This is a genomic window from Enterococcus dongliensis, from assembly GCF_031927985.1.
Taxonomy (GTDB): domain Bacteria; phylum Bacillota; class Bacilli; order Lactobacillales; family Enterococcaceae; genus Enterococcus_A; species Enterococcus_A dongliensis.
On sequence record NZ_JARPZC010000016.1, the window covers coordinates 1 to 56,734 of the forward strand.

65 protein-coding genes (1 of these 65 cut by a window edge) are annotated in these 56,734 nt (G+C 36.9%); 14 read left to right on the forward strand and 51 right to left on the reverse strand.

Annotated elements, in window-relative coordinates; translation table 11 throughout:
* Positions 1-192, forward strand: a 192-nt coding sequence (locus P7D84_RS10945) for a hypothetical protein (RefSeq protein ID WP_311806429.1), incomplete at its 5' end; no start/stop codon positions are given.
* Between the two features lie 8 nt (positions 193-200).
* Here P7D84_RS10945 and P7D84_RS10950 read toward each other — a convergent pair.
* The 5 genes from P7D84_RS10950 to P7D84_RS10970 all read right to left on the reverse strand — a co-directional run bounded on the left by P7D84_RS10950 (position 201) and on the right by P7D84_RS10970 (position 4,805).
* The gene (locus tag P7D84_RS10950) at positions 201-1,514 is read right to left on the reverse strand and encodes an NCS2 family permease (RefSeq protein ID WP_311806430.1); all 1,314 of its coding nucleotides are present in this window, start codon (positions 1,512-1,514) and stop codon (positions 201-203) included.
* Positions 1,515-1,745: 231 nt separating this feature from the next.
* Positions 1,746-2,447 carry a deoxyribose-phosphate aldolase gene (gene deoC, locus P7D84_RS10955; RefSeq protein ID WP_311806431.1) on the reverse strand — a complete coding sequence of 234 codons (702 nt, stop codon included), beginning with the start codon at positions 2,445-2,447 and terminating at the stop codon, positions 1,746-1,748.
* A gap of 106 nt (positions 2,448-2,553) precedes the next feature.
* Complete coding sequence (locus P7D84_RS10960; RefSeq protein ID WP_311806432.1) at positions 2,554-2,853, reverse strand: rhodanese-like domain-containing protein; 300 nt, start codon at positions 2,851-2,853, stop codon at positions 2,554-2,556.
* Positions 2,846-4,492: an FAD-dependent oxidoreductase gene (locus P7D84_RS10965; RefSeq protein ID WP_311806433.1), complete on the reverse strand. Its 1,647-nt coding sequence runs from the start codon at positions 4,490-4,492 to the stop codon at positions 2,846-2,848. The genes P7D84_RS10960 and P7D84_RS10965 overlap by 8 nt, the downstream gene beginning before the upstream one ends.
* Before the next feature lies 1 nt (position 4,493).
* Complete coding sequence (locus P7D84_RS10970) at positions 4,494-4,805, reverse strand: rhodanese-like domain-containing protein (RefSeq protein WP_311806434.1); 312 nt, start codon at positions 4,803-4,805, stop codon at positions 4,494-4,496.
* A 177-nt stretch (positions 4,806-4,982) separates the two neighbouring features.
* Between P7D84_RS10970 and P7D84_RS10975 the strand changes: the two genes are divergently transcribed.
* The 3 genes from P7D84_RS10975 to P7D84_RS10985 all read left to right on the forward strand — a co-directional run bounded on the left by P7D84_RS10975 (position 4,983) and on the right by P7D84_RS10985 (position 6,252).
* Complete coding sequence (locus P7D84_RS10975) at positions 4,983-5,243, forward strand: metal-sensitive transcriptional regulator (protein WP_311800678.1); 261 nt, start codon at positions 4,983-4,985, stop codon at positions 5,241-5,243.
* A 9-nt stretch (positions 5,244-5,252) separates the two neighbouring features.
* On the forward strand, positions 5,253-5,567 hold the full coding sequence (locus tag P7D84_RS10980) for a DsrE family protein (RefSeq protein ID WP_311806435.1): 315 nt from the start codon (positions 5,253-5,255) through the stop codon (positions 5,565-5,567).
* A gap of 64 nt (positions 5,568-5,631) precedes the next feature.
* Positions 5,632-6,252, forward strand: a complete 621-nt coding sequence (locus tag P7D84_RS10985; protein ID WP_311806436.1) for a GyrI-like domain-containing protein — start codon at positions 5,632-5,634, stop codon at positions 6,250-6,252.
* Between the two features lie 128 nt (positions 6,253-6,380).
* On the opposite strand, the gene P7D84_RS10990 is transcribed toward P7D84_RS10985, so the two are convergent.
* The 5 genes from P7D84_RS10990 to P7D84_RS11010 form a co-directional block, all read right to left on the reverse strand.
* The gene (locus P7D84_RS10990) at positions 6,381-7,466 is read right to left on the reverse strand and encodes a hypothetical protein (protein WP_311806437.1); all 1,086 of its coding nucleotides are present in this window, start codon (positions 7,464-7,466) and stop codon (positions 6,381-6,383) included.
* A 19-nt stretch (positions 7,467-7,485) separates the two neighbouring features.
* On the reverse strand, positions 7,486-7,752 hold the full coding sequence (locus P7D84_RS10995) for an rRNA processing protein (RefSeq protein WP_311800683.1): 267 nt from the start codon (positions 7,750-7,752) through the stop codon (positions 7,486-7,488).
* A 165-nt stretch (positions 7,753-7,917) separates the two neighbouring features.
* A complete protein-coding gene (locus P7D84_RS11000; protein ID WP_311806438.1) occupies positions 7,918-9,123 on the reverse strand; it encodes an MFS transporter in 1,206 nt (401 codons plus the stop codon).
* A gap of 195 nt (positions 9,124-9,318) precedes the next feature.
* Positions 9,319-9,798 carry a rhodanese-like domain-containing protein gene (locus tag P7D84_RS11005; protein WP_311806439.1) on the reverse strand — a complete coding sequence of 160 codons (480 nt, stop codon included), beginning with the start codon at positions 9,796-9,798 and terminating at the stop codon, positions 9,319-9,321.
* A 465-nt stretch (positions 9,799-10,263) separates the two neighbouring features.
* On the reverse strand, positions 10,264-11,187 hold the full coding sequence (locus P7D84_RS11010) for an FAD:protein FMN transferase (protein WP_311806440.1): 924 nt from the start codon (positions 11,185-11,187) through the stop codon (positions 10,264-10,266).
* Between the two features lie 144 nt (positions 11,188-11,331).
* Here P7D84_RS11010 and P7D84_RS11015 point away from each other — a divergent pair, with 144 nt between their 5' ends.
* Both P7D84_RS11015 and P7D84_RS11020 read left to right on the forward strand, forming a co-directional pair.
* Positions 11,332-12,318, forward strand: coding sequence for an ornithine cyclodeaminase family protein (locus tag P7D84_RS11015; RefSeq protein WP_311806441.1), 987 nt, complete (start codon positions 11,332-11,334; stop codon positions 12,316-12,318).
* 40 nt (positions 12,319-12,358) lie between these two features.
* Entirely contained in the window at positions 12,359-12,571 is a 213-nt protein-coding gene (locus tag P7D84_RS11020) for a tautomerase family protein (protein WP_311800943.1), read from the forward strand.
* A gap of 111 nt (positions 12,572-12,682) precedes the next feature.
* Here P7D84_RS11020 and P7D84_RS11025 read toward each other — a convergent pair whose 3' ends face one another.
* Positions 12,683-13,231: a prolyl-tRNA synthetase associated domain-containing protein gene (locus P7D84_RS11025; RefSeq protein ID WP_311806442.1), complete on the reverse strand. Its 549-nt coding sequence runs from the start codon at positions 13,229-13,231 to the stop codon at positions 12,683-12,685.
* 185 nt (positions 13,232-13,416) lie between these two features.
* Between P7D84_RS11025 and P7D84_RS11030 the strand changes: the two genes are divergently transcribed.
* Together P7D84_RS11030 and P7D84_RS11035 are read left to right on the forward strand one after the other, a co-directional pair.
* Positions 13,417-14,283 (forward strand): LysR family transcriptional regulator, encoded by an 867-nt coding sequence (locus P7D84_RS11030; protein WP_311806443.1) that lies wholly within the window; start codon positions 13,417-13,419, stop codon positions 14,281-14,283.
* Positions 14,284-14,401: 118 nt separating this feature from the next.
* The gene (locus P7D84_RS11035; RefSeq protein WP_311924966.1) at positions 14,402-15,277 is read left to right on the forward strand and encodes a TSUP family transporter; all 876 of its coding nucleotides are present in this window, start codon (positions 14,402-14,404) and stop codon (positions 15,275-15,277) included.
* Positions 15,278-15,351: 74 nt separating this feature from the next.
* On the opposite strand, the gene P7D84_RS11040 is transcribed toward P7D84_RS11035, so the two are convergent.
* The 5 genes from P7D84_RS11040 to P7D84_RS11060 all read right to left on the reverse strand — a co-directional run bounded on the left by P7D84_RS11040 (position 15,352) and on the right by P7D84_RS11060 (position 20,280).
* The gene (locus tag P7D84_RS11040; protein ID WP_311806444.1) at positions 15,352-16,458 is read right to left on the reverse strand and encodes a hypothetical protein; all 1,107 of its coding nucleotides are present in this window, start codon (positions 16,456-16,458) and stop codon (positions 15,352-15,354) included.
* 119 nt (positions 16,459-16,577) lie between these two features.
* On the reverse strand, positions 16,578-17,408 hold the full coding sequence (gene msrA / locus P7D84_RS11045; RefSeq protein WP_311806445.1) for a peptide-methionine (S)-S-oxide reductase MsrA: 831 nt from the start codon (positions 17,406-17,408) through the stop codon (positions 16,578-16,580).
* Positions 17,409-17,564: 156 nt separating this feature from the next.
* Entirely contained in the window at positions 17,565-18,536 is a 972-nt protein-coding gene (locus P7D84_RS11050; RefSeq protein WP_311806446.1) for a diaminopimelate dehydrogenase, read from the reverse strand.
* Between the two features lie 120 nt (positions 18,537-18,656).
* Positions 18,657-19,409 carry a type I methionyl aminopeptidase gene (gene map, locus P7D84_RS11055; protein ID WP_311806447.1) on the reverse strand — a complete coding sequence of 251 codons (753 nt, stop codon included), beginning with the start codon at positions 19,407-19,409 and terminating at the stop codon, positions 18,657-18,659.
* Positions 19,410-19,578: 169 nt separating this feature from the next.
* The gene (locus P7D84_RS11060) at positions 19,579-20,280 is read right to left on the reverse strand and encodes a DUF975 family protein (protein ID WP_311800929.1); all 702 of its coding nucleotides are present in this window, start codon (positions 20,278-20,280) and stop codon (positions 19,579-19,581) included.
* A 311-nt stretch (positions 20,281-20,591) separates the two neighbouring features.
* Between P7D84_RS11060 and P7D84_RS11065 the strand changes: the two genes are divergently transcribed.
* Positions 20,592-21,509 carry an ABC transporter ATP-binding protein gene (locus P7D84_RS11065; protein ID WP_311806448.1) on the forward strand — a complete coding sequence of 306 codons (918 nt, stop codon included), beginning with the start codon at positions 20,592-20,594 and terminating at the stop codon, positions 21,507-21,509.
* Entirely contained in the window at positions 21,502-22,272 is a 771-nt protein-coding gene (locus P7D84_RS11070) for an ABC transporter permease (protein WP_311800926.1), read from the forward strand. Before P7D84_RS11065 ends, P7D84_RS11070 begins: the two co-directional genes overlap by 8 nt.
* 39 nt (positions 22,273-22,311) lie before the next feature.
* Here the strand turns inward: P7D84_RS11070 and truA are convergent, their stop codons facing one another.
* The 6 genes from truA to P7D84_RS11100 all read right to left on the reverse strand — a co-directional run bounded on the left by truA (position 22,312) and on the right by P7D84_RS11100 (position 30,059).
* The gene (gene truA, locus P7D84_RS11075) at positions 22,312-23,049 is read right to left on the reverse strand and encodes a tRNA pseudouridine(38-40) synthase TruA (protein WP_137604503.1); all 738 of its coding nucleotides are present in this window, start codon (positions 23,047-23,049) and stop codon (positions 22,312-22,314) included.
* A 126-nt stretch (positions 23,050-23,175) separates the two neighbouring features.
* Positions 23,176-23,685, reverse strand: coding sequence for a DinB family protein (locus P7D84_RS11080; protein WP_137604504.1), 510 nt, complete (start codon positions 23,683-23,685; stop codon positions 23,176-23,178).
* A 79-nt stretch (positions 23,686-23,764) separates the two neighbouring features.
* Entirely contained in the window at positions 23,765-25,378 is a 1,614-nt protein-coding gene (locus tag P7D84_RS11085; RefSeq protein ID WP_311806449.1) for an FAD-dependent oxidoreductase, read from the reverse strand.
* A gap of 224 nt (positions 25,379-25,602) precedes the next feature.
* Complete coding sequence (locus P7D84_RS11090) at positions 25,603-27,714, reverse strand: ATP-dependent helicase (RefSeq protein WP_311806450.1); 2,112 nt, start codon at positions 27,712-27,714, stop codon at positions 25,603-25,605.
* 243 nt (positions 27,715-27,957) lie between these two features.
* Positions 27,958-28,596 (reverse strand): SDR family oxidoreductase, encoded by a 639-nt coding sequence (locus tag P7D84_RS11095; protein WP_311806451.1) that lies wholly within the window; start codon positions 28,594-28,596, stop codon positions 27,958-27,960.
* 134 nt (positions 28,597-28,730) lie between these two features.
* Complete coding sequence (locus P7D84_RS11100) at positions 28,731-30,059, reverse strand: CHAP domain-containing protein (RefSeq protein ID WP_137604419.1); 1,329 nt, start codon at positions 30,057-30,059, stop codon at positions 28,731-28,733.
* A gap of 323 nt (positions 30,060-30,382) precedes the next feature.
* On the opposite strand from P7D84_RS11100, the gene ypfJ reads away from it, so the two are divergent.
* Entirely contained in the window at positions 30,383-31,273 is an 891-nt protein-coding gene (gene ypfJ, locus P7D84_RS11105) for a KPN_02809 family neutral zinc metallopeptidase (RefSeq protein WP_137604420.1), read from the forward strand.
* A gap of 66 nt (positions 31,274-31,339) precedes the next feature.
* On the opposite strand, the gene P7D84_RS11110 is transcribed toward ypfJ, so the two are convergent.
* Complete coding sequence (locus P7D84_RS11110; RefSeq protein ID WP_311806452.1) at positions 31,340-32,476, reverse strand: glycerate kinase family protein; 1,137 nt, start codon at positions 32,474-32,476, stop codon at positions 31,340-31,342.
* A gap of 176 nt (positions 32,477-32,652) precedes the next feature.
* Here P7D84_RS11110 and P7D84_RS11115 point away from each other — a divergent pair, with 176 nt between their 5' ends.
* Positions 32,653-33,105, forward strand: a complete 453-nt coding sequence (locus P7D84_RS11115) for a DUF2188 domain-containing protein (RefSeq protein WP_311806453.1) — start codon at positions 32,653-32,655, stop codon at positions 33,103-33,105.
* Positions 33,106-33,212: 107 nt separating this feature from the next.
* Here P7D84_RS11115 and P7D84_RS11120 read toward each other — a convergent pair whose 3' ends face one another.
* The 14 genes from P7D84_RS11120 to P7D84_RS11185 all read right to left on the reverse strand — a co-directional run bounded on the left by P7D84_RS11120 (position 33,213) and on the right by P7D84_RS11185 (position 45,156).
* The gene (locus P7D84_RS11120) at positions 33,213-34,142 is read right to left on the reverse strand and encodes a nucleoside hydrolase (RefSeq protein WP_311806454.1); all 930 of its coding nucleotides are present in this window, start codon (positions 34,140-34,142) and stop codon (positions 33,213-33,215) included.
* A complete protein-coding gene (locus P7D84_RS11125; protein ID WP_137604424.1) occupies positions 34,139-34,936 on the reverse strand; it encodes an energy-coupling factor ABC transporter ATP-binding protein in 798 nt (265 codons plus the stop codon). The genes P7D84_RS11120 and P7D84_RS11125 overlap by 4 nt, the downstream gene beginning before the upstream one ends.
* Positions 34,933-35,772: an energy-coupling factor ABC transporter ATP-binding protein gene (locus tag P7D84_RS11130; protein WP_311806455.1), complete on the reverse strand. Its 840-nt coding sequence runs from the start codon at positions 35,770-35,772 to the stop codon at positions 34,933-34,935. The genes P7D84_RS11125 and P7D84_RS11130 overlap by 4 nt, the downstream gene beginning before the upstream one ends.
* On the reverse strand, positions 35,769-36,506 hold the full coding sequence (locus P7D84_RS11135; RefSeq protein WP_137604426.1) for an energy-coupling factor transporter transmembrane component T: 738 nt from the start codon (positions 36,504-36,506) through the stop codon (positions 35,769-35,771). Before P7D84_RS11135 ends, P7D84_RS11130 begins: the two co-directional genes overlap by 4 nt.
* On the reverse strand, positions 36,499-37,107 hold the full coding sequence (locus tag P7D84_RS11140; RefSeq protein WP_311806456.1) for an ECF transporter S component: 609 nt from the start codon (positions 37,105-37,107) through the stop codon (positions 36,499-36,501). The genes P7D84_RS11135 and P7D84_RS11140 overlap by 8 nt, the downstream gene beginning before the upstream one ends.
* 128 nt (positions 37,108-37,235) lie before the next feature.
* Positions 37,236-37,934, reverse strand: coding sequence for a Crp/Fnr family transcriptional regulator (locus P7D84_RS11145; RefSeq protein ID WP_137604428.1), 699 nt, complete (start codon positions 37,932-37,934; stop codon positions 37,236-37,238).
* Positions 37,935-38,479: 545 nt separating this feature from the next.
* Positions 38,480-39,427, reverse strand: a complete 948-nt coding sequence (locus P7D84_RS11150) for a sugar-binding transcriptional regulator (RefSeq protein WP_311806457.1) — start codon at positions 39,425-39,427, stop codon at positions 38,480-38,482.
* A 35-nt stretch (positions 39,428-39,462) separates the two neighbouring features.
* Entirely contained in the window at positions 39,463-40,431 is a 969-nt protein-coding gene (locus tag P7D84_RS11155) for a sugar-binding transcriptional regulator (protein ID WP_137604430.1), read from the reverse strand.
* Positions 40,432-40,484: 53 nt separating this feature from the next.
* On the reverse strand, positions 40,485-40,838 hold the full coding sequence (locus tag P7D84_RS11160; RefSeq protein ID WP_137604431.1) for a PTS glucitol/sorbitol transporter subunit IIA: 354 nt from the start codon (positions 40,836-40,838) through the stop codon (positions 40,485-40,487).
* Between the two features lie 25 nt (positions 40,839-40,863).
* Positions 40,864-41,871, reverse strand: a complete 1,008-nt coding sequence (srlE, locus tag P7D84_RS11165) for a PTS glucitol/sorbitol transporter subunit IIB (RefSeq protein ID WP_311806458.1) — start codon at positions 41,869-41,871, stop codon at positions 40,864-40,866.
* 35 nt (positions 41,872-41,906) lie between these two features.
* Entirely contained in the window at positions 41,907-42,440 is a 534-nt protein-coding gene (srlA, locus tag P7D84_RS11170) for a PTS glucitol/sorbitol transporter subunit IIC (protein WP_137604433.1), read from the reverse strand.
* A gap of 13 nt (positions 42,441-42,453) precedes the next feature.
* Entirely contained in the window at positions 42,454-42,843 is a 390-nt protein-coding gene (locus P7D84_RS11175; RefSeq protein WP_137604434.1) for a transcriptional regulator GutM, read from the reverse strand.
* Positions 42,844-42,914: 71 nt separating this feature from the next.
* Positions 42,915-44,159 carry an NAD(P)H-dependent oxidoreductase gene (locus tag P7D84_RS11180; RefSeq protein ID WP_311801494.1) on the reverse strand — a complete coding sequence of 415 codons (1,245 nt, stop codon included), beginning with the start codon at positions 44,157-44,159 and terminating at the stop codon, positions 42,915-42,917.
* 322 nt (positions 44,160-44,481) lie between these two features.
* Positions 44,482-45,156 carry a hypothetical protein gene (locus P7D84_RS11185; RefSeq protein ID WP_311806459.1) on the reverse strand — a complete coding sequence of 225 codons (675 nt, stop codon included), beginning with the start codon at positions 45,154-45,156 and terminating at the stop codon, positions 44,482-44,484.
* 412 nt (positions 45,157-45,568) lie between these two features.
* On the opposite strand from P7D84_RS11185, the gene ndk reads away from it, so the two are divergent.
* Positions 45,569-45,979, forward strand: a complete 411-nt coding sequence (gene ndk / locus P7D84_RS11190; protein ID WP_311806477.1) for a nucleoside-diphosphate kinase — start codon at positions 45,569-45,571, stop codon at positions 45,977-45,979.
* 86 nt (positions 45,980-46,065) lie between these two features.
* Here ndk and P7D84_RS11195 read toward each other — a convergent pair whose 3' ends face one another.
* Genes P7D84_RS11195 through P7D84_RS11205 form a run of 3 tightly spaced genes read right to left on the reverse strand, consistent with a single transcriptional unit; the run spans position 46,066 to position 48,133 of the window.
* Positions 46,066-46,584, reverse strand: coding sequence for a YjbQ family protein (locus P7D84_RS11195; RefSeq protein ID WP_311806460.1), 519 nt, complete (start codon positions 46,582-46,584; stop codon positions 46,066-46,068).
* Positions 46,585-46,587: 3 nt separating this feature from the next.
* Positions 46,588-47,283, reverse strand: a complete 696-nt coding sequence (locus P7D84_RS11200) for a triose-phosphate isomerase (RefSeq protein ID WP_311806461.1) — start codon at positions 47,281-47,283, stop codon at positions 46,588-46,590.
* A 13-nt stretch (positions 47,284-47,296) separates the two neighbouring features.
* Positions 47,297-48,133, reverse strand: a complete 837-nt coding sequence (locus P7D84_RS11205) for a class II fructose-bisphosphate aldolase (RefSeq protein ID WP_311806462.1) — start codon at positions 48,131-48,133, stop codon at positions 47,297-47,299.
* A 162-nt stretch (positions 48,134-48,295) separates the two neighbouring features.
* Here P7D84_RS11205 and P7D84_RS11210 point away from each other — a divergent pair, with 162 nt between their 5' ends.
* On the forward strand, positions 48,296-49,216 hold the full coding sequence (locus tag P7D84_RS11210; RefSeq protein WP_311806463.1) for a sugar-binding transcriptional regulator: 921 nt from the start codon (positions 48,296-48,298) through the stop codon (positions 49,214-49,216).
* Positions 49,217-49,344: 128 nt separating this feature from the next.
* On the opposite strand, the gene eutM is transcribed toward P7D84_RS11210, so the two are convergent.
* The 11 genes from eutM to P7D84_RS11265 form a co-directional block, all read right to left on the reverse strand.
* On the reverse strand, positions 49,345-49,626 hold the full coding sequence (gene eutM / locus P7D84_RS11215; protein WP_137604441.1) for an ethanolamine utilization microcompartment protein EutM: 282 nt from the start codon (positions 49,624-49,626) through the stop codon (positions 49,345-49,347).
* Between the two features lie 16 nt (positions 49,627-49,642).
* Entirely contained in the window at positions 49,643-50,278 is a 636-nt protein-coding gene (locus P7D84_RS11220; RefSeq protein WP_137604442.1) for a phosphate propanoyltransferase, read from the reverse strand.
* Between the two features lie 41 nt (positions 50,279-50,319).
* Positions 50,320-51,855, reverse strand: a complete 1,536-nt coding sequence (locus P7D84_RS11225) for an acetaldehyde dehydrogenase (acetylating) (RefSeq protein ID WP_311803789.1) — start codon at positions 51,853-51,855, stop codon at positions 50,320-50,322.
* A 20-nt stretch (positions 51,856-51,875) separates the two neighbouring features.
* Complete coding sequence (locus P7D84_RS11230) at positions 51,876-52,487, reverse strand: BMC domain-containing protein (protein ID WP_311806464.1); 612 nt, start codon at positions 52,485-52,487, stop codon at positions 51,876-51,878.
* Between the two features lie 56 nt (positions 52,488-52,543).
* Entirely contained in the window at positions 52,544-53,149 is a 606-nt protein-coding gene (locus tag P7D84_RS11235; RefSeq protein ID WP_311806465.1) for a EutQ-related cupin domain-containing protein, read from the reverse strand.
* 15 nt (positions 53,150-53,164) lie between these two features.
* On the reverse strand, positions 53,165-53,428 hold the full coding sequence (locus P7D84_RS11240; RefSeq protein WP_311803792.1) for a EutN/CcmL family microcompartment protein: 264 nt from the start codon (positions 53,426-53,428) through the stop codon (positions 53,165-53,167).
* On the reverse strand, positions 53,422-53,721 hold the full coding sequence (locus P7D84_RS11245; protein WP_311803793.1) for a BMC domain-containing protein: 300 nt from the start codon (positions 53,719-53,721) through the stop codon (positions 53,422-53,424). Before P7D84_RS11245 ends, P7D84_RS11240 begins: the two co-directional genes overlap by 7 nt.
* Before the next feature lie 155 nt (positions 53,722-53,876).
* On the reverse strand, positions 53,877-54,713 hold the full coding sequence (eutJ, locus tag P7D84_RS11250) for an ethanolamine utilization protein EutJ (protein WP_311803794.1): 837 nt from the start codon (positions 54,711-54,713) through the stop codon (positions 53,877-53,879).
* A gap of 41 nt (positions 54,714-54,754) precedes the next feature.
* Positions 54,755-55,309, reverse strand: coding sequence for a hypothetical protein (locus P7D84_RS11255; RefSeq protein WP_311806466.1), 555 nt, complete (start codon positions 55,307-55,309; stop codon positions 54,755-54,757).
* A complete protein-coding gene (locus P7D84_RS11260) occupies positions 55,309-56,448 on the reverse strand; it encodes a 1-propanol dehydrogenase PduQ (RefSeq protein ID WP_311803796.1) in 1,140 nt (379 codons plus the stop codon). The genes P7D84_RS11255 and P7D84_RS11260 overlap by 1 nt, the downstream gene beginning before the upstream one ends.
* 15 nt (positions 56,449-56,463) lie before the next feature.
* On the reverse strand, positions 56,464-56,734 hold the 3' portion of the coding sequence (locus P7D84_RS11265; RefSeq protein WP_311803797.1) for a EutP/PduV family microcompartment system protein. The gene runs 158 nt beyond the window's last position; 271 of the gene's 429 nt are visible here — the last part of the coding sequence; the start codon falls outside the window, past its right edge; its stop codon occupies positions 56,464-56,466.

Here is a 56,734-nt window from a genome sequence, read left to right on the forward strand (position 1 = left end):
CGTAAACTTAATTCTACAGAAGGGACTTCCTTTTTTGTATGGATTTTATTCATTTACACAAAATATTTTACACTCTCCAAAAAACATCTTTACATATTATTAGGTGTTTCTAATGAAACAACAATTATTTTAAATATCATTTTAATGTTATATAAAAAAAGCGCCCCTCTTCTACTGAAGAGGAGCGACTAAATTTTTGTTTATTTCACATTTAAAATCCACATAAAACCGATAAAGACAAAGAATAATCCGTACATAATCGGCGAAACTTCTTTCCCTCGTTTAGCAGCGATCATTGTGATTGGATAAAAAATGAAACCTAAGGCAATTCCATCAGAAATACTATAAGTCAATGGCATACCAATCAAAATCAAAAATGAAGGAATAGCAATTTCTAATTGCTCCCACTTAATTTGACGCAATGATTGTGCCATCAATACACCTACTACGATCAACGCTGGTGCAGTGACTTGTGAGGTAACTACGGATAACAATGGAGAGAAAAATAATCCAAAGATAAAGAACATACCTGTTGTGATTGCTGTTAAACCAGAACGTCCACCAACGGCGATCCCAGCAGAAGATTCCACATAGGCACCTACAGGCGAAGTCCCAAACAATGAACCTGCCAACATCGCTGTAGAATCAGACGCTAACGCTTTTCCAACTCGCGGCATTTTGTTGTCTTTCATGAAACCTGCTTGATTGGCTAATCCCACTAACGTTCCAGCCGTATCAAAAAAGGTCACTAATAAAAACGTTAATACAACGACCCATAATTGCAATGTATTGATATCTTTCACATGTTTTAAAGCAACTAAAAAGGTTGGTTTCAAACTAGGTGCTGCAGAAATAATTTGTGTCGGTGCTTGGATTAACCCTGTCACTAAACCTAATAAGGTCGTCACAACCATACCGATAAAGATCCCGCCAGGAACTCGGCGTACTAATAAAATCGCCGTCACAATCAAACCGAAAACCGTTAACCAAGTCGTCCCAACACTCATAGAACCTAAACCAACCAAAGTTGATTTATTGGCTACGATGATTCCACCTTCGCTCAAACCTAAAAAGGCGATGAACAATCCAATACCACCAGAGATCGCATATTTTAAATCAGCAGGAATAGCATCGATGATCATTTCTCGTAATTTAAAAATAGTAATCACAATAAAAATCAATGAAGCAACAAATACACCTGCTAAAGCTGTTTCCCAGCGAATCCCCATTCCTATACAAACAGAATAAGCAAAAAAGGCATTGATTCCTAAAGCCGGTGCTGTAGCAATTGGATAACGTGCCAGTACGCCCATCAAAATACAACCTAAGGCACTAGCCAAAGCCGTGGCAGTAAAAACGGCACCTTCGTCCATTCCTGAAGCGCCTAATACGCTAGGATTTACAAAAAGGATATAGGCCATCGAAATAAAGGTTGTAAAACCTGCCAAAATTTCCCTTCTTACAGTCGTGTTTAATTTATCCAGTTCAAAATAGGAATTTATTTTCCCTCTCATGATACTCCTCCTATAATCTAAAATGTTCGTGAAATAATAGCATTTTTTCCAAACAACGAGGATAATCATATAATAAACATGATAATAAGTAAACAACAAACTACAAATTCACGAAAACACGAACATTAATCAAAATAATATTGAAACCCTTTCCGTTTCCCTAGATGCCGCCTCATTCGTGCAAACAACATCTTGTCTGAGTCACTACGATGACATTCAACATTAAAAAATTCAAATTGAAGCAACATCAGATGAGCTTTCTTTAAAATTTTTATACTCTTCTATTATTTTAATACCCGAGCTAGTTCCTAAACGTTCTGCCCCGGCTTTAATCATCTGTAATGCTGTCTCCACATCACGAATACCGCCAGCAGCTTTTACTTTTACTGCATCTCCGACGATTTTTTTCATTAATGCAATATCTTCAACTGTCGCACCACCTGTTCCAAATCCTGTGGATGTTTTGACAAAATCTGGTTTTACTTCCTTTGCGATCTTACAAACAGCAATTTTTTCTTCATCTGTTAAATAGCAATTTTCTAAGATGACTTTACTGATAATGTCGTTTTCACGGGAAAGCGTTACGATTGCTTCCATTTCTTCACGAAGGTATTCAATATCTCCTTCTTTTAATTTTCCGATATTGATGACATAATCGATTTCGTCCGCACCATTTTGAATTGCCTCTTCTATTTCAGATATTTTTGTTTTAATGGTCGTCTGCCCCAATGGAAATCCAATCGCTGCTCCTACATGAACCTTACTCTCTTTCAAAAATTTTCGACACATGGCTACTGGATAGGAATTGATTGCTACCATCTTGAAGCCATACTCATCAGCTTCTTTACAAAGTCGTTCGAACTCAACTTTTGTTGCGTCAGCCTTCAGTAGCGTATGATCTATCATATTCGCTAATTCATTTACTCCAATCATGTCATCACTCCTTTTTTGATATTTTTATAGTACCATGTACTTTTGATTTATTCATAAAGACGAGCAAAAACGCCCATTTATTTAATAAAATGGACGTTTTCTCGATTTATCGACGCAGTGCTTCTGGCCATGCCATCGTTCCGCCTGAAACATTGATAACATTGTAGCCTTGACTGCTTAAAAAAGCAGACGCATTTTCTGAACGAGCACCAGACTGACAGACTAGATAAAGCTCTTTTTCTGAGTCAAGTTCGCTCATCGTTTCGCCTAAATTACTTAACGGAAAATTTTTTGCATGAGGGATATGCCCCATTTGGTATTCATAGTCTTCACGAACATCAATGATTTCTAGTGTTTTTTGTTTCGTTAACTGATAGAAATCGGCCATAGTGATCGTGCTATTCATAGATCAATTCCTCCGGTCTGACTGTTTTGTATAAAGCAAACGCGCCATCTAGATTTTTCACGTTAAACCCGTGTTGTTTTAACAGACGTTCAGCTATATAACTTCTCAAACCGCTATGACAGCTGACAAGATAATCTTGTGTCGAATCCAATTCAGAGATTCTTTCACGTAATTGATTAAGGGGAATATTGATTGCATCAGGAAAACGACCATTGGCTAATTCTTTCGGATTCCGAACATCCAATAATTGCCTTTTTTGTTGCTCTTCTTTTAATTGATACCATTGGATTGATTCGCTAATCCCTTCTGCCAGATTAATTGCAGCATAGCCTAACATATTAACCGGATCTTTCGCTGAACCAAAAGGAGGGGCATAAGTAAATTCTAATTCAGGCAAATCAAAGATTGTTAAACCACCTTTGATTGCTGTTGCCAAAATATCAATCCGTTTATCCACACCGTTTGCCCCTACACCTTGCGCACCAAAAATCGTTCCTTTTTTCGGATCAAATATTAGTTTCAATGTTAATTCACTTGCGCCAGGATAATAACTTGCATGATCTTTTCCAGAAACATGGACTACTTGATAATCCAATCCTAATTGTTTGACTGTTCGTTCACTTAGACCGGTTGCTGCCGCAGCTAAATCAAACACACGGACGATTGCTGTACCGATACTGCCGCGATTTGTCCGTGGTAATCCAGCGATGACATCTGCGACTTGTCGGCCTTGACGATTAGCAGGTGAAGCCAACGAGATCAAGGCATCTTCTCCACTGATTGATTGTTTGACAACAATCGCATCGCCAACTGCAAAAATATCCGATTGACTGGTTTGATATTTTTCATCTACCAGAATTCCTCCACCCAGTCCTGTTGCTAATCCAGCTTGTTCAGCAAGTGTATTTTCTGGACGAACACCAACTGAAAGGATTGTTAAATCAGAGATGACTTCTTCTCCGTTTGTCAGTTTAATTTTCTTTCCCTCTTCGCGGAAACTTTGAGCCGACTCTCCTGTGATTACTCGAATGTCTTTTTTAATTAGTTCATTTTGGACAAAGGCTGCCATCTCTTCATCTAGTGGTGGCAATACATGCGGTGCTTTTTCAATCACTGTTACTTCCAAGCCTCGAGTCTTCAAATTTTCAGCCATCTCAAGTCCGATAAATCCTGCACCGATCACTGTAGCCTTAACTGGTTTATTTTCTAATGCATGCATGATTTGATCTAAATCAGGAACATTGCGCAAACTAAAAACATTTTTTGCCTTTGTTAAGCCAGTCATTTGGGGAATCAACGGTTTTGCTCCTGGAGATAAAATCAATTTATCGTAGGTTTCTTCAAAAATTCCTTGCTCATTTTTGACAGTGACTGTTTTCTTTTCAGGAGAAATCTTTGTCACTTCATGAAACGGCCGCACATCAAGATTAAAACGTGCGTTTAACGATGCTGGCGTTTGAACTAATAACGCATCACGTTCGGCAATTTCACCAGAAACGTAATAAGGCAAGCCGCAATTAGCAAATGAAACGAACGGTCCTTTCTCCAATACAACAATCTCTGCGTCCTCCATCAAACGACGCAATCGTGTTGCCGCTGACATACCTCCTGCGACACCGCCTACAATAACGATTTTCATTTTATTTTCCTCCTTTGACTGGACCGTGCCACTGATTCATTCCATCTCGTACATTCACGACTTCGTACCCTTTCCCTTTTAAAATTTTAGCTGCCTTTTTGCTGCGTACGCCTCCTTGACAGATAATATAAAGTTCTTCTTTTTTCCCTTGGTAACGTTTGATTTTTTCAAATGGATAACTTATCGCTTTAGCAATATGCCCATCACGGTATTCGTCCGGTGTTCGAACATCCAATAAAGTAATTGGTTCCGCAAGTTTTTCGGCTAATTCTTCTGTTGAGATGGATGGAACTTTTTGAAATAGATTTATCATAAGTGACACTCCTTTAACTTTTTTAAATACCTATCAGGGTATTTTTACCATGAAAAATCATCCTTTGTCAATTCTTCTGTTCCGCCTAAAGAATTAAGAAAAGCGATTCCCTTGACTAAACATACCCTCGCTGGGTATATTCTTTTTAAATAGATTCCACAAAGGAAGTGACCATCGATGGCCATTGAAGAAAAAAAAATCCTCAATCGTTTAAAACGAACAGAGGGGCAAATTCGCGGCATCCAAAAAATGATTGACGAAGAAAAAGAATGTATTGATATCATCACCCAATTAAGTGCGGTTCGCTCTAGTATCGATCGCGTAATGGGGATGATTGTCGCTGAGAATTTAAAAAACTGTTTTGAACATCCTGAAGAAAATCCAGTAGAACAAGCCCAAAAATTAGAACAAGCGATCAATATGATTATTAAAAAGTGAGGGGTAATTATGAAAGTTGTTTTCCATATTGATGAATTAGAGAAATGGGCGGAAACGGCGAATAATGTTAAAAATCTATTGCAAGAGCCTGATGAGGTGACCATTATCGTCTTAGTGAATGGAAAAGCAATCACTGGCTATCTCGATGCCGACAATCAAGCATTTATCGCCACTGAACAAGTACATTTTCATGCTTGCAACAATGCATTGCGAGCAAATAAAATCGAGCAGACGCAGTTACCGCAAAATGTCCGTGTCGTTTCCTCAGGAGTCATGGATCTAATCAAACTGCAAACAAATGGCTACACCTATATCAAACCATAAGTCTACCTATAGATTCGTCATTGATTTATAATACAAGTACTTCGATCAAGTTAGGAGCACACACATGAAATACGAATGGCGAAAAGCAGAAAAACAGATTTATTTACCAAAGAAAATGTCACTTCAGACAATCCCTAATTATAAGTTTATTTGTTTATCTGGTCAGGGAAATCCAAATAATGAACTTTTTGGTGAGCAAGTCAGTGCTCTTTATACCTTGTCTTATGCATTAAGAATGAAACTGAAAAAAGGAGAATTAGGAGAACCCTTTGAATATACAGTCTATCCTTTAGAAGGTGTCTGGACTTCAGAAAAAGCTCCTGGTGATGGGCCGATCGATAAAAATGAGTTGATCTACCAAATAATGATCCGTCAGCCTGATTGTCTCACAAAAGAAGATTTCTTAGCCATCGTCGAACCGGCTTTCCAGAAAAAACAAAATCCCTCAATCAAAGCAGCAGATTTTATTGAATATGAAGAAGGACGTGTCTTACAAACCATTCACCTCGGTCCTTACGATAATGAGTCTGAAACTTTTGCTAAGATGCACGAATTTATGGCTGACAAACAGTTAGAACGAAGAAATACGATGGTAAATTACATCCATCGAGAGATCTATCTTTCTGATCCACGAAAAATTGATCCAGCTAAACAAAAAACTGTTTTGCGTTATAAGCTCAAATAAGCTGAATCATATCATAAAAATAGCCCCACGATACTATTGTATTGCGTTCTGAGCGAGACTCGGCGCAAGGCTGTGATAAACAGTCGTTTTACATCAGATATCGTTGGGGTATTTTTTAGTCTTAATTTTTATCCAGATTCTTTTTTCTGTTTCCGCTGGATGGCCTTTTTTATTCCGACTCGATAAACTTTAGGGATTGCTAAGAAAAAATTTTGTGTAAATTGGTAATGTTGATATTTTTCAATAATAAAAATCGCTAATTCTTCGTTTCCATATTTTGTTTGATGGTACCGTCTAAAACTGCGGATTTTTCGAATCGCTTGTGTTCCATTTTTCAAGCTTAACAAAAATGACAACAATTCATCAAAATAGCGGATTTTCGCTTCTTCAGCAGTTTCAGCTCCATAATGTTCCAACTGAATAAAATCAGTCAGTTTATGCTTCCAGAACTGTCGTTCCAAATAGATGGGCGCTTGAATATCTTGTTGGAAATCTGCTAGATATGCTTCAAAAATATTTTTATCCGCCAAGAAATTTTTTTCCTGCCGTTCAAAAACTTCCCGATCGATTTGATTGATCTCGGAAACAATGCTTAAATAATCGCCGATAAACAGTGGCATCTGAGCATGGCGAAATTGAACGACTCGTTTGGCCAATGTATGATTTAAAGCAAGCGGCCGGCGCAACGTGTTATTACGATAATAGGCAAATACATACCGGTGCCACAGATCTTCGGGAAAAGATAATTCTTTTTCCGTCAGCCACAGCAATTCATCTAAGGCTAAATCCACATGAGCGACACCTTTTTTGATTTCTTCTGCCACTTGTTGCGAGATACCTAGATGATCTTTAAAATGTTGGATGCCTAAACGAATTTCTTGACGTTGACTTTTACTTTTGATTACAAATTGATACTTTAATGGTCGACCACAGGCGCATTTCAATTGACTGTGGACACCTCGTTCGTATTCATCATCAATATTCAAAGCCACAAATTCCCAATCAGAAGTTTGTAAATAGTGCTGTTGTAAAAACAACGAACGGATTTCATATTTCCTTTGTTGATTGACAAATGCTTGTTGTGCATCCGTTAGTTTCTCAAAAATCATTCTACGTTCTGTCCCCGAATAGGTCACATGACACTCTGTTGGATAATCATCTAAGCCGTAACTTCGCGGATACCAATGTTCATAAACCTCTAAATAATTATCCATGGATCTGCTCATTCATTCCTTATTTATCTGGATCGATTTTTTCTTCAATTTCTTTGATTAGTTTTTTTGCTTCTTCTTTTAAAGAAGGATGTTCTTCTTCATGTTCTACTGCATTCGAACCAGAGCGAGCGACTTCTTTGGCTTCGCCAGAATTACTGCCTGCTAATGCTTCTGATTTATTCTTCGTTTCACTGGAATTTGTTCCAGCTAACGCAACATCTTCTTCGGTCTTTGGTGCCATTGAACCACGCAATCGGCGATCTTTCTCATTACTCTCTGTTGTCATTTTTCTCACTCCTAATCAGATTCATGCATATTTGATTTTTCGTCACATACTTAATACTAATAACATGTTACAAAAATCAGTGTTGTTTGTATTTTACCTAATCCTTAGTCAAAAAGCCAAAAGGTACTCTTAGAAAAAGACTTCACCTTAGCATAAATGAACTAACTATTTTTGTTTTTCCACTGATAGCCAAATAATCACTGTTCCAGCAATCGAGATTACCGTTCCAATCGACAATAGTGCCGAGACCGACAAAAAACTCAACATCTGTCCACCAACAAATGAACCGACGATTCCTCCGAAGGTATTCGCTGTTGCCATCAAGGTCTGTCCTTTAACTAAATCTTTTTGCGGAATAATTCGATTTGTATAATAAACCGAAGCCATCGTGTGCATCGCAAATCCGACCATTTGCAAACTCTGTGCGAGATTAATCAGAAAAATATTTGTAGCAAACAGAATCAATACTGCCTTGACCGAAAAAAAGAACGCGGCAAGCTTCAGCAATGAATGAATCTTAAAGCGTTTCAATAACCAAGAAAAGAAAAACATGGTGGGCAATTCACACAATGCTGCAATTGACAAAGAAGCGCCTACATTGGCTTCAGTCCCGCCTAATGGTTGCATAATCTGGAACATATAACTATTAATAATCGTATGGAAAACAAATAGCAACGAAACACCCACTAATAAAAACATAAAACGTTTATATTTTTTAGAAAATGCCCATAAACCAATCGGTTCTTCCAGCTCAGCAACATGAAGCGACTCTGCTGATTCTACTGCAGAATACTGGCCTCCTTGTCCGCGAGTATCGATTGTCAACGCGATTCCTGTGAAAAATAAAAAAATACCAATCAATAAATACAAAATAATCGTTGACGAAAAACGTTCAATCAAAACACCTGTTACAGCGGCGGCTCCTGCAAAAGCCAAGGAACCAAGACCACGTGCAACACCAAAATTCAATCCATATCCCCGACTGATAAAAAAAGTCCCGATTGCAATCGTCATCGGCTGTAGTAAAACTAAGCAAGCATACAACAAAATATACATCAGTGCGACAATCAAAAAAACTTTAGGTACGACCAATAGAATACCTGAAAATAGGACCAATAAAAATGACATCCCGGCTGCCAACTGAGATAAATGAAACCGAGTCATTCGATCTGCAAATGCTGCTAAAAACGGTTGGAAGAGCGCCGCAAATAGATTTGCCAGTGACAACACTAGCCCAATTTGTCCATTTGTAAAATCTCGCGACAATAAAAAAACGGATGTGAATGTTCCCAATACTGAATACCCCATCCAGTAAGGAACTTGCATACTAATATATTGCACATTCAATTTAAGTTGACTTGTCTTTTCCATATAACCTCCTAAAACTAGTTTTGTTTTATTATACCTGATAGTAAAGACGAAAGCTGGCTCAGTTTGCATGTAGACTTATGTAATAATTTTATCCTAGTGATGCGTTGAATGTTACTCACCCGATTCTCTTACTAAGATTTATCTGGATGATTCTGGCATAAAAAAGGTGCGACGACTTGTCGCACCTCAGCTGGATTAGTCTGTTACCCAAAGTTTTTTATCATCTTTGTATGGCCATTTCTTTGCACCATTTTCAACGATGAATAGTCGTGATTTATCCACCCCTTCATCGATCAATAATGAAATCGTTCGTTTAGCACCACTACCACCACCAGGGCAGACCACATAGATTAGATTTTCACCTTCTTTGAACTGATCAGCATTATCGACAACTAATTTTTCCAATTCTTCCGTATCTACCGGATAGGCTGGTACGCTGATTGAATGTGGTAAATGTCCTTTTTTATAATCTGCTTTTGGTTGAATATCAATAATTTGATAATCAGCTGGATCGTCTTGTTCAAGAACCGTTTTCATTTTTTTAGGTGCAATCATTTGCCAATCAATATCGGCTTCTGCCCGATCCTCTTTACCGCCATTTTTTTGACAACCAGCCAAAACTACTGCAAATAATGCTAAAACAATCACTAATAAGCCACTAATTCTTTTTTTCATTCTCTAAAATCCTTCTTTCGTTTAATTTTGGTTGGAACACTCGCTAGATTTTTGTTCTCGCTTTTTCTGCCCAAGCCGCACAAAAAAATAGGCAGCTTTTGTATGTGCCCTTAGAAAGTATTGGATTTACTTTTCTTCATCAACTGTGTACATTGTGGGAAAGAAGACCGCTCGAACTCGCTTAGAGACTCTAAGCAAACTGTTATTTCATAGTCATAGTCGTTTGAACACTTCTTTCACCCCATTCTACCTTGTAAAGGTTTTCTCAAAGTAAAGTATATAGAAGGAATCAGACTTTTTCAATAACAACTGACACTTCTCTTGATTGTTCAAAATTCCCTGCGTTTTATTAAACAAAAACAGAACAGATAAAAAAGAGCCGTCAGATTTCTATCTTACGGCTGCTTAATCACAAAAAAATTTTTAGTTTTTTAACCAAATATAGTTGACCTGAAGTCTTACTGATCAGACCTCGATTCTGCCTTTTAACCCGTCACTATAAGCCAATTGTTGATCAGTAGTGATGAGTAAGCCGTCGATGCCTTCAACTCGGTTCAGTTCTGTTAAAACTTCCTGAGGTTTTTTACCAAATAAACGCGTCGTCCAAATCTCGCCGTCCAAAGATTTTTTTGAAACAATCGTTAAACTGGCTAAGTCCGTCTGAATGGGGTAGCCGGTCTGACTATCAAAGATATGATGATAACTTTTTCCTTGCCATTCAAATTTGCGTTCATAGATTCCTGAAGTCACCACTGATTCACTATCTACATTGACCACAGCAACATAATTTCCTCGCGGCAAGAAGGGATTTTGAATCCCAATACGCCAACGTCCATCTTTTCGTTGCGGTGCAGATCCATAAGTCAAAACATTGCCCCCAAGATCAATGAATGCTGCTTTAACTCCGGCGGTTTTGAAATCAGCGATGATTTTATCGGCAAAATAGCCTTTCGCTAATGCCCCCAGATCTAGCAACATCCCTGGCCGTGTTAAAAAAACTGTGTGTTTTTCCTCATTTAATTGGATATTCCGTGGATCGATCACAGTTAGTTTCTCTTGGATTTTTTCAAAAGATGGATATTTTGCGTCACTAAAACCGACCCGCCATTCTTGAATCAGCGGTCCAATAGCAATATTCAACGAACTGTCAGGAATCAAGCTCTGTTTTTTACCGATCTTGATCAACTCAAAAAGTTCTTTATCTACAATAACTGGAGCAATCCCTGCTTGATGATTGACTGACATCAACTCGGAGTCCTCCGCATTGGCACTGAATCGATGCTCAAACTCCTCCAGACGTCTTTCAGCGTTGTCTAGTACTTCTATTTTTGGACGATCGATCCAAAGTTTGATGACTGTTCCCATTAATTGCAGTGTTCTTTCGCTCATTTCTATGTTCCTTTCTTGACCTCTTACTTAGCTTAATAGATTCGTAAATAGAACAAAAGACTAATCGCTGAATTTATTTTGAATCTGATCATGTAATCGCTTATACTTCTAGGTATGGAAGTACTAAATACTAAGGAGGATCCTATGCTACTTTTATCTCGTGATAATATCAACCAAGTTTTTACTATGAAAGATGCAATCGAGGCAGACAAAGTGGCCTTTCGTTTATTCAGTGAAAACAAAACAGAAGTACCATTACGCACACAAATCGTTTCAGAAAAACAGAATGGGACATTTTTATTCATGCCTTCTTATGCACCGGACCTAGATGCAGCAGCTTTAAAGATTATCAATATTTTTCCTGACAATATTGATAAAGGGCTGGCTTCTGCTCCCGCACAAGTATTATTAGTAGACGGCAAGACTGGCTACGTCAATGCCTTATTAGATGGTGTAACAGTCACACAATTACGAACCGGAGCTGCTTCTGGAGTCGCTTTTGATCTTCTAGGCCGGAGAGAGGCAAAAAAAGGAGCTTTAATCGGAACAGGCGGACAAGCTGCCACTCAATTAGAAGCAATGATCTGTGCACGTGAGTTAGAATCCGTCTATGTCTTTGATCAAAATTTGGAACGTACTAAAGCATTTGCCGCTCAAATGACTGAAAAGTTAAAAGACTATCATACCAAGATCTTACCAGCAAGCACTTCTGATGAAGCAATCTCTGATGCTGATTTGATCATCACTGTCACGCCTGCTACAAAACCAGTTTTTGATGGAAAAAAAGTAAAAGCTGGTGCAACTATCAGTTGTGTTGGATCTTATCAACCTCAGATGCAAGAAATGGACCCAGTTATTTTAGAACGAGCAAGCAAGATTTATTTTGATTCAGAAGAAGCTGTACTTTCTGAATCAGGTGACATTTTAATTCCATTAAACGATGGAACTATCACTAAAGATGATTTTACCGGAGATATCGGTGACCTATTATTAGAAAAAATCAGCGGGCGAGAAAACGAGGAAGAAATCATTGTTTTTAAAACTGTGGGAATCGGTGCCCAAGATTTAGTTACTGCTCAAAAAATTTATGAACGCGCTCTTGAAGAAAAAATCGGGACAGAATGGTCTTAATCTGTACACTGATTCTAAAAATAGTTAGGAGGAAGTCATCATGCCACATTTATCAGTCAAATTATACCCTGGTCGATCAAAAGAAGTAAAACAAGATTTTGCGAACAAATTACAAGATTTTGTAGTAAAAGAATTGGGTTGTGAGCCAAATGTCGTTTCAGTTTCTTTCAAAGAAATCGAACCAGATCAATGGAAAAAAGTCATCGGTGATGAGACCACTGGAGAAGATTACTATATCGAATCGGACTTTTAATCGCGAGTCTTTTTACTTTATTTAATGATAAACCCTGAAAAACCATCAAATTTATTGATGGTTTCTTGTTCCCATGGATAGTACAAAAAAGACGAGTTGCGGCTCGTCTTTTTAGATTGTGATAATTTTGGGTTGCTGATTTACATAAGGCAAGAATTTTTGCAAAATATCTTCGGTCGCTAATTTCAAATAGCCCGTAGTCGTTCCGTCGCTACAACCGTAATTGTCTTGATCACAGATTGCTTGATCGAGTACAAGTTGAACATTGCTGGCTTCTTTTAACAACAGACTAAAGATCGTTGCAGCACCAATTTTTGTTCCTAGTATCTCACTCATCTGTTCTGGGGCGGCAAAAGAAACTCTGGGAATTTCTAATGCTTGACTAAATGCTTTTGCTTGGAAGAGCTTGTCTCCGCAAGTTACAAATAAGTAAAAGTTTATTTTTTGACGATTACACAAAAATAATGTCTTTACCATATCCATCGTCAAGCGTTCATTAATCTGCTGACAATCTGCCATCGTAATGACTTCATCTGTCTCCACTCGCTGAAAAGTCATTTCTAATGTTTGCAAGACTTGATAAACTTTTTCTTGCAAAGGGGTACTGTAGGTTATTGGAACTGACGTAAACACTTCACTTACAAAGACCATTTTCTTCATCTCTATTCTTCATTATTATTTAACTGTTTCTCTTCCGCTATTTCTTACTAGTTTTTCTATAATCTGAGATAAACCAATAAGTCTATTGCTTAGTTACTAGCAGTAATTTATCATGAAACAAATAATTACAAAAACGAATTTTTATCATGTTTAACATGATAAAAACAGATGAAGGAGAGATTGCTATGGATATGAATATTCAAAAATACATCGCTTTTGTCAAAACGGTTGAACTAGGCAGCTTTACAAAAGCGGCAAAAATTTTGAATTATTCTCAATCAGGAATTAGTCGGATGATCAATGATCTTGAACATGAATGGGGAATCATTTTATTAGAACGTAATCGTGCTGGGCTGCGGCTGACTTCCGATGGGATGAATGTCTTGCCCTATGCTAAAGAACTAGCCGAAAAATACCAAGTATTACAAAATCAATTGGCCGCACTTAGTCAGTTGAATACCGGTCTGATTAGGATTGGGACCTTTTCTAGTGTCGCTACTCATTGGCTGCCTGGAGCCATCGAAACCTTTCAAAAAAAGTATCCTAAAATCGATTTTGAATTATTATTAGGTGACTATGAAGAAATTGAACAATGGGTACTGGATGGCCGTATTGATTTTGGCTTCTCACGCCTACCTGCTAGGCATGAGGTCATACAAAAATTTCTGCACGAGGATGAACAGCTGGTTGTTTTGCCACAAGGACATCCCTTTTTAGACAAAGAAAAAATCTTCGTTACTGATTTACAAGACCAGCCATTTATTTTGTTGGAGCGAGAAGGAACTTCTGATATTACAGAATTATTAGCGACTGCTCACGTTCAACCGCAGATTAAATTTCGAACATGGGATGATTACTCGATCTTAGCGATGGTTGAAAAAAATCTAGGAATCAGTGTATTGCCCAAATTAATCTTACAACGGATTGCTTATCAAGTTGAGACCAGACCATTAGTCAAACCGATCTTTCGTAAAATTGGAATTATTTATCGCAATGATTCTTCCCTCTCTTTAGCCAGCCAAAAATTTTTACAAGCCTTTCCTAGTTTTTAAACTTAAACAAGTGAATTTTCTCTTTGATAGTTCAATCAATCACAAAAAATTAAATTTTTTAGTTCTTTCTATTATAATTACTGCTATAATTATAAAAAAAAGATCTACAGGAGGACTTATGGCACAGATTATTTTTTATATTTTAATTGGTCTGATGATCTTTCAAGCGATTATGCTTGTACGCGATGTGCTGACTCATCGCGATGATTTAGGACCTGGAAATTGGTTGATTAGTGGGATTATTGGGTTTATTGCTGATTTTGCGGATACGATCGGCATCGGAAGTTTTGCACTCACTACGATGATGTTGAACATCACCAAGCAAAACAAAGATGATCGAAAACTACCGGGAATTTTAAATGTTGGACATGCGATTCCCGTATTGACTGAAGCTGTGATTTTCGTCACAGTTATCCGAGTTGATACACTAACGTTAGTTTCCATGATTTTAGCAGCGATCGTCGGTTCTTGGTTTGGGTCAAAATTTGTTACAAAACTTTCGGAGACTGCTGTTCAAAAATGGATTGGCTGGGCATTGTTGATTACCGCTGTATTGATGTTGTTACGACAAACTGAAGTCATTGCATTATTAGGAAAAGGCAATACAGCGATGGGATTAACTGGCGGCAAACTGATCATTGGAATTATCGGCAACTTTTTCTTTGGCGCATTGATGACTGTCGGTGTTGGGTTATATGCTCCTTGTATGGCCTTGGTTTATATGTTGGGCATGACTCCGCTTGCGGCTTTTCCGATCATGATGTGTTCATGTGCTGGATTGCAACCTGTTGCCAGCATCAACTTCATTCGCGAAAAAGCTTATTCAAGAAAGATCGCCTTAGCGATCACAATTGGTGGTATTCCTGGGGTCATCATTGCATCGCAATTTTTGATGAACTTAGATATTTCAATGGTCACTTATTTAGTTATCGTTATTATCTTCTACACTGGAATCCAATACATCTTAAAATCACGAAAAACCGTCTTAGCTTAAAAAGAACGCTGTACCAAATTTTTGGTACAGCGTTTTTTATACTATCGATAACTATCATGTATATGCCATACAATTTAAGCTGCGATTTGACTAGAACGTTCTAAAACTTTTTCCAGCTGTTTGTATTGTTGGTCAGTCAAATAGGGCTTATACGTCTCCTTGATTTGATCAATCTGTGGTTGTGTTAGTTGTGTCTGGCTACTTTCAATCACTGCCAGCAATTCATTAAACTCTGCTTCAGAGATCAGTGACTCTTGCGCTTGTCCTGAAGCGATGATCTCCGATAATTTTTCAATTGAAACGGTGTCTGCTTTTTTGGGCAGTTGGATGGTTTTTTTAGAATTTTTTGCTTGATTCGTTAATGTCAATCCAAGAGTAACAGTCGTGCCTTCATCTTCAGCTGTGATTGCTAGCGTTGTTTTTTGTGTATGTTTTTTTAGATTCACAAGTGTTGTTTGTTTGTACTTGGTCAATTGATCACTATTTTTTGCTAGTTCTTTAGCTGTTTGCTGCTCGTCTTGATCACCATGTTCTTTCACATAACTTACGAAACCTTGAATATCTTTTTTAGTAAATGTCCGTTTGATTGTATCGCCTTTCTTCTCAAAAGAATCAGCATCTAATGTCTCGAGGTATTCACTAAACAGTTTGGAGTCAAAATTCCCACTCAGTGCCGTTGTTGGTTGTTTCTTCCTTTGTTCCTCCAGATCATCTTTTGTGATGTGGATGTATTTTCCTTTCAATGCTTCTAGATCTTTGGCTTTGATGGGAACTTGTGCATCAAATTCTTTTGCAATCTCTGTTAGTTTGGTCAAGAACACTGTATCTAGATAAACAGACTGTTTCTTCTGATCCATAAAAAACTCCAGTGGAATCGTTTGTCCTAAAAGTTCAAGATCTGTCGTCATCGTCAACAATTTTTTCTTGCTATCTTTTAAATAATTGCCAGAGATTTTTGTCCCACTGATCATTTTTGCCGCCATCTCCATCGAGGCGCGTTGTGAGGCATTATCAGTAGCTGATTTGATTGCTAGTTGATCAATCACAACAGCATAGTTGCCGGCATTCATTTCACGCTGTTTTTCTAGCTCTGCGGTAAATTCTTTTTGTGTTTGTTTTTTGCACCCACTAAAAAAGACTAGCGCTAATGCTATTACTATAACCATTCGAAACTTTTTCATATTTGATTCTCCTTCACAATGGATCAAAATCTTAGTGTCCATTCCATCCTATCGGTCTTCTTCCCATAATTCAAATATTATTGGCATAAATTAGTCATCGTTGATTCTTCTTTTAAGATTCAGCGAAACTGTCGGCGGATTTTTTGTGCTACACTTCGGAGTTTTCCTCTCAAGCGTTGGTAAGCTAAGAATTGTTGCCGTACACGTTTTATTGCTTTGTAGCGTTTGGGCTGTTTTTGATAAAATTGTTGATGATAATTTTCGGCTGGCCAAAATGTTTCTAATGCTTTAATTTCTGTCAGTATCGGTTTTTTATACTTTCCTGAATCGATCACTGCTTGTTTGGTTTTTTGAGCAAGATTTTCTTGTTGCTCATCGGACACAAAGATTATTGGGCGATATTGATTTCCCCGATCTTGGAATTGGCCAGCTGCATCAGTAGGATCTATAAGTTGCCAATAAAGATCGAGCAGTTCTTGATAACTCACGAGTTTTGTATCGAAAATAATCTCGACTGCCTCAACATGGCCTGTATTTCCGCTGCTTACTTGATCGTAACTAGGATTTTCTATTGTTCCTCCCGTATAGCCAGATAAAACAGAAATGATCCCTGGTCGTGTTTCAAAGGGCTCCACCATACACCAGAAACATCCTCCTGCAAAAACTGCTCGTTGCTGATGAACAGGATCGGTAATCAAATGCGTTCTTTCGGTTGAATGCTTCACCTGATTTCCTGTAAGTTCCTGATAGAAATCTGCCACATCTGGTGTCAAATTATTCCGAAGCGCCAACGGACGTAACTCCGCTTCTAATTTAGTTAGTTGCTCATTCAAATTGCGTTTATTTAATGAATCTTTCGTAGTTTTCAATAAATGACGTTCCCAATCACGAATATGAGGATTCAATAATAGATTATATAATCTCTTTTGCAGCTCTTGTATTTTTTGCATCTGATCCACCTCTTGTCCACTAAAGATTTTCTAAAATTCATCTGCAACTTACCATATTTTTATTGAATAATCGACGAATTAGTTTACTTGAGTGAATCAAAAATAAAAATGGAGAACATCGTCAGCAAACAATGCCCTCCATTTTGTGCTAAAGCTTTATAGTAATTCTTTTCTCAGTGTTGCATCATCAGCTGATGATAAGTATTTAGGTGCGATATCTAGTACAGTGAAGGCACCAAATTGTTTTTCTTTTGCTAAACGAGCACATGCTCGCGCATAAGCAACCAAAACACTCCCAGTAAATTCAGGATTGCTTTCCAATTGCAAGTTGTACTCAATCACTTGTTTAGTATTTTCGTGGGTAGTCCCTGTCCGTAAGACGGTCCCGCCATGAGGCATCGCTTGATGATCGCGCTTTAGTTCCTCCGCTGAGATGAAATGAACTTCTGTATCGTATTCATCAAAGTAGTTAGGCATTGTGACGATTTCCTGTTTAACTGCTTTGGCATCGGCATTTTCTTCTAAAACGACAAAGCACTCACGAAAATGTTTATCCAGCGTTGTCAGATTCATTTTTTCGCCGGCTTTTAATCGCTCGATTACTTCATTTTTAGGAATCGTGTATTGAATCGCATCTGCAACTCCCTTGATTCGACGCAACGCATCTGAGTGGCCTTGACTGACTCCTTTGCCCCAAAAAGTATACGTCTCACCAACTGGCAAGATACTTTGAGCATACAAACGATTTAAACTAAACAATCCTGGATCCCAGCCAGTTGAAATAATCGAGACTGTTTGGTTTTCCTTCGCCGCCTGATCAACAGCAGCAAAATGTTCCGGAATTCTTGCATGAGTATCAAAACTATCGACAGTATTAAAGTTTTTGGTGATTGCTGGTGTTTGAACTGGTAAATCAGTAGCTGATCCACCACATAATATACAAACATCAATATTTCCTTTTTGTTCTTCTAATTTATCTAACGCATAAACGGGTGCTCCATCAGTGTGAACTGTTTTAGGGTCTCTTCTTGAAAAAACGCCTACTAATTCCAAATCTGTATTTTGCTTCAACGCTTGTTCCACACCACGTCCTAAATTTCCATACCCAATAATTGCTACTTTGCTCATTGCTTGTCCTCCTAACAATATTTATTAGAAGTATACTATAAAAACGAAAAAAAGATTAGTAAATACTCATTTAAAACTAAGTAAAAAAAAGTTGCAGCATCAAATGCTGCAACTCTCAGATTAATTTTTTTGTTCTGTCATAATAACTGGACCATCTTTGGTAATAGCAAGTGAATGTTCATACTGTGCACAGAAACTACCATCTAACGTGCGCGCAGTCCAGCCATTCCCATCGATTCCCGCTTCCCACGTTCCTGTCGTGATCATCGGTTCGATCGTAATGGTCATTCCTTCTTTTAAACGCGTACCTTTTCCAGCGGCACCAAAATGCGGAAAGAAAGGTTCTTCATGAATCGTAGGACCGATTCCATGAGCAAGAAAATCTTGTACAACACCATAGCCTTTTTCTTCTGCATATGTTTGAATCGCATGACCAATATCACCAACTCGATTACCTACTTGGGCTTGAGCAATACCTAATCGCAATGCTTCTTTTGTAACATCCATCAATGCTTGATGCGCTGGTGTAATTTCTCCAACCGCATACGTCCAACAACTATCTGAAATCGCACCGTGATAATCCACACAAAAATCAACCTTCAAAACATCGCCTGACTTCAACTGATAATTAGAAGGAAAACCATGACAAATCTCATCGTTCACGCTTGTACAAGTAGCAAATTCATATCCTTCGAATCCAATTTGAGCAGCTGTTGCTCCAGCAGCTTCAATTTTCTCTTGTACAAACCGATCGATCTCTTTAGTCGTTATTCCCGGAACAATGATTTCTCGTAATTGTTCATGTATCCCAGCTAAAATAGCTCCGGATGCTTTCATTTCTTCGATTTCTCTTGCTGATTTTAATGTGACCATTCCATTACTCCTTTGCTGATTCTTCGCCAGTTATAACACGAAATGTTTTCAAAAGAAAGTTTCAGCACTTTTAATGAACCATTTCAACAGTTGATTGGTTCAAAAGTCCTAATTATATAGATCAAACTGAAAAAATCTGGACTCACTATTCATTAAGTCCAGATTTTTTTTAACTATTTTTTTGAAGGTCGTTGTAAAACGCTGCTTTTGTAGCAGAAATATACGGTGCTACCCATAAATAGGCGATTCCAACGGTTAGTACAGTAATGAGATACCACCCGATAAATGTGATATCTAGCCAAAATAATCGACCTTTATGACCAGTCATTAATTGGCGGCTTGCTGTGATTGTATCTAATACTTTGGGTTTTTCACCGGTTAGCTGAATTTGATCATAATAAATGAAATAGCTTTGCGAATACGCGTAACTTTTTACAATTCCTGGAATAATGAGTAATAGTGCCCACAACGTTGTAAAAATATTTGTAAGCAGCGCGATTAATATAATTCCGACAATAAATACTCCTTGAAAGCCGCGAAAAGCATCTTTCAATGGTTCGATTTTTGTTCGTTCACCTCGTAATAGATCTAAATACGTCCAAGAGATCCCACTCATAAACAAAGTGCTGATAATAGAAGAAACCAGTCCAGTTCCTCCACTGCTTGCATTGCTTTGTTGATATTCTGAAACTGAAGCAACCATCCCATCGCCCGATCCGTGAATAAGAAACCCAATTAGTCCAGATAATACGACAAAAAACATCACTGCTACCGTCAATAAGGTGGGAATAAGATTCAACATTACAGCTTGTCCCCATCTTCCTTTCAGCATAGCTTTGGCTTCTACTTTTAATTCAGCGGTTGTTTTCATAGCTAATTAACCCCTTCCTGTTATATGTAGTTTAATATATTACATCTTTTTTCGAAAGTTTTTCAATCAGTTGTTATTCATGAAGAATAATTATTAACATTGATATCCGTTTTGTCTTCTTCAATGCTTTTTAGATTTTTATGCTAAGTGAGTCTTCAAGTTTGCGAACATCACAAGGAGTGATAAAATAGAGAATCATACTAAACTAGTGTACGATTCACTTATTTTAATTTGTATTTTTACATGTTAGAATAACCTGTTCGACTATTTGCGTCTTCAGTAGTCTTAGTAAAAAAGAAGGAGTCTGAGTAATGAGTAATGCACTTGAGATAAAAGATTTAAAAAAAGTATACGCCACGGGAGTCGAGGCTCTAAAAGGAATCGATCTGACTGTTGAGGCAGGGGATTTTTATGCATTATTAGGTCCTAATGGTGCAGGAAAATCAACTACGATTGGAATTATTACCTCATTGGTCAATAAAACTGCTGGGAATGTAAAAGTTTTTGACTATGACTTAGATAAGGACTTAGTGTTGGCTAAACAACAAATCGGTTTAGTCCCGCAAGAATTCAACTTCAATCCTTTTGAAACGGTCCAACAAATCGTCGTCAATCAAGCCGGTTATTATGGTGTGCCGCGGAAAGAAGCCTTGATTCGCAGTGAAAAATATTTGAAACAATCCGATTTATGGGAGAAGCGGAACACACGAGCTCGCATGCTTTCTGGTGGGATGAAACGTCGTTTAATGATTGCACGAGCATTGATGCATGAACCTCGGCTACTCATCTTGGATGAACCTACCGCTGGGGTAGATATCGAATTGCGCCGAGAAATGTGGGCGTTTCTTAAAGCACTCAATGAAAGTGGAACAACGATCATTTTGACAACTCACTATTTGGAAGAAGCGGAAATGCTTTGTCGCAATATCGGGATTATCCAATCTGGTGAATTGATTGAAAACACAAGTATGAAATCATTATTGGCCAAACTACAGTTTGAAACATTTATCTTTGATCTAGCACCTTACGATAAAAAACCAGAAATCACTGGTTTTAACTATACATTCGAAGACGACCAAACACTCGAAGTAGAAGTCGTTCGTGATCAAGGAATCAATGAATTATTCAACCAATTATCAAATCAAGGAATTAAGGTACTCTCCATGCGGAATAAATCCAACCGCTTAGAAGAACTTTTCTTGAAAATCACGGAGGAAAACCATGTCTAATTTATATCTCACTGCTCTAAAGAGTCTCGCAGTCAAAGAAACCAATCGCTATTTACGGATCTGGGTGCAGACGTTAGTCCCCCCAGTTATTACTACTTCTTTATACTTTATCATTTTTGGAAATTTCATTGGCGGACGGATCGGCGATATGTCAGGATTTTCTTATATGGAATTTATCGTTCCAGGATTAATCATGATGTCTGTAATCACCAGCTCCTATGCTAACGTCTCTTCTTCATTCTTTTCACAAAAATTTCAAAAGAACATTGAAGAGCTTTTAATCGCTCCTGTCCCAACACATATCATTATTTGGGGATTTGTAATCGGCGGTGTCGGACGAAGCGTTTTAGTCGGTGCATTAGTCACCATCATCTCTTTATTCTTTGTTCCGTTACATGTCTATTCATGGGCAATCATTATCATTACTTTGCTGATGACGTCTATCTTATTCTCTCTTGCAGGATTATTAAATGGTATTTTCGCTCAATCTTATGATGATGTTTCCATCGTACCTACTTTTGTTTTGCAACCTTTGACTTATCTAGGTGGTGTTTTTTACGCGATTTCTATGTTGCCGCCATTTTGGCAAGCTGTCTCAAAAATCAATCCGATTGTTTATATGATCTCTGGTTTTCGTTATGGCTTCCTAGGTGTCATGGATGTTTCAATCGTTGTATCTATGTCTGTTCTAGTACTATTTATCGTTGTTCTTTATAGTATTTGCTGGCAGTTGATCAATCGCGGGCGTGGATTAAGAAGTTAACAAAAACTGCTTTTGAGTAAATGCTCAAAAGCAGTTTTTTTAATAATAAACTTCGTCTAAGAATAGTCCTTGTGCTGGTGCGGTCTCGCCTGCAGCTTCTCGGATTTTATTTTCTAACACTTCATCAATGATCGTTACCGGCAGTTTACCTGAACCGATTTCTAAAATGGTCCCCACTAAGATTCGGATCATTTTATGCAAGAAGCCGTCACCGATAAACGTAAAGTGCAGCATACTACCTTCACGTTCAATTGAGATTGTCTCAATCGTTCGTGTCGTTGATTTTTTTGTCTTTTTCAATGCGGAAAAGCCGACAAAATCATGTTTTCCAATCAATTTCTCGCAAGCAGCATTCATTTTATCCATATCCAATGTTTGCGGAAAATAAAAACTGCGGTACCGTTCAAATGCGGTCGGGATTGAATCATTCCAAACGTAGTAGCTATATTGTTTACCTTTTACATTGTACCGTGCGTGAAAACGTTCGGGCATTTCTTCAACTTTTTTTACTACGATATCACTTGGTAAATAGCGATTAAAAAATATCAGCATATCATTACAAGTCATTTCAGTATTTGTTTTGAAATTTGCAACTTGACCTCTAGCGTGTGTTCCGGCATCTGTACGTCCCGAACCAATGATTTCAATTTTTTCGCCAGTCATTTGTGTGATTACACTTTCGATCTTTCCTTGAACAGTTTTCTCTGAATCACCTAAACGTTGCCAACCAAGGTAACGTTTTCCATCATATTCAATCGTTAACTTAATATTTCTCATAGGATATCCTCCTCTAAAGTTTCCCCTGAACCACTGTACCACAGAAGTCTGAGATGCTCTAGTAATGTAGACAAAAAAGCTGGAACAACAGCTGTTCCAGCTTCCACTTATTCTTATTATAAATAATTATTTTCCAATCACCATTCTTCTAGTATACACCGCTTGTCCAGAATGCATCACAGCATCGTCAATTGCTGAAACGATGCGAACTTGTCGAGTGACTGGTGGATTCCAACTGGTATCAATCACATCAGAAAGGCTAGCTTCATCTATTTTTTCCAAATATTGTTTAGTAAATTCGATACTGACAGCCAAATAATCACGTACTAATTGTCGATCAGAAACAACTACTTTTGCGGCTTCCTCAGGAGTGTGTCGCCAATCTTCCGTATCATCTGGTAAGTCTAAATGAAATTTTTCCGACCAACCTTTGCTTGTCCATAAAGGTTCTGTTTCCTTCAAACCTGAGATCTGCAAGTCCAACTCCCGCGCCGTATGCCACATTAACCACGTCACCGATTTGATCAACGGTGCTGGCATCTTATTGGCTTCTTCTGTAGTCATTTGTTCAAATGTGTCTTCAAAACGTTCCTGCGCTCGATCCAACATTTCTATTGCGATTTGCATATTCTCCATTTGGAAACCTCCTAAAATAGTCGTTACTTTTACTCTACTACAGTGATTTTTTATGAGCAACTTTCCTAAACTAATCGAGCTATTCTTCGATCAAAATCGCCGGAATTCCAAATCCTGCTAAGATTCGAGCAGAAGTATACGTGTTCAACCCTTTTCTAAAGGTAATATAAACTTTACGATCTTTTGGAATCTCATTAATCCGATCACGTAATTCGTTCATCGGAATATTTTTGCTGGCTTTGATACTTCCTGATTCTGCCTTATCTGATTCACGAATGTCTAAGAAAAAGGCCTCGATCAAATCTTCTGCTGGGATATCTACAGCTTTGATTGTTTCCACTACATTGGTCATTTGATTGATTGCTACATATCCGGCAATATTTAACGGGTCTCGCGTTGTTGAATACGGCGGTGAATATGGTAATTCTAAATCAGGCAGATCAAATACTGTTAAATTCCCAGTGATCGCAACGGATAGCTCACCGATTCGTTTATCGACACCGTGTTCTCCGACTGCTTGTCCGCCTAAAATTTTTCCACTCGTTGCATCAAAAATGATTTTTAAGTTTAAGCGTGAAGCCTCAGGATAAAAGTAAGCATGATCAAAAGGTGTTACAAAAATCGATTTATAATTTGTGATTCCTGCCGCCTTTAACGCATGTTCAGTCATTCCAGCATAACTAGCAGTATATTCAAAAATCTTAGCTACGCCCGCTCCGATGTAGCCCCGGTAACGCATTGGCGTCCCGTTAACGATGTCTGCCAGCATGTGTCCTTGTCGATTGGCCGCACTGGATAACATGCTTGACGTCGCTAACCCCGTTACTACACTGGTCGTTTTGATAATATCTCCGATGGCATAAATGTCTGGTACATTTGTTTCTAATTGATCATTGACGATGATTTGCCCATCCTCACTCAATGCAATTCCTGCTGTTTTTGTCATTTCATTGTTTGGAGCTACTCCTGTCGCAAATAAAATCAATTCTGGATTGAGAATCGTTCCATCAGACAACACAACTTCGTTTCCATTCTGTCTGATTTCTTCTACCCGAGTGTTCAAATAAATCTGTAGCCCTTTTTCGATTAATTTGTCATAAATCAGATCTGCGATTTCTATATCATAAGGAAACGCTACTTGCGAAAGCTGATCGACCAAGATAACATCTAATCCACGATGCTTGAAATTTTCAGCTAATTCTAAACCCATCACCCCTGCGCCTAAAACTAACACACTCTTAGGATTATATTGATCGATGTATGTTTTGATTTCGGCAGCATCCGTTACACTTCGTAAGGTGAACCCATTGGCAGCATCACTTGCTCCTTTGATTGGTGGCAAAGTGGGACGCGCACCTGAAGAGATAACTAATTTGTCATAATTCGTTGCAAGCTCTTCACCAGTCTGTAAATCTTTAACGATCAGTTGTTTTTTAGCTGGATCAATAGACTTGACCTCGTGCTTTGTAAAAACATCGATATTATTTTTTACTTTTAATATTTCTGGTGTCCGTTCGATCAACGAATCTAATTCTTCAATCACGCCGCCTAAATAATACGGCAAGGCACAGCTAGCGTAAGAGATGTTTTCTCCTCGTTCATAGATCACGATTTCGTGTTCTTCATTTAATCGACGCAAGCGTGTAGCAAACGAAGGCCCTCCTGCTACTCCACCAATAACAACAAACTTCATACTACCCTCTCCTTTTTGACTTACATAGTCGCTCAATTATCCCTATCTTTATACGTATCAAATCATTCGTTTTAACGAGTTAAAAAAAACGATTTATTCTTTCTTGATAGTACTCTTTTTTTCAAAGACCAGCAAAGAATTTTTCTCTGAAAACGTCCTTTTTTGAAAACGTTTTTTTATTGTAATTAATAAAAAATCAACTATCAAAAAAAGATAGTTGATTTTTATGTTGATTGATCTTCTTTTATAATCAGACCAGCCTCTTTTAAAAATGGGGAAGATTTGACAGCTTTCTCATTTAGTTTTTTAGGAAAAGTCACATATAAATTTTCTTTAGCACGAGTGATTGCGATGTACATCAAGCGCCGTTGTTCTTCGATGGTCGTAGGCGGTGTGGCGGCTTCTTTTGCCTTTTGTAAATCACAATCAGCTTTTTTGACTGCATGATGATTAGGCAAGGCATCTTGATAAACACCTTTGATGAATATATTTTTCTTGCCTAATCCTTTACTGGCATGAATAGATAATAAATAGACTGCATTTAATTTAGCTTGATCATAATCATTCAGTCGTTTTTTCATTCCTTGATTTTGTTGTTTAGCTTGTTGGAACGCCTCCAACAGACCCGGCCAGTCACTGGCTGAAGACAATTCCTGACGCAACCAATCTGATTCTTCTTCACTCAGATCTTTTTTAAACTTTGGTGTAGCTAACAAGGTTTCTACTAACGCACTGAGGTTGATTTGTTTTCTTTGATAAAACAAATAGATCTGTTTAAAAAATTCCTTGGCTTGATCTTGTGACTCTTGGGAAAGTGTTCGCTCACCAACTAAAAATGCAACGAGGTCATTGATTTTAAATTTATTTTTACGAAATAATTCCTCACTGAATTTGGCACTTGCACTAAATTTAATATAATGATAAAACGCATATTGTTGGATAATCTTTTTTAATGCCTCATTTTTTTGCTGCATAGATGAGGCTGAGGCCAATAGATCCAATTGTTGGAAAAGTGTTTTAAATAATGGCAGACCAAAAATCCCCAACAAATCATCATTCGCCGGTGTCACAAAGGGTACTTTTTGTTTGGCTAACTGTTTTAATAAAGAACGTAATTGAATACGAGTTGGATACAGCACCATCGTATCACGATAATCCGGGCTGCCGTCACTTCTCGGTTTTTTTTTTGCCAGTTTTTGGATTTTCTGTCCAATCCACGCGGCTTCTTCCTCATCATCTGAAAAACCAATGGCATAGCAGTCATGTTCGGTCGTGGCTCTGCTTGCTACCATTTTTTTCTGCAAACGATCATGTCCGTTATGTTGGATTAGTCGATTACCCGCAGTCACAATCGGTGCATCTGAACGGTAATTAGTCATTAACTGCAAAGAAGTCTGCTGATATTCTTGTTCAAAGACTTTGATATAACTAGGTTCTGCTCCGCGGAAATAATAAATACTTTGATCGTCATCACCAACAATGATCAACTTGCTGGTATTTTTTTGATTAGAAACTCGATTTGGCGGACAGATTAACGCTACGATTTGTTTTTGTAGGGGATTGATATCTTGAAATTCATCAATAAAAATATACCGATACTTCTTTTGTAAAAATTTTCGTGCTTTTAAATCATTTTCTAAGATCAATTTTAGATTGAACAACATATCATCAAACGTAATAAAATGTTGCTCTTTTTTTATCACTGACAATTCAGCTAAAAACTGTTGAAAAACAGCACTTAATTTCTGATTAGTCAGCAATCCTTTGGCATCAAAATGCTTCGCAACAAATTCTACCATCGCCTGATCTGAATACCCCATGTTACGCCAATAACTAATTCTAGCTGCGATCGTTCGCTCTTCGAATTTATCAAAATTATACAAACGATATTTTTTGATCAATTGGCTGAGGATTTGATAATACTGTTCCTCGTCGATTGTCCCTTCGATTCCCCACTGCTTCAATTCAGGAATCCGACGAATCAGTTCTGTGTATTCTGCATTGAACCAACCATGAAAAGTTTGGACTGATATTCGTCCATGACCATCTAAATATTGATTGACACGTGCTTCCATTTCTAATTTTGCCTTGCGAGAGAACGTGCACATCATGATCGTTTTCGGATCAATCTGTTGTTCTAAAACCAAATACGCAGCTTTTGCACAAATCGTTTGTGTCTTCCCACTTCCTGCTCCGGCAATGATGCGTAAGTGCGTCTGCATTGGAAAACGAATCGCGGCAAGTTGTTCCAGACTAAACGGGTTCCCGTCATTTTTTGCAACCAATTGCTGCAATGTTTTGTTATCAGTCCGTTGATTTTGCTTTATCTCAAACATTTCAGTTTCTATGTCCTGTGAAAGCTTTGTAAACATCTTCAAATTGGTTCCCTTCTATGTAAGAAATCATACCCATTCATTATACCGAAATCCTTTATTTTTAACAGCCCCACCCACTCAACATTTACCTGAATTAGACAAGAAAAGACTAAAAATTGTCCCTCTTCATCGTTACTTATTTCTTCATATCAATCAAACGAGCCAGTGACATCTAACTGTCACTGGCTCGTTATAATTTTCAAATCAACGGTACCAAGCTGGCTTATCGCCATCAGTATTCGGTTTATTTACACCAAGCGAGGCTCCGATATATTCTTTTGGATCAAGAATGATCTTCGTTACCAGATCAGCGACACTTGTGCGAGAAACCTCTGTTCCTTTGAAAGTCTCATCTTTATTAGTTAATTCATAATCAATTTCATCCTTATCATCTAACCAGGCTGGACGAATAATTGTATAATCCAATCCGGAAGCTTCAATGACTTTAGCAGCTTCTGCATAACTTTCTAGATAACCGCCATCTAGTTGTTCGTGATTCCATTCCCCGTATTTTCCCGGAACTTCATCATAGATTCCTAAAGTTGAGATCCAAATCAAGCGTTTCACGTTTTTTGCTTTCATCGCAGCAACTACATTTTGAGCTTCTTCAACGATTTTTCCTGCTAAATTTGCATAAACAATATCTACACCAGTCATTGCTTGCTCTAGATCAAACAAACTGGTGGCAGTTCCTTCAACAATCGATTCTTTTTCTGGATCTTCAAGCCGTAGTCGAGCCGAATTACGCAAAAAAAGCATTTGTTTAATGTCTTCAGTCAATAACTGTCTTGTAACGATTTGAGCGATTTTTCCATGAGCCCCTAGAATGATTACTTTTTTCATGAGTGATTCCTTCTTTCAAAATATCCCTTACTCACATGTCTCATGCTACCACCCTTTATTAAATCTCTCAATTAGAAGTACTTTATTTCTGATAAAAAAAAGAGCTCTCGATTTTTCGAGAACTCTTACTTTTTTTAAGGATGAATATATTGTAGACCTGCTGCGCTTAATGTTGCAGTGTTTGGTCCAGTCGGTGTTGGGAAGCCCATACCGCCTTGTGTGATTGTGATTGTATTGTTTGAAGCGTTATACGATTGCACATACGCCACATGTCCATAAGCAGGGTCTGCGTTCCAAGTTCCAACAGATTGACCTTGTGCAAAGACAACAATTGAACCTGCAGCTGGCGTACCATCTACTTGGAAACCATCAGCAGCCGCTGATGCGCCCCATTGGCAGCCATTGCCCCAATATGTTCCTGCCCATGGTGCGACATTTTTAACATACCAAGTACATTGACCTACAGCATACATATTCCCTGAACCAGTATGGTCCACTTTTCCGCCAGTACTTGGTGTTGGTACAGGTGTCGGAGTTGGTGTATCAGTATCATCTTTTGTCGAACTGGTCGTTGTATCAGCTTGCGTTTCTGAAGATGTACTTTCTTCTGTTGAGCTAGATGTTGTCGTCTTATCCGCTTCAGCAGCAGCTTTTTCAGCTTCAGCAGCTGCTTTAGCTTGAGATGCTTCAAAAGCTTTCTGTGCTTTTGCTGCTTCTTTTGCTTGACGTGCTTCTTCGGCTTTACGTGCTTTTTCAGCAGCTTGTTGTTGTTTCAAAATGCGTGCTTGTTCCGCTTTTGCTGCTTGTTGTTGTTTCTTCAATTTCGCTTTATCTTGTTCTGCAGTTGCTTGTTCTGCAGCATAATTAGCTTTCACAACATTTAATTCAGCTTGTTTGTTAGCGATAGTATTTTTTTGCGCTTCTAATTCTTTTTGGTTTGCTTGAATTTCAGCAACTTTCGCTTCGTTATCTTTCACTTTTTCTTCGACCGCTTTTTCATCGGCTTTTTGCTGTTCCATCAATGATTGATTGGCTTTTACAATCGTTGACATCGCTTGTACACGACCGATTACATCTGATAATGAATCAGCTTCTAATACAGCTGAAACATAGCTCGTTGCTTGGCCTTTCACTTGTGTATCACGTGCTTGATTTTTGATTATTTCGTTACGTTTTGCGATACGCACTTTTAAAATAGCGATTTTATCTTGTAGTTTCATTGTATCTTTATTTAGTTGATCTTGTTTTGCTTCTAAGTCTTTCACTTTTCCACTTACTGTGGCAATTTCATTGGTTAATTCGTCGATTTGAACTTGAACTTCTGATTGTTTTCCTTGCAAATCGCTAATTTTTTGATCTTTTTCTTGAATTTGTTGGTCATAATTATCTGCTAGCGCAATACTAGGTACCGCTGAGACAGCAAATGAACACACCAACAACGCTGCTATAATGCTTTTTTTCACTAATTATTCCTCCGGCTATTATGTTGATTTAAACTGATCGATCGCATAACGTCAGAGGTAATTCTAACATAGTGATATATCACGCAGATAAAAGAAATGTTACAAATATGTTTCAAAATTATATTTATTAGAAGAAAAACAGTTGTTTTTACAATCCTAACTCTCGTAAACAACAAGTACAAACACCGAAACGTTTGTTATTTTTTGTGTGATGATTTCTAGTTAATGGATGCTTTTCCTCTTCAAGTTTTTTAAGTTGTATTCTTTGGCGGCTTTTCTATTTTCAATTAAAATAAAAGAAAAGGCATAAAGGAGGAATGACTATGCGTTGGCGCGGTGGGCGGCAAAGTTCAAATGTTGAAGAGCGTTCCGGTAGTAGCGGGCGATCCATTGGAAAAATAGCTTCTGGTGGTGGGATAGGGGTTTTCTTAATCGCTGTTGTTGTTTTCTTTTTATCAGGTGGTGATTTAGGTACAGTCATGGATAGCTTGGGTGGTGACATCACACCCGCAACTTATGAAACAGAAAACGTTTCTTCAAAAGAATATACTGATGAAAAAGAATTTGCGGCAGTAGTCTTTGCTCATTTGGAAGATTATTGGAATGAAGAATTTGATAAACGTGGCCAATCTTATCAAAATCCAAAACTTGTTTTGTTTACTGACAGTGTTGATTCTGCTTGCGGGCAAGCAAGTGCCCAAATTGGCCCGTTTTATTGTCCAGCTGATCAAAATGTTTATTTGGATTTGAGTTTTGCTAATGAACTATCTAGCAGTTATGGTGCCACAGGAGATTATGCGATGGCGTATGTAATTGCTCATGAGGTTGGTCATCACGTTCAAAATCAGCTAGGCATAACAGATCAATTGAATGCACTTCGCAAACGTGTTTCCGAAACTGAATACAATCAGTATAGCGTTCGTTTAGAGCTGCAGGCTGATTATTTGGCCGGTTGTTTTTCTAAATATCTAGCCGAACAAACCTATCAAGGACAACCGATTTTAGAAGCTGGGGATATCGCTGAAGCCATAACTGCGGCTAATGCAATCGGTGATGATACGTTACAAAAAGAATACCAAGGCTATGTCGTTCCTGATAGTTTTACCCATGGAACGAGCCAACAACGAACTAGTTGGTTTAAACGCGGCTATAAGTATGGGGACTTAGAACATGGAGATACCTTTAACGAAAAAGATTTAGACTTAGCTGCTTAACTCATGAACCCCCAGCATAAATTGCTGGGGGTTCTGCTTATTTCACTATCAATCTGCTAGGCGGCGTTACACGGCTAACACACGAACGATATTCTCAACCGTTCGTTCCAAATTATCTTCACCGGCTTGTAAGGCTTCTTCAATCGAACTTGCCTTAGCTAATATTCCAAAAATTGCTGTTATTCCTTCATCATATAAAACATCGACTTGATTACCGATAAAACCTGCACAAGCAAAAACAGGTTTGTTATATTTTTTAGCGATCTGCGCTACACCATAGGGCGTTTTGCCGAATTTTGTTTGAAAATCTATACCACCTTCACCAGTAAAAACATAATCTGCTTTAGCAATTTTTTTCTCTAGTTGGGTAAATTCGATCACTAACTCCACACCGGAACGTATTTTTGCCCCAGTAAAAGCAAGAAGTCCCGCGCCTAATCCGCCAGCTGCACCGGCGCCAGGAACCTTTTGAATATCAATAGCGAGATCTCTTTGAATGATTTTTGCATAATGAAGAAGATTGCTTTCTAATTCTTTGACCATGGTTGGTGTAGCGCCTTTTTGTGGTCCAAAAACAATAGAAGCACCTGTTGGGCCAGTCAGTGGATTGACCACGTCACTTGCGAGAATAATCTCTGTTTTCTTAATTCTCGAATCAATCATTGATTCATCAATTTTCGCTAGTTTGGCTAATGCGCCACCTCCTGCGGCTAGTTCATCCCCTTCATCATCTAATAATCTAACACCTAATGCTTGTGCCATACCGGCGCCGCCATCATTAGTCACACTTCCACCAAGACCAATGATAATTTTTTCAACACCTTGGTCTAGTGCGGCTTTTATCATTTCACCGGTACCATAAGTTGAAGTGAGTAGCGGGTTTCGCTTTTGTTTGACTAATCGATCGATACCATTAGCCTTAGCCATCTCAATCACTGCAGTTTTTTTATCAGCTAATACCCCAAAATAGGTAGTTACTTTTTCTGTTGGAATCGGACCTGAAACTTCCACCTCTATTCGAGTACCTCCATTGCTCATTATTAACGCATCGACAGTCCCCTCACCACCATCAGCCATTGGCACCTGAATCACTTGAGCATCTAATGAAACCTTGCGAATACCGCGTTCCATCACTTCACAGACTTTTGGTGCACTCATACTTTCTTTAAACGAATCCGGTGCTAAGACAAATATTTTTTTCATCACTCTTCTCCTTTTTTATATTATATCCAACTTAACATATTCTCAGTTTTTCTTGACCTTTTTGATTGCAAAATACTCATTAAACAGAAAAAGAAACATTTCAAGCAAATCAATTTAAAAACATGTTGCTACATAGTAAGGTAGAAGTATACTCATTTTAAAGGAGGAACTTGTTTATGCCATGGAATATGAATGACTATCCGGTTTCAATGAAAAATTTAGACCCTTTGATCCGAAAAAAAGCCATTGATATCGGAAATGCCTTGCTTCATGACGGCTATCCAGACGATCGAGCGATCCCTATTGCAATTAGCCAAGCAGAAAAATGGTACAATGCTGCTTCTACCGAAGAAAAGAAAGACTTTCAAAAAGCGAAAGCTCCTCAAAAAGAAGACACTCATACACGTAATAAAAATGCTAAAAAATTACTGACTGCTGATGTAAAAGTTCAATACAATGATTCCAAGTGGCAAGTGATCTCTGAAGGAGCAAGTCAAGCAAGTGACGCGTTTGACACAAAAGAAGCGGCAGTTACTCGTGCAAAAGAAATCGCAAAAAATAAAGCTGTCGCTTTAAACATCTATAAACAAGACGGACAGCTACAAGAAACCTATGACTATTCAAACTAAAATGACCCTCTCAAGAAAATTCTTGAGAGGGTCATTTTGATGAGAGTCGCTTTTTTTTAAAGAATAGCTGTGCATTTTCACACTAAAAATTATTATCAGCACGCCGATTAAACAGCATCTAAATAACGTAATGCCTCTAATAATAGCTCAACAAATTTTTGTCGATCTACTTCTTGCAATACTAACGTTGGTTTAAATTTTGAAGCACTTTTTCGAAAGTCCCCATAAGTTAGTCCTCTAGCTAAAGATTCATCCGTGATGACATGAATATTTGCGTAAGTACCTTTAAATATCTCAGGTGCTAATAAATATGCGACCGCACATAGGTCATGGATTGGTGAATCAATAAACCCAAATTGACGACCAGATTCATTGTAGAAAGATAATAATTCATAGACTAGCTGACTTACTCTGCCTTTTCCTTGAAGTGCTTTAATCTCGGCAACTGTAATTTCTGCTTTTTCAGTAACATCTAGACCTGCCATAACGATTGGTAATCCACTCTGAAAAACGATCTCAGCTGCCTCAGGGTCCACATAAATATTAAACTCAGCTAATTCGGTATAATTTCCATGATCAATCCCACCACCCATCAAAGAAATTTTATCTATTTTTCCTTTGACTTCAGGGTGATTAGTAAGCAACAAAGCAATATTTGTCAAAGGGCCTAAAGCAACTATGGTCACTGTTTCTTCTGAGGCCATAATTTTTTCATAAAGAAAATCAACACCGCTCAGATCACTCAATGGATACGTAGTCCCGTCGAAAAAAGGACCGTCCATTCCAGTATCTCCATGTGCTTCTGGCGCCGTTTTCAATGATCGTTTTAAAGGATTACTTTGACCGGCTGCTAGAGGTACCTTTGCTTTTAAGAATCCTAATAATTTTTTTGCATTTTCTGTTACCTTCGTTATCGTTTGATTTCCGCCAATAGTCGTTATTCCTAGTAAATTTAATTTTTGAGGATTGGCTAAAGCGACTATGATTGCTAGAGCATCGTCATGTCCTGGATCACAATCAATCAAAATATTTTTCATTCCAATAATTTCCTCCCTAATTCTTCCATTGTTAGTATATTTTGTATTCCTAACGCATTCGCTAATTGGCAAATATACGGTTGTTTCAATGCACTAAATGACAACAATTTTTCATCCCAAAATATTTCTCTTGGGGTTCCTTCTTTACGTAATTGCTTATCTGCAAATACAAACACACGAGAAAACTCGTTGACTACAAATTCCATATCGTGAGTAATGGTAATCACTATTTTATTTTTCTGTGTCAGACTCTTAATTATTTTTCCTAATAAAACCGTAGATTCGCGATCCTGCCCTGCAGTTGGTTCATCTAATATGATGACTTCTGGATCCATCGCTATGATTGCAGCAATCGTGATGAATTTTCTCTTTGAGTAAGGCAAGTTATACGGATGCTCGCTCAAAACCTCTTTTAAATTACATAAAGTTGCTGCACTCGATACTCGTTCTTTTACAACGGAGTCTTCTAACTTCTGATTTTTAGGACCAAATGAAATCTCCTTCTCAATACTATCTTGAAAAATCTGATCATCAGGATTTTGGAAAACATATCCTACACGTTTTGAGATTTGGGCTGTAGTCAGTGACTGTATTGATTTGCCTTCAACCAAAATCTCACCTTTGGTTGGTCGTAATAGTCCGTTCATTAATTTTACTGTTGTGGTTTTCCCTGCACCATTTTGACCAATAATCGCAACAGCCTCGCCTAATTGAACATCTAATGAAACATCTTGAACAGCTTCAAAACCGTTAGGATAGCTGTAACTAACTTTTCTTAAGGTTAAAAAACTCATAAGGCTTTGGCTCCTTTCAATATTTCAATTGCTTCTGACATTGTTATAGGAACTCGTTCATAATTTTTTACATGCTTGATAAAAAATTCAGCTACTTGCGGCAACGAACCCCCATGTTTCAAAATATCAGGGTCACTTAACACTTCATGAACTGAACCGAATTCAATGATTTGTCCCTCTTCCATCAAGATGATTTCATCACAAAACTCCGCCAATAAATCTACCTTGTGTTCTACTACAATGATCGTTTTACCACTTTCTTTAAGTAATGAAATGATTTTAAATACTTCCTCCGTACTTTGAGGATCAAGCTGTGAAGTTGGTTCGTCTAAAATAATCACTTCAGGATCGAGTGCTACGATTGAAGCCAATGCTACCCGTTGTTTTTGACCCCCAGATAATTCATACGGATTTTTGGTTCGAATCTCTTCTAGATGGAATAATTTGATCAATCTAGAAATCGTGGTCTTCATTGTTTCTAAATCGATACCTATATTTTCCATTCCATAGGCGATTTCTTCTTCCACTGTATCTTTAACTCCAGAGATTTGAGTAAAAGGGTTTTGAGAAGAATAACCTATCTCGGCAGCCAATGCGCCGACATTATAACTTTGTACAGATTTTCCTTTGTACATTGCTTCCCCTGCTAAATCACCGAAAAACATTGCTGGGATGAATCCTCTGATGATATTGCACAATGTCGTTTTTCCTGACTGATTATTTCCAATCAAGCCGTATACTTTTCCCTTTTCTAAAACTAAATCAATCCCTTTAATCACTTCTTCAGATTCTAATGGATAACTATAAGAAACATTTTTTAATTCGATTATGCTCATAATGGACCTCCTATAAAGTAGGCAATCAAACTTACGATACAAATAGCAACAATGACATAGTCAACAGCTGTCTTCTCTATTGAATAATAAGCCGTTTTGCGAGCTGGCGCCGAAAACCCGCGTGCTTCTAGCGTTAAGACACGCTCGTCAATTTGTTGAATAGAAGTGAGTACCAATGGTCCCATCATTGGTAAAAGTGCCTTCAACCGTGTAAGAATTGAACCATCTGTCTCGATTCCTCTAGCTCTTTGTGCATCTGTAATTGTTTGTGACAACTTAGTCATCTGCGGTACTAATTGAATTGTCGAAGCAATTACGAAAGTCGCTTTTTTAGGAATATTAGCTTTTTCCAATGATGAAATGATGTCTTTTACACTAGTCACTTGAAAAAACCAAATAATAATTGAACTTATCGCTACAATTCGAGAAGATAATCCAATACTCGTATTCAGACCAATCTCTGAAAAACCGATGACCCACCAAATTTTTTGACTATCTTCATTTTGAACAATAAAAACTTGAACTAAAAAAATAAATAAAATAATTATGACTATCGATTTAAAAAATGTCTTAAAAAAATTACTCAATGTCCCTGAACATAGACTCAATAAAATAGATAAACCAAAAAGAACATATTGAACCGTTGGAATAGTCGAAAACATGCTGATGATTATCACACTAACGACAATCATCAATTTTGTAGAAGGATACCATTTACCAATTTGACTAAGCATCTTCCCTAACCTCCTTATCAATATATGGCGCACCATAATTTAATTTGATCAAAAAGCGTGGCGGAATTCTTTTTACAACTAAATAACTGATTGCAAAATTCAAAACAGTATTGATAGAGCCTGTAATAATATTCGTTGAAAAAACAGAGTCCCATAGTTGCCGACCTGCTGCTAAAAACGTAGCTGTAACTAAATCAGTCCCTGCACCTGTTATTCCACCAAACATGAATACCGTAACAATTGCCGCAGAACCAGCAGATATAACAGTCAAAACAGCACAAGCAACCACTATCCCAATGATATTTTTAAAAAACTTGAATTTCGAAAAATAACCGGCAAATAATCCAATACTCATGGATACTAAGCTATAGGGAATCGCTACTGGATTTAGCATCCCATTCACTAAACTTCCTAGAAAACCTGTGATAAGCCCCACCCATGGTCCTGCGACTAAAGCAACTAAATACGTACCAATTTGGTCACTAAATACTGGTAATTTTAAAATCGTACACAATTGATACCCAACCACATTTAAAGAAACGCCCACTGGGATCAACATCAATGCTTGCAGACCAAAGTCATATTTTATTCCTCGTTTCATCTTTTTCCCTACTTTCTATTTTTCAAGTACACAATGTAACCGTTTGCTGTTTTGTGACTCAAGTATATTTAAAAACAGCTGACCACGAAAGGACAGATGTCCTCTCGTGGTCAGTAATCTGATTAAAATTACATATACGATATATTTTCTCTCAAACGTTGCTGTTCTTTTTGTCCGATAACTATTTTTCTACTTTTATTCAATATTTCTTGATTCTCTTTTAGTTTTTTTAATGCTCGTCCTACTGTTCGAACACTCATGCCTAATTTATTCGCGATTTTTTCTCGACGTTCCTCAACTTCAATAAGACTACCTTCAGTAGTTATGTGTTCATCGTAATAAGTAATCAAAAAGTAACGTAGCCGATCGATGCCTTCAAGATGGTAAAATAATCCATCATTTCCAGAACGATCATACAAATCATCTGCTAAAAGATGGAGACTCAAGCGAAGCAACTCCAGATCTTGCATGATCAATTCATATACAATTGCAGACGGGATTCGAATTGCTTCGACTTTACTCAAACAGCTGACCGTAGCAATGATTGCTTCTTTTTGAGCTAAGGTCTCCAATAATCCTACACTTCCATTGCTTTTGTCTAAATGAAAATAGTCATACTCATTGCCATCCTCATAGTCTCGTGTCCCAATCGCTACTCCGCTAAGAATAAAGTAGATATATTGTGGAGATTCGCCCCGAAGAACAATCGGCGTATTAACATCGAATTGGATAATTGGATAATTTCCATGTAACTTCTTTTCAATTTTACTATAATTGAAGCTAGTTCCTCGCCCATATTGTTCCCACTTTTGTTTAAGCATGTCCATTATCCACACCCCCATCATCATTATAACTAAAACAATAATTAGTTGGTTCTTTTTTAATTATTTTTCCAACCTCATTGATGAGATCAGTCCCTACCAGTTAAGAAGTTCGATCGACTCAATACAAACCTATAGTCGAGAGAGTCTCTCTAATCTTTCAAGCCTTGTCCTTCTTTCAGCTTTGACAAATACTAGTATGAATGGATAGACCCGTCCAATCAGATTAGTCTCGTCTAAATAGTTACAGCACATGATCTCCACGAAGATATCATGTGTGTCATTTGTAACAATTCCAAATTTTTATCAGCCAAACGCTCGACTACTTTCGATCGACTTGAAATCACACACTCGAACAAAATAAAATTTTTGTATCCATCACTTAGAATAAATAAGTCCAGCCACCTTTTAAGATAACTGGACTTATAGACGATATTATATTTATAGTGACAATATTTTTTTTAATTAATAACAAAGAAATTTTCAATACTTATTCATATTTCTAAAAAAGAAGTAGCACTTTTTTATGTAACTTATATCGATGTATTTTTTTACTGATTCAACAAATCTCTAGCCGTTTTTTCATCAGTAATCAAAATATTTATTAGCTTTCCTGTAAGTGCTGCTTTTATACCAGCCACCTTTTCTTTCCCACCAGAGACACCTATTCGTTTAGGGATTGATGTTAGTTTATTTAAATCAATCGATAAAACTCTTTCATTCCAATCACATTTAGCTAGCTCACCAGAATGGTTAATGAAATTATAGCAAATATCCCCAGCAATTCTTTCTCGTGAGTATTCTGATTCCTCATTTATTTGATCTGTAAGGTATGCATCAGTAAGTGTTGAATAGATAGGAGCGCCGCCGATTCCTACAAGAGCGATATCTGATTTTTCCCCTTCTTCAAAGATTTTTTTGATAAATGACTGACGAATTAGAACTTCTTTAGAAGGGGCGTCATCGACTGTAATCGGAGCATGCAATTCTACAGTTTGTCCGCCTGTTCGTGCGGCAAATAACTCACACACTTTATTCGATTGAATAGTGATATGTTCCATACCCATGCCTCCTACTAAAGGAATAAACTTTATATTGATCATTTGATTTTGTTTTGGAAAATTAGCTGCGATTTCATGAACTGTTGTACCTGCTGAAACACAAATAGTATCTTTTGGTTGGATAATTCTAGATAAATATTTCGCAGCTGCCATACCCAAAAGTTTGCTTTGTAAACCTCTATCAGAAGATTCAATACAAATAGCATCAATCAGGTCAAATTTCTTTTGAAGTTGTTCTTCAATAGCCCAAAATGGACTTGCGTATTCATCATGAATAGTAATTTCTATGATTCCTTCTTGCCTAGCTTTATCTAAAAATTTCGATACTAAAGACCTGCTGATATTCAATTTCTTGGCAATCTCTTCTTGTTTCAGTCCATGTTCATAATATAATGAGGCAATTTCTACTAATAATCTTTTATCATCTAGCAATCCCATAAAGTTCCTCCAAGTAAAATCCAATTTTCAAAAACTTATCGTTTTATAGTAGATTGTTCCTTTTTTATAAGTAGATATTCTGCTAGAGAATCCGTCAATGCTATACAGTTGATGATTCCCGAATCAACTGTTGTATATAAAACATCTTTCTTTTCTTCCTCGAAACAAATGGCACACACACGTTCAATATTTCTTATATCCTTCAAATTAATTCCAATTACATTTTCATTGATTCTACATGATGTCTCATTCCCCTCCCAATCAAAAAAACGGGAATTGACATCGCCAATAACTTGAGAATCTCTCAAATCAGCGATATCCTTTTGATCAATATAACCGATTTCAGTCATCGTATTATTTTCAGAAAAAGGGGAAGCAATCCCTACAAAAGCAAGATCTACATTTTTTCCAGCTTCAAGAACATCTTTTACTGTTATATTTTCTACTAGATTTTTCTTTATTTCTTTGCTATCCACAAGTGCAGGTACATAAAGATATTTACATTTTGCACGCATCTTTCTAGATAAATCATGTGCAATTTGATTAGAGTGAACTTCCACTTGATCAGATCCCATCCCACCAATAAGAGGAATTATCGTCGTATCGGGCTGATTAACGTAAGGATACTCATCTGTTAAGCGACGAAGCATTTTCCCCCATGAAACACCGATTTTCTTAGCTCTAGCTACGTCTTTTTTGAATGCAGAAATTGCGGTTTGAATAATCAATTTTTCCACTTCATGCCTTTTCAAATAGCTAGTATCTAATACCGCAACACGTTTTAGACCAAAAACCTTTTGTAATTTTATCTCCAACTGAACCGAATACGCGCTCGAACTATTAATATTAATATCAACAATTCCACTACTTCTTGCATCTATAAGATATTTCGATACCAATTGTCTCGAAAAACCTAATTGCTGAGCAATATCAGATTGTTTCATATCCTCTTTGTAATACATCGTCGCTACTCTTACTAAATCTCGATTATCTTGGTTAACCATCCCTTTTCCTCCCAATCAAAAAAACTCCCTCATATAAAAAGGGAGACTTTCAGCTAAATAAATTCTATTTCGTCGCCAACTTCAAAACTTGGAAATTCTCCCGGACTCACAATAATTGCTCCAGGCAAGATTTCTCCTACTTCATTACGGAAGTAAATAGAAATATGACCCAATTCATCAAAATTCGAATTTGCCTGTGAACCAACCTCTTCTATAGTATACTCTTTATTTCCAATTTTTAGTTTCCCACCAATTGAAATTGAGTCATTTGGTTGTTCTTCTACTTCATGGATAACTGAAATATCTCTTAATTCCGGTGTTGCTTTTGGACCAAATAAAATTATTAATCGCTCTTCTTCGAAAGCTGGTACCATACTTCCAATTTCTGTTATTTTTGTCTTTACCATCTTAACTACTCTCCATTCAGATTTATTAATACATTCCAAAACTTGCAAAATATGCAATAATTACCGCAGTAAACCCGGTAAGTACACGGCTATACAGAATTGCTGGAACTCCAACCTGGACTGTTTCAGGACTTGCTTCTCCTAGCGATAATCCCACTGGAATAAAATCACAACCAACATGTGCATTAATTGCAAAAAGGGCAGGTAATGCGTATTGAACAGGAATCGATCCATTCGCAATTTGAGTACCAATCAATACCCCAATCACTTGAGAAATAACTGCACCTGGTCCTAAAATTGGTAATAAAATTGGAATACTACAAATTAATGATAGCACAATCATACCTGGAAGCGAACCCGCTAATGGTGATAAAACTTTAGCAATTAGATCTCCTATGCCAGTATAGTTGATAATACCGATCATCATACTAATAAATGCCATAAAGGGAATGATATTCTTTAATAGCATATCCACAGCATCACGACCTGATTGATAAAACACACCCATTACTCCACCGATTCCACGAGAGAATTTAACTAAAAAACTATCTTTTTTAGCATTTTCTTGAGCATGCGCTTCTTTTGCTTTTGCATACGTTTCTTCAAATTTTTCTTCGGTTACCTCTTCAGTTGCTTGAGGTTTTTCTGTTGGAACAATATTCTTCTCATCTGTTAATTTTATGTTTCCAGGTTTAACACCTGAAACAAAGATATCCTCTGTAATATGTTTTGCTAATGGCCCCGATGGTGATGAAGGTAGAATATCAACTGTTGGAATACGTTTCATTGGATATACCCCAATCCTAGCCGTTCCTCCACAATCAATTACAGCACAAATCATTTCATCCTCAGGAATTTGATTTTTAAAACCATCCCATGCTTCCGCACCTGTCAAATCTGCTATTTGTTGTGCAACAGGATGAATACCTCCGCCAGTTACAGATACTACTTTATTTCGTTTTTCTGTAGGAGTTAACGTTAGGCCTACTCCCCAACCACCAGTTCCAGGTTCTACAAAGACCGATTTATACATTTATTTACCTCCTGTATTTAGAAATTCATTTTAATTTATGCTTTTACACTTTTCGCTTCCTTAGCAATCAAGAATTTTGTCAATCTTTCTGTTACAATACCACGCATTAAAATGACCACAATACCCACTAAAAAATAGCGAACTGCCAAACTAGATTGACTGTATCCTGCTTTCATCACACCATTCGCGATTCCTAAATACACAAACAGCTCACCTGCATTAGCATATGGGAATAAACCAGTCACTGGGTGTAAAAAAGATACCACTGAATCATAAAAAGCAGGTTTTTCTTCTTCTTTAACAAATTTTCCAAATGTGTATGCCATAGGATTCGTCAACATCATAACTGATAGCATCGGCATAAGAGAGTAACGTAAAATCATATATTTTGAACAATAGCGGATAGCTTTATCAACACGTTCTTGTCCTATAAATGCAATAACAGAATAAGTGAAAGTTAGTAAAACAATAAGCAGTGGAACAATCCCCGTCATAAAATCCATGAATTGCTTCCCACCTGCTTCAAATAATCCAATAAAATTTTTACCAAACCATTCGATGTACTTCATATTATAATTCCTCCTAAATATCAGAAATCGCTTCCATTTTCCTTAAATATATTTTGTCTAATACATTCTCTATGGAATTGACACGATCTTGATTTATTCTTTTTTGATGAATTTCTGCCAATGTTATATTATGATAAACTTCTTCTTTTCTGAAACGTGCAAATATTGTCAGACCTTTGCAAGCATAGCAGTTAATTATCTTACCATTCGCATCAATTACGACAGCTACAATCGTTTTGAACAAAGAGCCTTTTGATACATCTGTGTATAATTCATATGTTGAACAATGATCAAATTTTTCAGTGATTTTTCGGATAAATTTTTGGTAATACTTTACCTGCATAATGCTTGTCAGACTTTGAGTCACCATCAAAAAGAAAAGAATAATTAGTAGAATTCGCATACAATCTCCTCTTTTCTATATCAAGCTACAGATAGAAGAAAACTCCATCTGTAGCTAGGTTAACTTTCTAATTAGGCAAAAGTTTCATCTTGCAACTTGCGTAATTTATAAACAGTTGTTGATTCATCTAATTCTACATCATCTATTGTCAAGAATGCTCCGTCTTTAATATCCTTTTTCGCAACTGCACCTGCAATCAAACCAATTGGAATATTCGCATTTTTCTTCATATCTTCATGTGTCTCTAGTACACCACGGACACAAAATCCACCGATGCCATCAATTTTTTCTCCAGCTTTGATGTCTTTTTTAGCCACACACACAGTTTCTGATACAGGAGCTCCCATCGGAACAATCGCCGTATCTTGCTCTAAAACTGCACGTGCGATAGTAAGTGGTGTTTCTAATGAACATAAATGGTATGGACGATATAAGATATGGTGATCTCGTTCGCCTTTCTTCAATAAATAATTTAATTCGTGAGCAACACCTTCATTTTGTCCTTTAACGATACAAAAGATTCCTGGAGCGATTCCGTCCACATATTCAACAACGCCAAATTTACTTAAAACTCCGCCGTTTTCCTTTATGTCTAAGTTTTGAACAGTACCATCTAAGTCAGCTGAAATCCCATGCATACCTACTACATCAGGAACAAATCCAGTAGCATTAGATAATAAATTCATTTCTCCCATCGTTTTAGTACCATCTTGGAATGAGGCTAAAATTTTAGGACTCATTACTTGAGCTTTTGCTTTTTCAGCAGCAGTATCAGGGTTAGCGTGTACCATCAATTTATTGTTTTTACCTTTACCTGCTACTAATACTTCCATTCCCATGCTTTTAGCAAATTCATACATTTGCATAGTTGCAGCAGGCTCGTCACCATCTGAACCAGTATAGATTAAATCAGTTGCATCATATAATCTCTTCATTAGCGGGCCAATTGTAATATCAATTTCAACATTTAGTAACACTAAGTGTTTTTTTGCCATAAGTGATTCTAATGATATTTGAGCACCAGCTTCTGGAACACCAGTTGCGTCTACAATAATCTCAACTTTATCAGAATTAATAATATCTTTGAAATCTTGACTGATCAAGATATCAACTTTTTTGTCTGCACTAGCATTGTATGCATCTGCAGCACGATTTGCAGCATCTAAGTTAATATCACTAATACCTGCTACAATCATACCGGGAATTGTGGAAATTTGAGAGATCATTCCAAATCCCATCTGACCCGCACCAATTACTCCAACTTTAATCGGAGCACCATTTCTTTCTCTTTCCAATAACTTACCATATAACGTCATTTGAAACCCTCCAAACTTTTTTGGCATATGCTAACAACGTTGTCATATGTCTTACAACGAAAGTATAGCATGAGATAACTATTTGTCAACGCTTTCTTTTATTTTTTTTTGTAATCTAAAAAAATATGCTTAAATATAAGAAAAATAAACTTGAATTATAATTTATTTAAAATAACATTTATCTACATTTTCTATCAACCGATTATTCTATTTGCTCAGTAAAAAAGCTTGCAGATTCTCCTCGAGAGAAAATCTGCAAGCTTTTGTCTAAACAGCATTAGATAAAAATGAGCGCCTAAGAAACTTTCTGAAATCAAACGGTTTATGTATTAATAAATTCTTGAACATTCTTGTAATCATGGATGGCATAAAACATTTCATCTAAATTTTCATAGGTATTTTTGCACTGACTATATTCACCAATACCATCCATTCCTTTTAGTAATGAATTTAAAATCAAATCAGTTGATATTTTTTTTGCCCCATAAATGATTGAAAGATTAGGATTCTCATTTTTTATTTTGAGAATATCTGATTTTTCATTCTTTCTAAGAGAACTATTTTCTTCATGGGATTGATTGTCTTTCCATTTGATTATCTGGATTTTTTTTAAGAGTGATTTTGGAATCTCTAATGGGTTATCTACTCGAGCCAAGATCAGAAATTCTAACTTATTGGCCGTATTGATCACCCTTTCTAGTGCAGTGAACTTAAAAACTTGATCGATATCATCAAAAATCAAAACATCTACACCTGTTTTTTTTATTTCTTTTAGTTTATCCTTCATCGAATCGTGATAATTAATTCCCACTTGAATCCGATTTGTTGCAGCTTTTATCAACGGAACATCGGATAATCTCGCAGTAAAAATTGCATCTAAATTTAGTTGAGCAATCTTTTTGTCAATTGATAATGCATTGATTAGCGCCTCTTCACCTTTCCATAACACCTCAGAATTTACACAACAAAATGGGATTTTCAGGTTCTTTTTTTCCATAATATCACTCTCCTGATTTCAATATTTTTTAGTGAAAAAAATCACAAATAACTATAAAAAAATATATTTCTTTGTCCTTCATTTCTCGGTTACTTTTATACCGTTACTCACTTTTCAAGTATCACAGTAATTAATATAACGTATTATCCATTGTATTACAACTGTTTTTATTTATTTTGAACTATTTCCCTAAAAAAATAATTTAATAGTGATATTTTTTGTGAATACAGTTTCGTGATTTTATAAAAATAGTTTACTATTTCACAATTTGTAGGTATATTAGATTAAACTAGATGAATGATTTTCAACAAAAGTTAAGCGCGTCTAACAACTAAATCTAGAAGATTGGAAAAAATAGCATTTTCAACACAGTCAAAATTAAAATCCAAATTTTATTATGAGGTGAGCAATGATGGAACAAACGTTAGTAATTATTAAGCCTGACGGTGTACAAAGAAAATTAGTTGGACGAATCATTCAACGATTCGAGGATCGAAATTTAACGATCAAAAAAATGTATCAAACTGTTTTAGATGAACCTTTAGTTAGAAAACATTACGATCATTTGAAAGAGCGAAATTTTTTTCTCGATATAATTAACTACATGACATCTGGGTCTGTGATTGTTATCTTACTAGAAGGTGAGCGCGTGATTGAAATAGCGCGGAAAATGATTGGAAAAACAGATGCCCTGCTAGCTGCTCCTGGAACCATTCGGGGAGATTTTGCTCTAAATAAAAGCGAGAATATTATCCATGCTTCTGATTCAATCGAAGCTGCCCAATTGGAGATTGAACGTTTTTTTAACAGCTCAATTAATTGATAAATCTCTCTATTGCGGTTAGACCATAAAATTTCTAGCAAAAGAAGCAACCACAATCTTTATAATGTGGTTGCTTCTTAAGCCTCTTACTGACCCATAATCATCAAGTTACACGTGCGGATACGTTCTCTATTTTGATCCCAATCAATAAAGTAAAGATAACCGACTGAGCCAATCAGTGGCTCACTATCCTTAATGATTACTGTTTCGCTAGCACCAAACAGTGATCCTTTAATATGAGCATCTGCATTTAGAATCGATACAGGATCGGGTAAGTAGTTTGGATCATTTGCTGCTAGATCTTTCAGAAATTCTACATGAGCTGGACCAGGATATAAATAATCAGATTCAGTCTGTTGTCTTGGGATTATTTTCTCTAGAATACGATTTTGATCTACTTGTAAAAATTCATCGCCCTTCCAATCCTTATCGTGCACATACTCTTCAAAAATTACTGAACAAGTTGTATGCGGTGTAGTGATCGCACAGAGACCATCTTTGATACCAGAATTTTTAATTACCTCTCTTACTTGCTGTGTAATATTTAAATAAGTAATTTTACCTGCCTGTGTGTCGAGTGACAATTGTTCATGTTTTATATTCATTTTCTACCCTCTTTCCTTATATGCTCTCACTAAAGCGTCCACCATATCAGTCAACATATCTATTGGTGAATCAGCAGTGGTTATCCCACTTGTACACCCAGTACCATCAGCACCTAACTTAATCGTACGATATACATCATCTGCGGTACTGATTCCAGCTGCCTGCATAACTAAAATATTTTCATTGATTGCTTTGATTGCCTGATTTGTTTGTTGAATATAACTATCATCACTAGTTTTCCCTGTACCTATCAGTTCTGTTGGTTCGCACAAAATTACATCTGCTCCCATAATAGCAACTGCTCGAGCCTCATCGATTGAATCCGCACAAACAATCGTCTGTATCCCAAATTCTTTTGCCCTTTTCATTGATTTGCCTAAATCTGATATAGTTAATGGTCTCTCAGCATGATTCAAAAAAACTGCTCGAGCTCCTGCATGATAGACTGCTTCGGGTAATACATGCCCTACTCCTCTTCCAGGTTTAATTCCATCCATATGCTGTGCTGTTACAATAATTTTTTTTGTCGCATTCTTTACTGCTGAAATATCAGTATAAGGTACCGTCACTAATATGGAACATTCTGGATACTTCATTGCTAATTCATCTGCTCTTTTAGCTATTAGCAATAAATCCTCTCCATATAGATAAGATTTAGGATTGAAGACAAAAAATGGATAATTTATCTTATTAGTCATATGATCCTCCCTTTCATTTCACACTTTTTGTAGCAAAAATCTTATAGCAACTCTCCAGAGTCTCCGCCATGCCTTCGTTAGCCAACCGCTTTATTTCTAAATAATCTTTCGGTTTTCCAGTCAAATTTTTCTTGTAGGCTGCGTTTAAAAAATCAGTAAAAATATTGATTTTAGCAATTCCATTCACTGCACAACGATTCAAGTTCGCGTTTCCTGAGGAAGAACCTCCGTGTAATACTAATGGTGTCTCTGTCACTTTGCGAATTTCTGCTAAGCGTTCAAAATTTAAAATAGGAGTCCCTTTATATGCTCCGTGAGCGGTTCCAATTGAGATCGCTAAAGAATCCACATTTGTATTGCTCAAGAAAGTTTGTACATCACTCACTTCTGTGTAGATAGAATCAGTCATTTCATGATTTTCATAATTATTACCTGATCCCACATGACCTAACTCTGCCTCTACGGTCACATTTTTTTGATGAGCATAATCAACTACTTCTTTTGTGATTTTGATATTATCCTCTAAACTCTCTTTAGAGGCATCTATCATTACAGATGTAAATCCCAAATCAATAGCGCGTTTAATAAAATTAAAATCCTCTCCATGATCTAGATGCAATGCAACAGGAACAGAAACTTTTTCAGCTAAATATTTACCGATTAATGCGGCTTCTTCTAGTGAAATTAAATCTTTGTGTGCTTGTGCAAAAGGTAGTATTAAAGGTTTGTTTAATTTCTCTGCTACCTTGACAAACGTCCGAGCAGAATCTAAATCAATAAAATTTGTAGCTGGTATTGCATAGTTTTCTTTTCGAGCCTCTAAAAGCATTACTTTTGTGTTGATTAACAAAACTACCGCCCCTTTATTTTACATTTGATAAATTATATTTACTTTTGTAAAAATAGTAGTATAATTACTTTGAAAAGTCAACGGAATATATACTTATCATTTGATATAAAAAAAAAGACTCGGTAACATATGTTACTAGTTCTTAAGGAGGAATCGGGAGATATGTTAGATAGAGAAAATTTGATTATAAAAGTTGTTCTTTTATACTATGAAGAAGAAGCTACCCAAAGTGAAATTGCAAAAAAATTAAATATCTCACGTCCAACAGTCGCTTCATTGCTTCATGAAGCCAAGGAAAAAGGTATCGTGAAGATTACAATCCAACATAATGAGTTGTATTTAGTCAAACTTCAAGAAATGCTTGCAAAAAAATATGACTTAAAAAACGTTAGAATTGCTGCTAAGAAACAAAAAGATATAAAAGTTGCTGCAGGAAAATTATGTGTTGACCTTATTGAACCTTTACTTAGTAATATTAATAAACTAGGTATTGGTTGGGGATCTACTCTTTATGAATATGTAGAACAGGCAAATTTACTAAAACTAAATCACTTGAAAATTATCCCACTAGTTGGAGGAATCGGACTTTCTGAAGTTCGTTTTCATTCTAATCACTTAGCTTTTGTTTTATCAGAAAAATATAATTGTGATGTTTCCTATTTTTATGCTCCAGCTATAGCAGATACTTTAGAGGTAAAAGAAACTCTTCTGCATACAGAATTAGTTAAAGAAATTATTGATGAAGGGAAAAAAGTAGATTTTGCTCTTCTTGGAGTTAGTGACCCTGTACGGTCTTCTACGTATAAAAAATTAAAATACATCTCTACGGAAGAAGCAGCGCTACTAAAAAAAGAACGCGCTATTGGAGATATTGGCAGTACTATTTTTACTGCTAATGGCACACCCTTAAAAAGAGGATTTTCACAACGATTACTTGGAATTGAATTAAAAGATATAAAAAAAATTCCTCGCGTAGTAATCGTTGCTACCGGAAAAGAAAAAACTGAAAGTATCCAAGCTCTTCTTAATATGAATGTTATTACTGACTTAATTATTGATGAAGAGATTGCTGAACTATTATGATTTAATCTAATTCAAAAAGATAGCATTTTTATCATAGATGATACCTATTTCAAAAGATTTTTTATAGATATACTGCTCTAAAAAAACTACCTATTTAATAAATCAAATAGGTAGTTTTTTTACTTTTCTTACGCGTTTGTTGTTGGTAAAATTGATTCTACTTCTGAATGTGGACGTGGAATAACATGGACAGATAGTAACTCTCCTACGCGTTGAGCTGCGGCTGCTCCAGCATCTGTTGCTGCTTTAACAGCACCGACATCTCCACGAACCATGACGGTAACAATTCCCCCGCCAACGCGTTCTTTACCAACTAAAGTTACATTTGCAGCTTTGACCATAGCATCCGCTGCCTCAATTGATCCAATCAATCCTTTTGTTTCAATCATTCCTAATGCATCTGATTTCATTTTATGTTCCTCCTAATTATTTTTTGATTTTTATTTTTGTCCCTGACGTAACGCCAAGAGCATTCGCTTCTTCAGTGTCAATATGACATTCTAAACCTGAGTTTTCTTTCGCACGGACAATAACATTTGCTAAACTACCGCCCCGTTCACCATCAAATTCGATAGTAACAGCTTCTCCATCAGTTACCCCAAAACGAACTGCTTCTTCTGGCAACATATGGATATGACGCTTAGCTACGATCACTCCTTGAGTAATTTCAAATGAACCCTTAGGACCTATCAAAGTGACCCCTGGAGTTCCTGTTAAATCCCCGGATAACCGCAATGCACCTTTGATACCTAATTTGAAAGTATCACTTTGTAAAATTTCTACTTGTGTCTCTGGACGAACTGGACCTAAAATACGGACTTTTTCAATCACACCTTTCGGTCCACAAATCATCAGACATTCTTTACAAGCATATTGACCAGGTTGAGATAAATCCTTTAATTTGGTCAATTGATAGTTGCAACCAAATAATTTATCTACAGCAGTTTGGCTTAAATGGATATGCCGATTTGAAATTCCTACGGGAATAGTATTATCTTGCGGCATATCTGCTGGATTTAAATGTGCCATCAACGCGTTTAATATGACTTCATAATCTTCCATTTTTTCTCCTTGTTTGATTCCTTTATTTGTACTGAATATGTTTATGCATTCATTTGAGACAAAACTTTACGCACGACTTCTGCTAATTCAGATAGTTCAGATTCACTAAGTTTAGTATTAGTGTCTTTATTAGCTGTCGAGGTCTCAGTAGATGTCAAACAAGCTTCAATCGGTCCTTCTAATTCAGCGTGTGAAAAACTTGCATCTTCCTGAACTAACGTTGTTACATCTTTTAACCCGTAAGCAACTTTTTTGATATTCAATAAGTGTTTAGGGCTGACATTCTCAGAAACAGAACTACCGCCAAAAGTTCCGCAACCCAAGGTAAATGAAATTGGTAGACCAGTACTAATTCCTGTGCCTCCTTGGCTACCGCCAGTATTAACTAAGATTCGTGAAGCAGGTTTCGAGGCAAATTTTAAAACAATCTCACGATTATTCGTATGGATGCTCATTGTATGACCAATTCCATTTTGTAAAAGATCGATGCTCAGTTGACAAGCTTCTTCCCAATTTTTAACAACATAAAAAGCTAAAACTGTCGTCAATTTCTCATAAGACAATGGGTTTCCTTCACCAACACCTTTTTGATGACCAATCAAGACAGTAGCTGTGTTGGGTACCATAAATCCAGCTGCTTCTGCAATTACTTGTGGTGAACGACCAACAAATTTTGCATTCATTGCATGACCGCCATTTTTAAAGAGTAAGCCACAAACTTTATTTGTTTCTTCTTCATTCATAAAATAAGCACCTTGTGCTTTTAATTCTGCAACGACTGCTGCTTCATTGCTTTCTTCACAAATAATCGATTGCTCTGATGCACAAATTGTTCCGTTATCAAAAGTCTTACTAGCAATGATTTGAGAAACTGCGTGTTTTACATCTGCACTATTTTCAATGTAAGCAGGTGAATTCCCAGCACCCACACCAATCGCTGGTTTTCCAGAACTGTATGCAGCTTTTACCATACCAGGACCACCTGTGGCAATGATCAAACTAATTTCTTTAGCATGTAGTAATTCATTTGTCGAAGCCATTGTAGGCGTTGAAACACAACTGATGATCCCCTTAGGAGCTCCCGCTGCTTCTGCTGCTCGTGCCATCATATCAGCTGCTTTTTTAGTACATTGTGCTGCTGCAGGATGGGGAGCGAAAACAATCGCATTTCTTGATTTTAGTGCTACCATTGATTTAAAAATAGCTGTTGAAGTTGGGTTAGTAGACGGAACAATTCCTAAGATCAAGCCGACTGGTTCTGCTACATCGAGCGTGCCATTTTGTTTATCTTCACTAATAATTCCAACTGTTTTTTCATCTTTGATTTGTTCATAAAGTAATGTACCTGCTGCATGGTTCTTATAAGCCTTATCTGCGACCTTTCCGAATCCTGTTTCATCTACTGCTGCTTTGGCTAAGCAAACAGAAAATTTCTCTGCAGATTCTTTCATGCTTTTTAAAATGGTATCTACTTGTTCTTGTGTAAATGTTGCAAATTCTTGTGCTGCAGCTTTCCCAGCCCGAGCTAAATCACGAGCTTCTTGAACTGAGCGTAAATCTTTATCAAAATCGTTCATTGTTGTTGCTCCTCTTTCGATCAATTCCTATTAAAGTAATTACTCAATGCTTCAATAAGTTTCTCTTTATTGATTTTATAAATTTCTTTATTAGTGATTGAAAAATGGGACTGTTTTTTCGCTAATTTACGTAAATCTACTATTTTCATCCCTGATAGTGTTGCTTTTAACTCTTCTTCGTTTAATTTTTTCAAAGAAATTTCTAAAGATTCCTGATTTGTAACTTCTTCATTTATTTGTTCAGTCTTTTCAATCGTGGGAACTTCTGATAGTTCATCCTCTAATTTCAAAACGGGAGCATCTTCTGTTATTTCATCAAGAGGTGTTTGAATTTTTATCGGCTCTTCCTGTGCTGTTGACATAATCAGTTGCGTGCACATTAAACTTTCATCAGGACGAGCAATTACATGTTTTGAACATAATAAGTCTTTACCTAATCTTTCTACAGATGAAGCTGCTGCAGCAACAGCCGTTTTGACAGCGCCAACATCTCCAGTTACCATGACTGTAACTAAACCACCACCAACGATTTCTTTAGGTAGCAAATTTACTTCCGCTGTTTTTAGCATCACATCACTTGCTTCAATCGCTGCCAGTAAACCTTGTGTTTCAATTAATCCTAATGCATTCATTGCATACTCCTTCAATCAAATATTGAAATAGCCTAAAAATGAATCTTACAGCAAATCTAAATCAAATCAGACCAATTTGCAGGATAAGTGGCGTAAAATAATTTTACTTTATCCGGTGATCCCCATGTGACCTTACTATTTTTCGGTACAAAAACAACATCACCTGGGTATGCCGTATATTTTTTGCCTTCGATCGTAACTTCCAACGTCCCACTGATAACATAATCGATTTCTTCATACGTCAATTCCCAATCAAATTGAGAATGATTAATTTCTAAAAAGCCTGCACTGATCTTACTTTCCTCTTTGCTGACTAATTCTTGATAAAAGACCTTTGCTTTAGGATTCCCTGTATCAAAAACATCCATTTCTACACTGTTTCCTCGAATTACTTTTAATCCATTTGAATGCTTCTCACAACTAAATGGTTGAGTTTCACCTGCTAAGATCATTTTTAATAATTGCAATAAAGTCGCTTTATTGACATTATCAGGTAACTCAATATTTGCTAATTCTTGTTTATCACACTCTTTTAAAGGTACTTGAAAAGTTTCAATTAAATCTTTAGCAGCGGGAGTGATAATCGTATCTTGATCTACAACGATCGACTCATTTTTTTCATGTGCCTGTGTTACATTTTCCACACAAATTAATTTTTTCATTGCTTTTGATCCTCTCTATACAGATTCACAACTTTCATCAATAATTCCAATCACCGCAGCATCAACTGGAATTGAGTCATCTTCTAACATTCGTCTTGCCGCACTTCCAGTTGTTATAATTACCCGATCTCCAATCCCTGCACCAATGACATCACAAACAATCATTTGCTCCCCATCACGTGAGCCGCCGATTATTTCCGCTATCATGAGTTTCAAGCCATTTAAGTGTTCAGATTTTCTAGTCGCCCAAATATTATCAATCAAACGTGCGGTTACCATTTGCGTTCCTTCTCTTTATGTTTTATTTCATCTAGAGCAGATTCCACGGAGGCAGTATCCCCAAAAATCGCTAGCATGATCATATTTTGTGGACAACTGCCACGAATATCTTCAACCGTTACACCAACTGCTTTTTCAGCTATATCGGCAGCACAAACCATTTCAATCAATTTCCCTTGAACTAAACCAACTGCGTCAGGAGTTTCTAATGCTGCTTTAGGACCAGAGCCCTTACGTCGATTTAAAATCGCTAACGTACCTTCTCCAGGCGTTTTAATTATTCGACAATCCATTTGTTGATCTCCTTATAATTTGTATTTTTATTAAAAATAACTATTAACTATTAGTTTTAAGTTAAAATGAGGTTCCGACAATAAGATAAAAGAATAAAAACGCTTCTGATATATGGTGATTGAAACTTTTAGCTTATTGCCAGATACGTTTCTTTTTAAGAAATTTCACCTACACAACTTAAAGCAATCCCTAAAGGCGTAACAAACATTGGATTTAGGGGCTTATAAGTTTTGATCTTCGTTTTGGCTTCGATAATTTTCTCAATTCCAGTTAAGCATGCAGTACCACCAACTAAATACAATTCATCAATCTCATAACCAGCAATCTGCTTAGTAATGATAGTTGCGATTTTTTCAACAACTGGTTGCAATACAGCAATTAATTCTTGATGATTTTTTTGCTCTCGCTTATATAATTCTGCTTCTGGAATCGAAAAACCATAGGCTCCAGCTGTCACTAAAGTCAAATGAGTGCCTCCTGTAGCATCATCAGCTACTTTTACTACTTGACCATCTTTGATAATGGAAATCCCCGTAGTTCCGCCACCAATATCTACTACTGCTCCATTTTGAATGTTTAACACTTGATTTGCTGCGGTTGGTTCATCTAAAACATTCGTCAATTCAAAGCCAGCACCTTGCACGACATTTTTGATTGCTCCACCATCAAGTTCGTCCGTATCTGGTGGTATGGCTGCGGCAGCATATATTAATTCTGTCTCAAGTTTTTCCTCAAGTTCACTTTTTAATTCTCTTACAATGGTAATTGCACCGATGTAGTCAACGACCATCCCATCGCGAACAACATCTGCATAACGATAAGCTCCTGCTACTGGTTGATGGTGTTCATCCATGACGGCTAAGACAATGCAAGCTGTTCCAAGATCGACGCCTGTATAATAAGTAGCTGCAACATTTTTTTTAGGTTTTTTAATTACTGCTTCGAAATCTGCAACTAGTTGGTCACAGTCTCTTACGGTCGAAGTCATCATAGATAATACTCCTTCATCTTTTCCAGTTTTTGAGAAGATTGTCACACTAGCAATTGATCAATCTCATTTTTTATTAAACAAATTAAATATTCCAAAGCTTCTTTTTGTGCTGCTGTCACACACGTTTTCAAAGTTGTGCTGTAAACACAGGCTCTTTGTAATTTTAAAATAATCTTACCGGTTGGTTGAAAAATAGCTTCACTAGTTAGTTCACTTGTCGCTGTCTCTGCTATTTCAAAAATCTCTAATTCTGATAAATTTTCCTTTGCAATCTGTTGAGCTAAAAACGCTAGCTCAGTAATTCGTTGACAACTGGTACGATTAATTTCATTTGCTTTTAAAGCAGCTTCCCATAATTCTAATTCTAATAATGGGAAAAATGTTTGACGTTTCGTCCCTAAATTTACTGTCTTCAATGTATTATCTGCTTCTTTGGTTGTTCCATTCTGACCACCACATTCAATTATCACAATTTGATGATCCGTCAAAAATTGGCGAGCACCTGGGGTCAGTCGTTCATTTTGAGCTAACGTGATCTTTTTTAATGGTTCCTGACGATTTTGCATTTGCAAATCTTGCTCTGTGATATAACGCATTAGAACCCACCTCGATAAATTCTGGCATAGATAGCTTCCAAATCTTCTACAGTAACTGGTCGTGGATTTGTCAATGTACATTTATCTTTTAGAGCGGCCTTAGCCATTTCAGGAATCGCCTCGATAAATTCTGTTTCATCTACTCCTAAATCAGTGATTAATTTGGGAATTCCCATTTTTTGGGTCATTCTTTGAATTCCTGTAATCAATAAGTTCACAGTCGTTCGTTCTGTCATAGACTGTACACCTAACAAACGAGCAGCTTCAGCGTATTTTTTCAAAGCCAAAGTATCTTGCGTCAGTTCTAGCCCCGCATTAAATGCAATCACATGTGGTAACAAAATTGCATTAGCACGACCATGTGGTACGTGAAAACGACCACCTAAGGCATGAGCCAAACTATGACAAATTCCTAATGAAGCTTCACTAAAAGCCATACCTGCTAAGCAGGAAGCATTATGGATTTTCTCTCTTAATTCAGCGTTATCTCCATTAACCGTAACTTTCGTCAAATCTTTCCAGATAATTCGCATCGCTTTTTCTGCACAAGCATCGGTAAAATCTGTCGCATTTGTTGAAACATATGCTTCTAACGTATGAGTTAAAACATCCGTTCCAGTATCTGCTGTAACATTACTTGGAACAGTTAAGGTGAATTCTGGGTCTAGAATTGCTACATCTGGAATCATCGCGTCATCCACCAATGCATATTTTCCATTCACCGATGGATCAGAAATGACTGCAAAAGAAGTAACTTCGCTCCCTGTTCCACTCGTAGTTGGGATACAAATTAACTGAACTTGTGCATCTGTTTCTGCTTGCTGATAGATTTGTCGAACAGCTTTTGCTGTATCTAAAGCTGAGCCACCACCTAAGGCAATGATTGCATTTGGTTGGAGCATTGCCGCAAAGGCCACACCCTTAGTTACCACTTCAATCGTCGGATCGGGTACAACTTCAGAAAAAATTTGATAAGGAATATTCCCTATTGCTAAAATATCGGTGATTCTCTTAACTTTGCCACTTTTTTCCATAAAGGGATCACAAATAACTAACACTTTTTGCAACTGACAGTCTTTTAAATAGTTCGTTGAGTCTATACCAGAATAAATTTGTGTGTGCATTTTAAAACTTCCCATTTTTTCGCCTCCTTCCTAAAATAATTGTTTGATTTTCTTTTTTTCATCGTCACTTGATAAATCAAGAATTAAGTCTATCTTCTTGATTCCACAGTCTTTAAGCTGATTTTGTGCCTGTAGTAAAGCATCTGTTTTATAGGCCTGATAATACGTCACCACACCATAAATCGGGATACGAAATACTTTCGAAAAATTCGGTGGATAACTACGTCGTGTAGCAGTAATCGGCTGTAAAAACAAGGCACATGTTGCAGATTGCTGTAAAGCAATAATATGTTTGTGCATC

Coding starts and splice junctions, on each gene's coding strand:
- P7D84_RS10950 (WP_311806430.1), bottom strand. CDS start 1,514: ATGAGAGGGAAAATAAATTCCTATTTTGAACTGGATAAATTAAACACG.
- deoC (WP_311806431.1), bottom strand. CDS start 2,447: ATGATTGGAGTAAATGAATTAGCGAATATGATAGATCATACGCTACTG.
- P7D84_RS10960 (WP_311806432.1), bottom strand. CDS start 2,853: ATGAATAGCACGATCACTATGGCCGATTTCTATCAGTTAACGAAACAA.
- P7D84_RS10965 (WP_311806433.1), bottom strand. CDS start 4,492: ATGAAAATCGTTATTGTAGGCGGTGTCGCAGGAGGTATGTCAGCGGCA.
- P7D84_RS10970 (WP_311806434.1), bottom strand. CDS start 4,805: ATGATAAATCTATTTCAAAAAGTTCCATCCATCTCAACAGAAGAATTA.
- P7D84_RS10975 (WP_311800678.1), top strand. CDS start 4,983: ATGGCCATTGAAGAAAAAAAAATCCTCAATCGTTTAAAACGAACAGAG.
- P7D84_RS10980 (WP_311806435.1), top strand. CDS start 5,253: ATGAAAGTTGTTTTCCATATTGATGAATTAGAGAAATGGGCGGAAACG.
- P7D84_RS10985 (WP_311806436.1), top strand. CDS start 5,632: ATGAAATACGAATGGCGAAAAGCAGAAAAACAGATTTATTTACCAAAG.
- P7D84_RS10990 (WP_311806437.1), bottom strand. CDS start 7,466: ATGGATAATTATTTAGAGGTTTATGAACATTGGTATCCGCGAAGTTAC.
- P7D84_RS10995 (WP_311800683.1), bottom strand. CDS start 7,752: ATGACAACAGAGAGTAATGAGAAAGATCGCCGATTGCGTGGTTCAATG.
- P7D84_RS11000 (WP_311806438.1), bottom strand. CDS start 9,123: ATGGAAAAGACAAGTCAACTTAAATTGAATGTGCAATATATTAGTATG.
- P7D84_RS11005 (WP_311806439.1), bottom strand. CDS start 9,798: ATGAAAAAAAGAATTAGTGGCTTATTAGTGATTGTTTTAGCATTATTT.
- P7D84_RS11010 (WP_311806440.1), bottom strand. CDS start 11,187: ATGAGCGAAAGAACACTGCAATTAATGGGAACAGTCATCAAACTTTGG.
- P7D84_RS11015 (WP_311806441.1), top strand. CDS start 11,332: ATGCTACTTTTATCTCGTGATAATATCAACCAAGTTTTTACTATGAAA.
- P7D84_RS11020 (WP_311800943.1), top strand. CDS start 12,359: ATGCCACATTTATCAGTCAAATTATACCCTGGTCGATCAAAAGAAGTA.
- P7D84_RS11025 (WP_311806442.1), bottom strand. CDS start 13,231: ATGAAGAAAATGGTCTTTGTAAGTGAAGTGTTTACGTCAGTTCCAATA.
- P7D84_RS11030 (WP_311806443.1), top strand. CDS start 13,417: ATGGATATGAATATTCAAAAATACATCGCTTTTGTCAAAACGGTTGAA.
- P7D84_RS11035 (WP_311924966.1), top strand. CDS start 14,402: ATGGCACAGATTATTTTTTATATTTTAATTGGTCTGATGATCTTTCAA.
- P7D84_RS11040 (WP_311806444.1), bottom strand. CDS start 16,458: ATGAAAAAGTTTCGAATGGTTATAGTAATAGCATTAGCGCTAGTCTTT.
- msrA (WP_311806445.1), bottom strand. CDS start 17,408: ATGCAAAAAATACAAGAGCTGCAAAAGAGATTATATAATCTATTATTG.
- P7D84_RS11050 (WP_311806446.1), bottom strand. CDS start 18,536: ATGAGCAAAGTAGCAATTATTGGGTATGGAAATTTAGGACGTGGTGTG.
- map (WP_311806447.1), bottom strand. CDS start 19,409: ATGGTCACATTAAAATCAGCAAGAGAAATCGAAGAAATGAAAGCATCC.
- P7D84_RS11060 (WP_311800929.1), bottom strand. CDS start 20,280: ATGAAAACAACCGCTGAATTAAAAGTAGAAGCCAAAGCTATGCTGAAA.
- P7D84_RS11065 (WP_311806448.1), top strand. CDS start 20,592: ATGAGTAATGCACTTGAGATAAAAGATTTAAAAAAAGTATACGCCACG.
- P7D84_RS11070 (WP_311800926.1), top strand. CDS start 21,502: ATGTCTAATTTATATCTCACTGCTCTAAAGAGTCTCGCAGTCAAAGAA.
- truA (WP_137604503.1), bottom strand. CDS start 23,049: ATGAGAAATATTAAGTTAACGATTGAATATGATGGAAAACGTTACCTT.
- P7D84_RS11080 (WP_137604504.1), bottom strand. CDS start 23,685: ATGGAGAATATGCAAATCGCAATAGAAATGTTGGATCGAGCGCAGGAA.
- P7D84_RS11085 (WP_311806449.1), bottom strand. CDS start 25,378: ATGAAGTTTGTTGTTATTGGTGGAGTAGCAGGAGGGCCTTCGTTTGCT.
- P7D84_RS11090 (WP_311806450.1), bottom strand. CDS start 27,714: ATGTTTGAGATAAAGCAAAATCAACGGACTGATAACAAAACATTGCAG.
- P7D84_RS11095 (WP_311806451.1), bottom strand. CDS start 28,596: ATGAAAAAAGTAATCATTCTAGGGGCTCATGGAAAAATCGCTCAAATC.
- ypfJ (WP_137604420.1), top strand. CDS start 30,383: ATGCGTTGGCGCGGTGGGCGGCAAAGTTCAAATGTTGAAGAGCGTTCC.
- P7D84_RS11110 (WP_311806452.1), bottom strand. CDS start 32,476: ATGAAAAAAATATTTGTCTTAGCACCGGATTCGTTTAAAGAAAGTATG.
- P7D84_RS11115 (WP_311806453.1), top strand. CDS start 32,653: ATGCCATGGAATATGAATGACTATCCGGTTTCAATGAAAAATTTAGAC.
- P7D84_RS11120 (WP_311806454.1), bottom strand. CDS start 34,142: ATGAAAAATATTTTGATTGATTGTGATCCAGGACATGACGATGCTCTA.
- P7D84_RS11125 (WP_137604424.1), bottom strand. CDS start 34,936: ATGAGTTTTTTAACCTTAAGAAAAGTTAGTTACAGCTATCCTAACGGT.
- P7D84_RS11130 (WP_311806455.1), bottom strand. CDS start 35,772: ATGAGCATAATCGAATTAAAAAATGTTTCTTATAGTTATCCATTAGAA.
- P7D84_RS11135 (WP_137604426.1), bottom strand. CDS start 36,506: ATGCTTAGTCAAATTGGTAAATGGTATCCTTCTACAAAATTGATGATT.
- P7D84_RS11140 (WP_311806456.1), bottom strand. CDS start 37,107: ATGAAACGAGGAATAAAATATGACTTTGGTCTGCAAGCATTGATGTTG.
- P7D84_RS11145 (WP_137604428.1), bottom strand. CDS start 37,934: ATGGACATGCTTAAACAAAAGTGGGAACAATATGGGCGAGGAACTAGC.
- P7D84_RS11150 (WP_311806457.1), bottom strand. CDS start 39,427: ATGGGATTGCTAGATGATAAAAGATTATTAGTAGAAATTGCCTCATTA.
- P7D84_RS11155 (WP_137604430.1), bottom strand. CDS start 40,431: ATGGTTAACCAAGATAATCGAGATTTAGTAAGAGTAGCGACGATGTAT.
- P7D84_RS11160 (WP_137604431.1), bottom strand. CDS start 40,838: ATGGTAAAGACAAAAATAACAGAAATTGGAAGTATGGTACCAGCTTTC.
- srlE (WP_311806458.1), bottom strand. CDS start 41,871: ATGTATAAATCGGTCTTTGTAGAACCTGGAACTGGTGGTTGGGGAGTA.
- srlA (WP_137604433.1), bottom strand. CDS start 42,440: ATGAAGTACATCGAATGGTTTGGTAAAAATTTTATTGGATTATTTGAA.
- P7D84_RS11175 (WP_137604434.1), bottom strand. CDS start 42,843: ATGCGAATTCTACTAATTATTCTTTTCTTTTTGATGGTGACTCAAAGT.
- P7D84_RS11180 (WP_311801494.1), bottom strand. CDS start 44,159: ATGACGTTATATGGTAAGTTATTGGAAAGAGAAAGAAATGGTGCTCCG.
- P7D84_RS11185 (WP_311806459.1), bottom strand. CDS start 45,156: ATGGAAAAAAAGAACCTGAAAATCCCATTTTGTTGTGTAAATTCTGAG.
- ndk (WP_311806477.1), top strand. CDS start 45,569: ATGGAACAAACGTTAGTAATTATTAAGCCTGACGGTGTACAAAGAAAA.
- P7D84_RS11195 (WP_311806460.1), bottom strand. CDS start 46,584: ATGAATATAAAACATGAACAATTGTCACTCGACACACAGGCAGGTAAA.
- P7D84_RS11200 (WP_311806461.1), bottom strand. CDS start 47,283: ATGACTAATAAGATAAATTATCCATTTTTTGTCTTCAATCCTAAATCT.
- P7D84_RS11210 (WP_311806463.1), top strand. CDS start 48,296: ATGTTAGATAGAGAAAATTTGATTATAAAAGTTGTTCTTTTATACTAT.
- eutM (WP_137604441.1), bottom strand. CDS start 49,626: ATGAAATCAGATGCATTAGGAATGATTGAAACAAAAGGATTGATTGGA.
- P7D84_RS11220 (WP_137604442.1), bottom strand. CDS start 50,278: ATGGAAGATTATGAAGTCATATTAAACGCGTTGATGGCACATTTAAAT.
- P7D84_RS11225 (WP_311803789.1), bottom strand. CDS start 51,855: ATGAACGATTTTGATAAAGATTTACGCTCAGTTCAAGAAGCTCGTGAT.
- P7D84_RS11230 (WP_311806464.1), bottom strand. CDS start 52,487: ATGAATGCATTAGGATTAATTGAAACACAAGGTTTACTGGCAGCGATT.
- P7D84_RS11235 (WP_311806465.1), bottom strand. CDS start 53,149: ATGAAAAAATTAATTTGTGTGGAAAATGTAACACAGGCACATGAAAAA.
- P7D84_RS11240 (WP_311803792.1), bottom strand. CDS start 53,428: ATGGTAACCGCACGTTTGATTGATAATATTTGGGCGACTAGAAAATCT.
- P7D84_RS11245 (WP_311803793.1), bottom strand. CDS start 53,721: ATGGATTGTCGAATAATTAAAACGCCTGGAGAAGGTACGTTAGCGATT.
- eutJ (WP_311803794.1), bottom strand. CDS start 54,713: ATGATGACTTCGACCGTAAGAGACTGTGACCAACTAGTTGCAGATTTC.
- P7D84_RS11255 (WP_311806466.1), bottom strand. CDS start 55,309: ATGCGTTATATCACAGAGCAAGATTTGCAAATGCAAAATCGTCAGGAA.
- P7D84_RS11260 (WP_311803796.1), bottom strand. CDS start 56,448: ATGGGAAGTTTTAAAATGCACACACAAATTTATTCTGGTATAGACTCA.